General features: G+C 65.2%; 35 protein-coding genes and 2 pseudogenes (1 of these 37 running past the window's edge). 15 read left to right on the forward strand and 22 right to left on the reverse strand.

Annotated elements, in window-relative coordinates:
* A pseudogene (locus DCO48_RS08225) lies at positions 1-385 on the reverse strand (AraC family transcriptional regulator N-terminal domain-containing protein) (it extends 514 nt beyond the left edge of the window).
* A 178-nt stretch (positions 386-563) separates the two neighbouring features.
* Here DCO48_RS08225 and DCO48_RS08230 point away from each other — a divergent pair.
* Positions 564-1,616, forward strand: coding sequence for an NAD(P)-dependent alcohol dehydrogenase (locus tag DCO48_RS08230; protein WP_116550103.1), 1,053 nt, complete (start codon positions 564-566; stop codon positions 1,614-1,616).
* Positions 1,617-1,670: 54 nt separating this feature from the next.
* Here DCO48_RS08230 and yiaY read toward each other — a convergent pair whose 3' ends face one another.
* The 10 genes from yiaY to DCO48_RS08280 all read right to left on the reverse strand — a co-directional run bounded on the left by yiaY (position 1,671) and on the right by DCO48_RS08280 (position 18,429).
* On the reverse strand, positions 1,671-2,819 hold the full coding sequence (gene yiaY / locus DCO48_RS08235; protein ID WP_116550104.1) for an L-threonine dehydrogenase: 1,149 nt from the start codon (positions 2,817-2,819) through the stop codon (positions 1,671-1,673).
* 82 nt (positions 2,820-2,901) lie between these two features.
* Positions 2,902-4,464 (reverse strand): threonine ammonia-lyase, biosynthetic, encoded by a 1,563-nt coding sequence (gene ilvA, locus DCO48_RS08240; RefSeq protein WP_116550105.1) that lies wholly within the window; start codon positions 4,462-4,464, stop codon positions 2,902-2,904.
* Positions 4,465-4,733: 269 nt separating this feature from the next.
* A complete protein-coding gene (locus tag DCO48_RS08245) occupies positions 4,734-6,206 on the reverse strand; it encodes an efflux transporter outer membrane subunit (RefSeq protein ID WP_116550106.1) in 1,473 nt (490 codons plus the stop codon).
* Positions 6,203-9,313, reverse strand: a complete 3,111-nt coding sequence (locus tag DCO48_RS08250) for an efflux RND transporter permease subunit (RefSeq protein ID WP_116550107.1) — start codon at positions 9,311-9,313, stop codon at positions 6,203-6,205. The genes DCO48_RS08245 and DCO48_RS08250 overlap by 4 nt, the downstream gene beginning before the upstream one ends.
* Positions 9,310-12,408 carry an MdtB/MuxB family multidrug efflux RND transporter permease subunit gene (locus DCO48_RS08255; RefSeq protein WP_116550108.1) on the reverse strand — a complete coding sequence of 1,033 codons (3,099 nt, stop codon included), beginning with the start codon at positions 12,406-12,408 and terminating at the stop codon, positions 9,310-9,312. Before DCO48_RS08255 ends, DCO48_RS08250 begins: the two co-directional genes overlap by 4 nt.
* Positions 12,405-13,712, reverse strand: a complete 1,308-nt coding sequence (locus DCO48_RS08260; RefSeq protein WP_116550109.1) for an MdtA/MuxA family multidrug efflux RND transporter periplasmic adaptor subunit — start codon at positions 13,710-13,712, stop codon at positions 12,405-12,407. Before DCO48_RS08260 ends, DCO48_RS08255 begins: the two co-directional genes overlap by 4 nt.
* Positions 13,713-13,918: 206 nt before the next feature.
* Positions 13,919-14,419 carry a thiol peroxidase gene (gene tpx / locus DCO48_RS08265; protein WP_116550110.1) on the reverse strand — a complete coding sequence of 167 codons (501 nt, stop codon included), beginning with the start codon at positions 14,417-14,419 and terminating at the stop codon, positions 13,919-13,921.
* 155 nt (positions 14,420-14,574) lie between these two features.
* Complete coding sequence (locus DCO48_RS08270; protein WP_116550111.1) at positions 14,575-15,855, reverse strand: serine/threonine transporter; 1,281 nt, start codon at positions 15,853-15,855, stop codon at positions 14,575-14,577.
* Between the two features lie 225 nt (positions 15,856-16,080).
* On the reverse strand, positions 16,081-17,280 hold the full coding sequence (locus DCO48_RS08275) for an amino acid aminotransferase (RefSeq protein ID WP_116550112.1): 1,200 nt from the start codon (positions 17,278-17,280) through the stop codon (positions 16,081-16,083).
* Positions 17,281-17,415: 135 nt separating this feature from the next.
* On the reverse strand, positions 17,416-18,429 hold the full coding sequence (locus DCO48_RS08280; RefSeq protein WP_116550113.1) for an Ldh family oxidoreductase: 1,014 nt from the start codon (positions 18,427-18,429) through the stop codon (positions 17,416-17,418).
* A gap of 147 nt (positions 18,430-18,576) precedes the next feature.
* Between DCO48_RS08280 and DCO48_RS08285 the strand changes: the two genes are divergently transcribed.
* The 6 genes from DCO48_RS08285 (at position 18,577) to DCO48_RS08310 (ending at position 23,811) form a co-directional block, all read left to right on the forward strand.
* The gene (locus tag DCO48_RS08285; protein WP_116550114.1) at positions 18,577-19,446 is read left to right on the forward strand and encodes a MurR/RpiR family transcriptional regulator; all 870 of its coding nucleotides are present in this window, start codon (positions 18,577-18,579) and stop codon (positions 19,444-19,446) included.
* Positions 19,447-19,473: 27 nt separating this feature from the next.
* Positions 19,474-20,232: a transporter substrate-binding domain-containing protein gene (locus tag DCO48_RS08290; protein WP_116550115.1), complete on the forward strand. Its 759-nt coding sequence runs from the start codon at positions 19,474-19,476 to the stop codon at positions 20,230-20,232.
* Positions 20,233-20,306: 74 nt separating this feature from the next.
* Positions 20,307-21,026 (forward strand): ABC transporter permease, encoded by a 720-nt coding sequence (locus DCO48_RS08295; protein ID WP_116550116.1) that lies wholly within the window; start codon positions 20,307-20,309, stop codon positions 21,024-21,026.
* The gene (locus DCO48_RS08300; protein WP_116550117.1) at positions 21,023-21,733 is read left to right on the forward strand and encodes an ABC transporter permease; all 711 of its coding nucleotides are present in this window, start codon (positions 21,023-21,025) and stop codon (positions 21,731-21,733) included. The genes DCO48_RS08295 and DCO48_RS08300 overlap by 4 nt, the downstream gene beginning before the upstream one ends.
* Positions 21,734-21,759: 26 nt before the next feature.
* Positions 21,760-23,001 carry an FAD-binding oxidoreductase gene (locus DCO48_RS08305; RefSeq protein WP_116550118.1) on the forward strand — a complete coding sequence of 414 codons (1,242 nt, stop codon included), beginning with the start codon at positions 21,760-21,762 and terminating at the stop codon, positions 22,999-23,001.
* Positions 23,002-23,022: 21 nt separating this feature from the next.
* On the forward strand, positions 23,023-23,811 hold the full coding sequence (locus DCO48_RS08310; protein ID WP_116550119.1) for an amino acid ABC transporter ATP-binding protein: 789 nt from the start codon (positions 23,023-23,025) through the stop codon (positions 23,809-23,811).
* A 50-nt stretch (positions 23,812-23,861) separates the two neighbouring features.
* Here DCO48_RS08310 and DCO48_RS08315 read toward each other — a convergent pair whose 3' ends face one another.
* Positions 23,862-24,152: a hypothetical protein gene (locus tag DCO48_RS08315; protein WP_116550120.1), complete on the reverse strand. Its 291-nt coding sequence runs from the start codon at positions 24,150-24,152 to the stop codon at positions 23,862-23,864.
* Positions 24,153-24,605: 453 nt separating this feature from the next.
* On the opposite strand from DCO48_RS08315, the gene DCO48_RS08320 reads away from it, so the two are divergent.
* Positions 24,606-25,415, forward strand: a complete 810-nt coding sequence (locus tag DCO48_RS08320) for a gamma-glutamyl-gamma-aminobutyrate hydrolase family protein (RefSeq protein ID WP_116550121.1) — start codon at positions 24,606-24,608, stop codon at positions 25,413-25,415.
* A gap of 78 nt (positions 25,416-25,493) precedes the next feature.
* On the opposite strand, the gene DCO48_RS08325 is transcribed toward DCO48_RS08320, so the two are convergent.
* A complete protein-coding gene (locus DCO48_RS08325; protein WP_116550122.1) occupies positions 25,494-26,525 on the reverse strand; it encodes a hypothetical protein in 1,032 nt (343 codons plus the stop codon).
* Between the two features lie 121 nt (positions 26,526-26,646).
* Between DCO48_RS08325 and DCO48_RS08330 the strand changes: the two genes are divergently transcribed.
* From DCO48_RS08330 to DCO48_RS08340, 3 genes are read left to right on the forward strand one after another with little or no spacing between them, the layout of a single operon-like run.
* Complete coding sequence (locus DCO48_RS08330) at positions 26,647-26,901, forward strand: class I SAM-dependent methyltransferase (protein WP_116550123.1); 255 nt, start codon at positions 26,647-26,649, stop codon at positions 26,899-26,901.
* Entirely contained in the window at positions 26,902-28,431 is a 1,530-nt protein-coding gene (locus tag DCO48_RS08335; RefSeq protein ID WP_116550124.1) for a carboxylesterase, read from the forward strand.
* Between the two features lie 47 nt (positions 28,432-28,478).
* Positions 28,479-28,871, forward strand: coding sequence for a hypothetical protein (locus DCO48_RS08340; protein ID WP_116550125.1), 393 nt, complete (start codon positions 28,479-28,481; stop codon positions 28,869-28,871).
* Between the two features lie 136 nt (positions 28,872-29,007).
* Here DCO48_RS08340 and DCO48_RS08345 read toward each other — a convergent pair whose 3' ends face one another.
* From DCO48_RS08345 to DCO48_RS08375, 7 genes are read right to left on the reverse strand one after another with little or no spacing between them, the layout of a single operon-like run.
* On the reverse strand, positions 29,008-30,765 hold the full coding sequence (locus DCO48_RS08345) for an ABC transporter ATP-binding protein (RefSeq protein ID WP_116550126.1): 1,758 nt from the start codon (positions 30,763-30,765) through the stop codon (positions 29,008-29,010).
* The gene (locus DCO48_RS08350) at positions 30,765-31,580 is read right to left on the reverse strand and encodes an ABC transporter permease (protein ID WP_116550127.1); all 816 of its coding nucleotides are present in this window, start codon (positions 31,578-31,580) and stop codon (positions 30,765-30,767) included. The genes DCO48_RS08345 and DCO48_RS08350 overlap by 1 nt, the downstream gene beginning before the upstream one ends.
* 12 nt (positions 31,581-31,592) lie before the next feature.
* Positions 31,593-32,666 carry an ABC transporter permease gene (locus tag DCO48_RS08355; protein WP_116550128.1) on the reverse strand — a complete coding sequence of 358 codons (1,074 nt, stop codon included), beginning with the start codon at positions 32,664-32,666 and terminating at the stop codon, positions 31,593-31,595.
* Positions 32,659-34,227: an ABC transporter substrate-binding protein gene (locus DCO48_RS08360; protein WP_116550129.1), complete on the reverse strand. Its 1,569-nt coding sequence runs from the start codon at positions 34,225-34,227 to the stop codon at positions 32,659-32,661. Before DCO48_RS08360 ends, DCO48_RS08355 begins: the two co-directional genes overlap by 8 nt.
* A 10-nt stretch (positions 34,228-34,237) precedes the next feature.
* A complete protein-coding gene (locus DCO48_RS08365; protein ID WP_116550130.1) occupies positions 34,238-35,413 on the reverse strand; it encodes an LLM class flavin-dependent oxidoreductase in 1,176 nt (391 codons plus the stop codon).
* A gap of 10 nt (positions 35,414-35,423) precedes the next feature.
* The gene (locus DCO48_RS08370; RefSeq protein WP_116550131.1) at positions 35,424-36,158 is read right to left on the reverse strand and encodes a class II aldolase/adducin family protein; all 735 of its coding nucleotides are present in this window, start codon (positions 36,156-36,158) and stop codon (positions 35,424-35,426) included.
* Positions 36,159-36,170: 12 nt separating this feature from the next.
* The gene (locus DCO48_RS08375; protein ID WP_116550132.1) at positions 36,171-37,229 is read right to left on the reverse strand and encodes an ABC transporter substrate-binding protein; all 1,059 of its coding nucleotides are present in this window, start codon (positions 37,227-37,229) and stop codon (positions 36,171-36,173) included.
* Between DCO48_RS08375 and DCO48_RS08380 the strand changes: the two genes are divergently transcribed.
* Genes DCO48_RS08380 through DCO48_RS08395 form a run of 4 tightly spaced genes read left to right on the forward strand, consistent with a single transcriptional unit; the run spans position 37,228 to position 42,408 of the window.
* Complete coding sequence (locus tag DCO48_RS08380; protein WP_116550133.1) at positions 37,228-37,533, forward strand: hypothetical protein; 306 nt, start codon at positions 37,228-37,230, stop codon at positions 37,531-37,533. The two genes, DCO48_RS08375 and DCO48_RS08380, sit on opposite strands and share 2 nt — an antisense overlap.
* Positions 37,530-38,747, forward strand: coding sequence for an acyl-CoA dehydrogenase family protein (locus DCO48_RS08385; RefSeq protein WP_116550134.1), 1,218 nt, complete (start codon positions 37,530-37,532; stop codon positions 38,745-38,747). The genes DCO48_RS08380 and DCO48_RS08385 overlap by 4 nt, the downstream gene beginning before the upstream one ends.
* A 54-nt stretch (positions 38,748-38,801) precedes the next feature.
* A complete protein-coding gene (locus tag DCO48_RS08390) occupies positions 38,802-40,580 on the forward strand; it encodes an ABC transporter ATP-binding protein (protein WP_116550135.1) in 1,779 nt (592 codons plus the stop codon).
* On the forward strand, positions 40,573-42,408 hold the full coding sequence (locus DCO48_RS08395) for an ABC transporter ATP-binding protein (RefSeq protein ID WP_116550136.1): 1,836 nt from the start codon (positions 40,573-40,575) through the stop codon (positions 42,406-42,408). The genes DCO48_RS08390 and DCO48_RS08395 overlap by 8 nt, the downstream gene beginning before the upstream one ends.
* A gap of 16 nt (positions 42,409-42,424) precedes the next feature.
* Here the strand turns inward: DCO48_RS08395 and DCO48_RS08400 are convergent, their stop codons facing one another.
* Entirely contained in the window at positions 42,425-43,324 is a 900-nt protein-coding gene (locus DCO48_RS08400; protein ID WP_116550137.1) for a hypothetical protein, read from the reverse strand.
* Positions 43,321-44,668 (reverse strand): annotated as a pseudogene (locus DCO48_RS22705) (hypothetical protein); the annotation flags it as partial. The gene DCO48_RS08400 and the pseudogene DCO48_RS22705, both read right to left, overlap by 4 nt.

Consider the following 44,668-nt stretch of genomic DNA (forward strand, 5'->3'; position numbering starts at 1 on the left):
TGCAGCTCACTGGCGGCGTGACCGCTCCCCCCATCGCCTGCACCAGTTCGCCCAGCACAATGCGGTCGATGGCCACCGACACGCCAAGCAACGGCGCCTGCTCGGTGGCAAAGGTCTCGCACATGAACGGCACCGATAGCGCCTGCACCAGGTAATGCCCGGCGCCATATTCCAGGGTGCGCGGTCCCAGCCGCGCCAGCTTGCTGCCCTGGGCGAGAATCATCAGGCTCGGCTCGTAGATCTGCGGGCTGCTCGCCACATAGTGGCTCCAGCTCAGTACCTGCACCTGCGGCAGGCGCGTGTCGACGAAACCCGGACGGGTCGCCAGCGGCGCAATCAGCGCACAAAGGCTGGCATTGGCATCGGAATGGGAAGTCAGTTGCATGGCTAACCAGGACGGAGGATCAGACACTTGCATCATCGCAGATCTGCGGCGCATTGCACTCCGGGCGGGCCAAGTCCGGAGGATCAGGCATGACAGCCGGAGAAATGCGGGTGGCCAGTGAAACGTTCCAGCTGGAGAATGTACGCCTTTCATTCTTCAGTGCTTTGCGAGGTTCGCCATGTACACCGCCATCGGTTATGCCGCCCAGTCGGCCACTACTCCCCTCGCCCCCATGCGCTTCGAACGCCGCAGCCCACGGGCCGACGACGTGGCCATCGAGATTCTCTACTGCGGCGTCTGCCACTCCGACATCCACCAGGCGCGCAACGAGTGGGGCATCGCGGTGTACCCACTGATGCCCGGCCATGAAATCGTCGGCAAGGTCACCGCGGTCGGCAGCAAGGTCACCCGCTACAAAGCCGGCGACCTGGTCGGCGTGGGCTGCATGGTCGACTCCTGCCGACACTGCGAAGCCTGCGCTGCGAACCTGGAGCAGTATTGCCTGGAAGGCCCGACCATGACCTACGCCACCCCCGACCGGGTCGACGGCAGCAACACCATGGGCGGTTACTCCAGCAGCATCGTGGTCAGCGAACACTTCGTGGTGCGCATCCCCGTAGGCATGGACCCGGCCAACGCCGCGCCGATCCTCTGCGCCGGCATCACCACCTATTCGCCGCTCAAGCACTATGGGATCAAGCCCGGTGACCGGGTCGGCATCCTCGGCATGGGTGGCCTGGGCCACATGGGGATCAAGTTCGCCAAGGCGCTGGGCGCCGAGGTGACCCTGTTCACCCGCTCGCCGGCCAAGGCCGACGAAGCCCGCCGCCAGGGTGCCGATCACGTCGTGGTGTCGACCGACGCCGCGCAGATGCAGGCTGTCGCCGGGCACTTCGACTTCCTGCTCGACACCATCCCGGTGCAGCACGACCTCAACCCGTACCTGGAAACCCTGACATTTGACGGCGTGCATATCCTGGTCGGCCTGATCGAACCCGTCGACCCGGCGCTGCACGCGGCCAACCTGGTGATGAAGCGCCGGGTGCTGGCCGGCTCGCTGATCGGTGGCATCGCTGAAACCCAGGAGGTGCTGGAGTTCTGCGCCACGCACGGGATTACCTGCGACATCGAAATGCTCGACATCCGCGAGATCAACCAGGCCTATAGCCGGATGATCGCTGGCGACGTGAAGTACCGCTTCGTCATCGACATGGCCACGCTCACGGCGTGACAAACGGCGGCCGACCAATGCCGCGCCGGCAAGGGCGCGGCACCCACGGGGCGATCAGAACGCCGCAATAAAGATCGCTTCAATGTCCGCCTGACTCGCCGTCCGCGGATTGGTCAGGCCGCAGGCGTCCTTCAGCGCATTCACCGCCAGCGTCGGCACATCGTCCTTACGTGCGCCGAGCAGCGCCAACCCGGCCGGAATATCGATGTCCCGGCTCAGTTGCTCGATCGCATAGATCGCTGCTGCACTGCCCGCCTGCGCGCTCAACCCCGCCACTTCGACCCCCAGCGCCTTGGCCACATCGCGCAAGCGCTCGGCACTCACCGCCGCGTTGAAACGCTGTACATGCGGCAGCAACACGGCGTTGCACACCCCGTGCGGCAGGTCGTAGAAACCGCCCAACTGGTGCGCCATCGCATGCACGTAACCCAGCGAGGCGTTGTTGAACGCCATGCCCGCGAGGAACTGCGCATAGGCCATGTTCTCCCGCGCCTGCAAGTCTGCGCCATCGGCCACGGCCTGGCGCAGGTTGGCGCTGATCAACTCGATAGCCTTGATCGCACAGGCGTCGGTAATCGGCGTAGCCGCCGTCGACACATAGGCTTCGATCGCATGGGTCAAGGCGTCCATGCCGGTGGCGGCCGTCAAGGATTTTGGCATACCGACCATCAACGCCGGGTCGTTCACCGACAACAAGGGCGTGACGTTGCGGTCGACGATCGCCATTTTCACGTGCCGCGCTTCGTCGGTGATGATGCAGAAGCGGGTCATTTCGCTGGCCGTACCCGCCGTGGTATTGATCGCAATCAGCGGCAACTGCGGCTTGGCCGAACGGTCGACGCCTTCGTAATCGCGAATATGCCCACCATTGGTCGCGCACAGGGCAATGCCCTTGGCACAGTCGTGCGGCGAACCGCCGCCCAGCGAGATGACACAGTCGCAACCCTCGCGCTGCAACAGCGCCAGGCCCTGCTCGACGTTGGCAATGCTCGGGTTGGGCTTGGCGCCATCGAACACCACGGCATTGATATCGCGTACGGCCAGTTGCTCGGCCAGGCGTTCGGCGATACCGGCCTTGGCCAGCCCGGCGTCGGTGACAATCAGCGCCTTGCGAAAGCCGTAGCCGACTATCGCTTCCAGCGCTTCGTTCAGGCAGTCGATGCCCATGATATTGACGGCAGGAATGAAGAACGTGCTGCTCATGGCGGATCCCTCAGGCAATCATTCAGTGCCTGCAGGATCCGCCTCAACGCCCTGCCGCGTGTTGATCTGGGGCAATGAGCGCTCAGCCGAGGAACAGCCGGTAGGCCGGGTTGTCGGTCTCGTCCCAGTAGCGATAGCCCATGGCAGCCAGTGCCGCCGGCAAGTCGGCCCGCTCAGCCGCCGGCACCTGCAACGCGGCAAACACCCGCGCCTCGGCCGCGCCATGGTTGCGGTAATGGAACAGGCTGATGTTCCAGCGCTGGCCCAGCCGTTCCAGGAAGCCGAGCAACGCCCCCGGCCGCTCGGGGAACTCGAAGCGCATCACCACTTCGTCGGCCGCAGGCCCGGCATGGCCACCCACCGTGTGGCGGACATGCAGCTTGGCCAATTCGTTGTCGGTCAGGTCGAGTACTTCATAGCCCTGCCCGGCCAGGCTTTCCAGTAATTGCGCGCGGGGATCGTTCTGCGGGTGGGTCTGCACACCGACGAACAGCCGAGCCTCCTTGCCTGGGTAATAGCGGTAGTTGAACTCGGTGATCTGCCGCCGCCCCAGTGCCTGGCAAAAGGCGCGGAAACTACCTGGCTGCTCGGGGATGGTCACCGCGACGATGGCTTCGCGCTGCTCGCCCAGCTCGGCGCGCTCGGCGACGTGACGCAGGCGGTCGAAGTTGACGTTGGCCCCCGAGTCGATGGCCACCAGCGTCTGCCCCTGCACGCCGCGGCTGGCCACGTACTTCTTGATCCCGGCCACCGCCAGCGCCCCGGACGGCTCGGTGATTGAGCGGGTATCGTCGTAGATGTCCTTGATCGCCGCGCACAGCTCGTCGCTGCTGACCGTGATCACCTCGTCGACAAAGTGCCGGCACAGCTCGAAGCAATGGGCGCCGATCTGCGCCACCGCCACCCCTTCGGCAAAACTGCCGACCTGCGGCAGGATCACCCGCTCGCCGGCCTGCATGGCTGCCTGCAGGCAATTGGAGTCGTGCGGCTCGACACCGATCACCTTGACCTGCGGGCGCAGGTATTTGACGTAGGCGGCGATCCCGGCGATCAGCCCGCCGCCGCCGACCGGGACGAAGATCGCGTCCAGCGCGCCCGGCTGCTGGCGGAGGATTTCCATGGCCACGGTGCCCTGCCCGGCGATCACGTCCGGGTCGTCGAACGGTGGCACGAAGGTCGCACCGTCGCGCTGCGCCAGGTGCAGGGCGTGGGCCAGCGCGCGGGGGAAGCTGTCGCCATGCAGCACGACATGGCCGCCGCGCGAGCGCACGCCCTCAACTTTCAGCTCCGGGGTGGTGGTAGGCATAACGATGGTCGCCTGCAAACCTAACTCGCGCGCGGCCAGGGCCACACCCTGGGCATGGTTGCCCGCCGATGCGGTGATCACGCCGCGCTCGCGCTGGGCCTGGCTGAGCGCGCTCAGGCGGGTGTAAGCGCCACGGATCTTGAAGGAAAAGGTCGGTTGCAGGTCTTCGCGCTTGAGCAGCACCTGGTTGCCCAGGCTCGTCGACAGGGCACGCGCCGGTTGCAGCGGGGTTTCAATGGCCAGGTCGTATACCGGGGCAGCGAGAATTCGCCGTACATAGTCCGACAGCAGGTTCAGCGGGCTGGTCGCGGTGCCGGGGCAAACGGTAAGGCTGGTCATCGGTGACTCCTGGTTTTTTTGAAGTGCCCAGGAGTCAGAGAGAAAAAACCCGCCTCCAGGGCGGGTTAGGTGCAAGTGCCAGCTAGCCCGCCAATCTGATAATGGCGGTAATAATGCTGTGCTGAGGCAAGTGCTGGAATGTGCTCATGGCAAGGAAACTAGCCCAGGGCTGTAGGCAAAGTCAACCACTCGTGGCCCACAGGGGTTGTGACGGACACCCTCCTGCGGGAGCTGGCATTACCAGCGATCGGGCGCAAAGCGCCCGCGCTTCAAGGCTGCCGTGGTGGTTCGGTGCTGCCATCCCAACCGCCACCCAGCGCCGCAATCAGCTGCACACTGGCCACCAGGCGTCCCTGCAGCAGGGTCAATGCACTGCGTTCGTTGCTCAGCGCGGTTGTCTGCACATTCACCACATCCAGATAACCGATCAAGCCGGCCTTGTACTGGTTCTCGGTCAGTCGCAACGACTCCCGCGCCGCAGCCAGCGCTTCGTCACGCACCTGCGCCTCATCGCCATACACCTTCAACTGCACCAGGTAGTTCTCGACCTCCTTGAAGCCATCGAGCACCGCCTGCCGATACTGCGCCACCGTCTGGTCATACACCGCCACCGTACGGTCAACCTCCGCCGAACGCTTGCCGGCATCGAACAGGGTCATCGCCAACTGCGGCCCTACCGACCAGAAACGGTTGGGCACGCTGATCCAGTCGCCAAAACTACTGCTGCTGTAACCGCCACTCATGCTCAAGGTCAGGTCCGGGAAGTACGCCGCCCGCGCCACACCAATACTGGCGTTGGCCGACATCACCTTACGCTCCGCCGAAGCGATATCCGGACGCCGCTCCAGCAGTTGCGACGGCAACGCCAGCGGCACCTGGGGCAACTGCGGGAGACTGCGGCTCGGGGCCAGGGCAAACTGCGCCGGGGCCTTGCCCATCAGCACGGCAATCGCGTTCTCCAACTGCGCACGCTGCCAGATCAGGTCGATCAGGTCGGCCTCGGTGCTTTTCAGCTGGGTCTGCGCCTGTGCCACCGCATCCTTGCCGGACACCCCGGCGCGGTACTGGTTTTCGGTCATCTTCAGCGACCGCTGATACGCCGCCAGCGTGGCTTCGAGCAAGCGTTGCTGCTCGTCTATCACCCGCAATTGCAGGTAGTTCTGCACCAGCTCCGACTGCAGGCTCAGGCGAATCGCCGCCAGGTCGGCAAAACTTGCCTCGGCACTGTATTCGTTGGCCGCCAGGCCTTCACGCAGCTTACCCCAGAGGTCCGCCTCCCAGCTCACGCCCAACTGCGTGCTGTAGGTGTTGCGGATACCGCTGCTGTTGTTGCTCAGGCTCGAACTGCTGCTGCCGGTGCCCTGGCTGGAGCGGGTTTTGCCAGCGCTCAGGTCGAGGCTGGGAAACAGTGCGCCGCGCGCACTGCGCACCAGCGCCTGGGCCTGTCGATACTGCGCCTCGTACTGCGCGACGGTCTGGTTGCTGGCATTGAGCTGCTCGACCAGGCCGTTGAGCTGGGCATCGCCATACAGCTCCCACCAGGCACCACGGGCCAGCGCATCGGACGGGTTGGCCTGGGTCCAGCCCTCGGCCTGCTTGAACTGCACCGGGGCCGCCAGTTCCGGTCGATGATAATCCGGGCTCAAGCTGCAGGCGCTGAGCATCAGCAGGCACAGGCTGGCACTGAGCAGGCGCGAGCCACGGGCGCCGAGCAGGCGGGCGGGCATCGGAAGTTCGGTCATAGCGGGGTTTCCAGGGCAGCATCGGTCCGCACTCCGCGCCAGCGGTTGAAACGATGGCGCAGACGGTCCAGGTAGAGGTAAACCACAGGCGTGGTGAAAAGCGTAAGAATCTGGCTGAAGACCAGCCCGCCGATAATGGTCAGGCCCAGCGGCTGCCGCATCTCGGCTCCTTCGGCCGTGCCCAGCAGCAGCGGCACGGCGCCAAGGATCGCCGCCAGCGTGGTCATCAGGATCGGCCGCAGACGCAGCAGGCAGGCCCGGCGGATCGACTCTTCCGGGCTCAGGCCCTGATGCCGCTCCAGTTGCAGCGCCAGGTCGATCATCAGGATGGCGTTCTTCTTCACCACCCCGATCAGCAGGAACAGGCCAAGCAACGAGATCAGGCTGAACTCGCTGCCGACCACGTACATCGTGAGCAAGGCGCCAACTCCGGCCGAGGGCAAGGTCGAGAGGATAGTCAGCGGGTGAATGTAGCTCTCGTAGAGGATGCCCAGCACCAGGTACACCGCGAGCAAGGCACCGAGGATCATCCACGGCTGGCCCTCCTGGCTCTTGCTGAAGGCGTCGCCGGTGCCGCCCAGCTTGGCGATCACTTCTTCCGGCAAGCCGACCTTGGCCACCGCCCGCTCGATGGCGGCCATGGCCACGTCCTGGCTGACCCCTTCGGCAATATCGAAGGAAATGTCCTCGGCGGCAAACTGCCCTTCGTGGCTGACGCGGTCCTCGGCCAGGCTGTTTTCATAGCGGGCAAAGGCCGACAGCGGCACCCGTGCGCCCTCGGCGGTGATCACCTGGACCTGCTCCAGGGTGCGTGGATCCTGGGCATATTTCGGGTTGATCTCCATCACCACCTGATACTGGTTCAGGCTGTCGTAGATGGTCGAAATCTGCCGCTGGCTGTAGGCATTGTTCAGCACCGAGGTGACCATGTTCATGTCGATGCCCAGGCGCTTGGCCTGCTCGCGGTCGACCACCAGGGTCACTTGCTGGGTACCGCTGCCCTCGCGGGCGTCGATGGCGGTGATTTCCGGCAGCGTCTTGAATGCCGCCACCACCTTCGGGTACCACGCGCGCAGGGCCGCCAGATCGCCGCTCTGCAGGGTATACATGAACTGCGAGCTGCTCTGGTCGTGACCGCCACCACCGAACTGCAGGTCCTGGTCGGCCATCAGGAACAGCCGGCCACCGGGCACCTTGGGCAGGTTCTTGCGCAGGCGCTCGATGATCTTCTGCGCCGACTCCTTGCGCGCCTTGATCGGTTTCAGGCGCACCAGCACCATGGCGTTGTTGATCCCGCTGTTGCCGCCAATGAAGCCGGCCACGCTCTCCACCGCCGGGTCCTTGAGCAAGGCACGGCGGTAGATTTCCATCTTTGGTTGCATCACCGCAAACGACAGGCCGTCGTCGCCGCGGACAAAGCCCATCAGCTGGCCGGTGTCCTGCTGCGGCATCAGGGTTTTCGGCACCACTACGTACAGTGCGACGTTGAGCACGATGGTCGCCAGCAGGCTGAACAGGGTCAGCCGGCGATGACGCAAGACCCAGCCCAGGCTGCGGTCGTAGCCGGCCATCATCCGTTCGTTGAGGCCTTCGCTCCAGCGTTGCAGGCGGCTTGGCGCACCGCCCTTGTGCGGTTTGAGCCAGCGCGCACAGAGCATCGGCGTGAGGGTCAACGAGACCAGCAGCGAGACGATGATCGCCGCCGCCAGGGTAATCGAGAACTCGCGGAACAGCGATTCGACAATGCCGCCCATGAACAGGATCGAGACGAACACCGCCACCAGCGAGGCGTTCATCGCCAGCAAGGTGAAACCGACTTCCTTGGCACCGAGGAACGCCGCCCGCATCGGCGCGATGCCCTCGTCGATATGCCGGGAAATGTTTTCCAGCACGACAATGGCGTCGTCCACCACCAGCCCGGTGGCCAGAATCAGCGCCATCAGCGACAGGTTGTTCAACGAGAACCCACACAGGTACATCACGGCGAAGGTGCCGACCAGCGACACCGGCACCGCCAGGGTCGGGATCAGCGAAGCACGCAGGTTACCGAGGAACAGGAACACCACCAGAATCACCAGCGCTACCGCGATCAACAGGGTGTGCTCGGCCTCCTTGAGGGTGGCCTTGATCACCGGCGAGCGGTCCATGGCCACGTCGACCTTGACGCTGGCCGGCATCAGCGCCTGCAGCGCCGGCAGTTGCTCGCGGATCTTCGCCACGGTTTCGATGATGTTCGCCCCAGTCTGGCGGTTGATCACCAGCAACACCGCCTGCTGGTCGTTAAAGAAGCCGCTGTTGTAGCGGTTCTCCACGGCGTCGGTAACCTTGGCCACATGGCTCAGGCGCAGCACCGCGCCATCCTGGTAACGGATGACCAACGGTTCGTAGTCCTTGGCCTTCTCCAACTGGTCGTTGGCCTGTACCTGCCAACTGCGCTCGGCGTCTTCGATAAAGCCCTTGGGCCGGCGCACGTTGGCATTGGCGATGGTCTGGCGCACGTCGTCGAGGCTCACCCCGTACTGGTTGAGCAGCTCCGGTTCCAGCTCGATACGCACTGCCGGCAGCGAGCTGCCGCCGATCTGCACCTCGCCCACCCCCGGCACCTGCGACAGGCTCTGCGACAGGATGGTCGAGGCCAGGTCGTACAACTGGCCCTTCTGCAGCACTGTCGAGGTCAGCGACAGGACCATGATCGGTGCCTGCGCCGGGTTGATCTTGTTGTAGGTCGGCATGCTGCGCATGCCGCTGGGCAGCAGGTTGCGGGTGGCGTTGATCGCCGCCTGTACCTCGCGCGCGGCACCGTCGATGTCGCGGCCCAGATCGAAGCCGAGAATCACCCGGGTCGAGCCCTGGCTGGAGCGGCTGGTCAGGGTGTTGACCCCGGCAATACTGCCCAGCGAACGCTCCAGCGGCGTGGCCACGGTCGAAGCCATCACCTCGGGGCTGGCCCCCGGCAGGCTGGCCGAGACCACGATCACCGGGAAGTCCATCTGCGGCAACGGCGCCACCGGCAGCAGGCCGAAACTGACGCCCCCCAGCAGCATGATCGCCAGGCTCAGCAGCATGGTCGCTACCGGGCGACGGATAAACGGGCCAGAGAGGTTCATGCGTCGGCCTGTTGTGCGTCAGGCTGACGGCGCCAGCGCCGCGCCAGGCGATCAAAGTACAAATAGATCACCGGCGTCGTGAACAGCGTCAGCACCTGGCTGAGCAGCAACCCGCCAACCATCACCAGACCCAGCGGCTGGCGCAGCTCGGCGCCGGAACCGGTGGCGAGCATCAGCGGGATGGCGCCGAACAGTGCCGCCAGGGTGGTCATCAGGATCGGTCGGAAGCGCAGCAAGGCGGCGCGGTAGATCGCCGCCTCCGGGGCCATGCCCTGATGCCGTTCGGCTTCCAGGGCGAAGTCGATCATCATGATCGCGTTTTTCTTGACGATACCGATCAGCAGGATGATGCCGATGATCGCGATCATGCCCAGGTCGTTGCCGCTGAGGATCAGCGCGAGCAAGGCACCGACCGCCGCCGACGGCAGCGTCGAGAGGATGGTGACCGGGTGGATGTAGCTCTCGTAGAGCACGCCCAGCACGATGTACATGGTTACCACGGCAGCCAGGATCAGCAGCAAGGTGCTCGACAGCGACGCCTGGAAGGCTTCGGCTGCGCCCTGGAAGCGCGTCTGCACGCCGAGCGGCATGCCGATCTCCCGCTGCACCTGCTCGATCACCTTGACGCCCTCGCCCAGCGACACGCCGTCGGCCAGGTTGAACGACATCATCACCGCCGGGAACTGGCCGATATGGGCAATCGCCAACTGTGCCTGACGCTGTTCGACATGGGCCAGGCTGGACAGCCGTACCTGGGCGCCATCGCTGGTTTTCACATGAATCTGCTCCAGCACCTGCGGGCCGATATTCGCCGCGGCCGCCGCCTGCAACACCACCCGGTATTGGCTGGCCTGGGTGTAGATGGTCGAAATCTGCCGCTGGCCAAAGGCGTCGTAGAGCGCGTTGGTGATGTCGGCGACGTTGACCCCGACGCGGCTGGCGGCGTCGCGGTCGATCGCCAGATACACTTGCAGGCCCTTGTCCTGCAGGTCGCTGGCAACGTCCTTGAGCTCGGCGCGCTGCTGCAAGGCATCGCTGAGCTTGCCGCTCCACAGCGCCAGCAGTTCGGCGTCCGGCGAGGACAGGCTGAACTGGTACTGGGTACGGCTGACCCGGTCCTCGATGCTCAGGTCCTGCACCGGCTGCATGAACAGGCGGATGCCAACCAGCTTGTCGAGCTGCGGTTGCAGGCGGCTGATCACCTGCGCCGCAGTGAGGTCGCGCTCGCCATGCGGCTTGAGGTTGATCAGCACGCGGCCGCTGTTGAGCGTGGCGTTGTCACCATCGACGCCGATGTATGAGGACAGGCTCTGTACTGCCGGGTCCTTGAGGATGATCGCGCTGAGTTCCTGCTGACGCTGGCTCATGGCGGCGAAGGAAATCGACTGCGGCGCCTCGGAAATGCCCTGGATCACCCCGGTATCCTGCACTGGGAAAAAGCCCTTGGGCACCATCAGGTACAGCAGCACGGTCAGGCCCAGGGTGGCCACGGCCACCAGCAGGGTCAGCGGCTGATGCTTGAGCACCCAGGTCAGGGCGCGGGCGTAATGCGCGATCAGCCAGTCGATCCAGGCGCCGCTGGCGCGGTAGAAGCGGCCCTGCTCGTGTGCCTTGGGTTCACGCTTGAGCAGCCGTGCGCACATCATCGGCGTCAGGGTCAGCGACACCACCAGGGAAATCAGGATGGCTACCGCCAGGGTGATGGCGAACTCGCGGAACAGCCGGCCGACCACGTCGGCCATGAACAGCAGCGGGATCAGTACGGCAATCAGCGAGAAGGTCAGCGAGATCAGGGTGAAGCCGATCTGCCGCGCGCCCTTGAGCGCCGCCTGCATCGGCGTTTCGCCCTCCTCGATATGCCGGGAGATGTTTTCCAGCATGACGATGGCATCGTCGACCACGAAGCCGGTGGCGATGGTCAGGGCCATCAACGTCAGGTTGTTGATCGAGAAGCCGGCCAGGTACATCACGCCGAAGGTGCCGATCAGCGACAGCGGCACGGCAATCGAGGGGATGATCGTGGCGCTGACGCGGCGCAGGAACACGAAAGTGACCATCACCACCAGCACGATGGCGATCAGCAGTTCATGCTGGACGTCCTTGACCGAGGCACGAATGGTTTGCGTCCGGTCGGTGAGCACCACCACGTCGAGGCCGGCCGGCAGGTTGTCGGTGATCGACGGCAGCAGGTCCTTGATCCGGTCGACCACCTCGATGACGTTGGCCCCCGGCTGACGCTGGATGTTCAGTAGCACGGCCTGGTTCTGGTTGGCCCAGGCGGCCAGGCGTTCGTTCTCGGCGCCGTCGACGATTTCGGCGACATCCTTCAGGCGCAGTGGCGCGCCGTTCTTGTAGGCGAGAATGAGGTTGGCGTACTCCTCCGGGGAGCGTAACTGATCGTTTGCGTCGAGCATCGACACCCGGGTCGGGCCGTCGAAGTTACCCTTGGGCTGGTTGACGTTGGAGGCGCCGATCAACGTGCGCACGTCGGCCAGGTTCAGCCCGGCGGCGGCCAGGGCGTCCGGGTTGACCTTGATCCGCACCGCCTGGCGCTGGCCACCGGCGATGCTGACCATGCCGACGCCGCTGATCTGGGCGATCTTCTGCGCCACGCGGGTGTCGACCAGGTCGTTGAGCTTGGGCAGCAGCATGGTTTTCGAGGTGATCGCCAGGGTCAGCACCGGGGTGTCGGCCGGGTTGACCTTGTTGTACACCGGCGGTGCCGGCAGGTCGCTGGGCAGCAGGTTGCTGGCGGCGTTGATCGCGGCCTGCACCTGTTGTTCGGCGACGTCCATGTTCATTTCGAGGCTGAAGCGCAGGGTCAGCACCGAGGCGCCACCGGAGCTGGTCGAGGCCATCTGGGTGAGCCCGGGCATCTGCCCGAACTGGCGTTCCAGCGGTGCGGTGACCGCGCTGGTCATGACCTGCGGGCTGGCACCGGGGTACAGGGTCATGACCCGGATGGTCGGGTAGTCGACCTGGGGCAAGGCCGCCACCGGCAGCAGCTTATAGGCGATCAGGCCGGCCAGGACGATGGCCAGCATGCTCAGGGTGGTCGCTACCGGGCGCAGGATGAACAGCCGCGAGAGGTTCATGCGTCAGCCTTGCCCGACTGGCCTTCGGTGGTCGATAGGTCGTTCTTGTCCTGACCCTGCAGGTGCTGGCCGGGGGTGGTCGGTAGTTCGGCGCTGTCGTCGACCACTTCCACATCGCTGCCGTCGCGCAGGCGGTCGGTGCCTTCGAGCACCACCCGGTCGCCCTTGGCCAGGCCTTCCAGCACCACGGTCTGGTCGCCGTCGCTGGCGCCAAGCTTGAGGTTGCGGATGCGCACCTTGGTGTCGCCCTCCATCACGTAGACGAAGGTGCCGTTGGTGCCGAACTGGATGGCGGCCGACGGTGCCAGCACCACGTTCCTCAGGGTATCGGCGAGCAGGTGCACGTTGACGAACTGATTGGGGAACAGCGCTTCGTTGTGGTTCTCGAAGAAGCCCTTGAACTTCAGCGTGCCGGTGGTCACATCGATCTGGTTGTCAAGGCTGCGCAGCACGCCGTCGGCCTGCTTCTGCGTGTCACCCCGGTCCCAGGCTTCGACCGGCAGTTGCGCGCCGCTGCGGAAGCGCGTGAGCACCGGGGTGAGGTTGGTTTCCGGCAAGGTGAAGGCAACGCTGATCGGCTGGGTCTGGGTGATCACCACCAGCGCGGTGGTGTCGTTGGCCGCCACCAGGTTGCCAACGTCGAGCTGGCGCAGGCCCAGGCGGCCGCTGATCGGTGCGCGGATCTTGGTGAATTCGAGGTTCAGCTTGGCGTCGTTGACCGCCGCCTGGTTGGTCTTGATCGTGCCCTGGTACTGGCCGACCAGTGCTTCGGCGGTGTCGAGGGTCTGTTTGGCGATGCTGTCTTCGGCGTACAGGCCTTTATAGCGCTGCAAGTCCAGTTGCGCGTTTTTCAGCTGCGCCTGGTTCTGCGCCAGGGTGCCTTCGGCCTGTTGCAGGGCAATCTGGTAGCTGCGCGGGTCGATCTCGGCCAGCAGGTCGCCGGCTTTCACTCGCTGCCCTTCCTGGAAGTTGATCTTCACCAGCTCGCCGGCGACCCGGCTGCGCACGTTGACCGTGTTGGTCGCGGTGACGGTACCCAGGGCCTTGTAGTACACCGGGAAGTCGCCAAGGGTGGCCGGCGCCACGCGCACTGGCACCGCCCCGGCGAAGGCACCGAAGCCTGGCCGATTGCCGCCGCGGCCGCCAGCTGGCGCGCCTTTGCCGGCCGCCGCGCCGGGCGCATGCGCCGGCGATGCGGGCCACAGCCACCAGGCGAGGCCGGCGCTCAGCAGCAGGATCAGCAGGCCGGAAAGCCAGCGGCGGGTGTGACGGGAACCGGAGGATTGCATGGGTTGGTCGACCATTGTGCGGAAAAAATTCTTTTGAGGAGGCTGAACGATAAGCAGTAGAGCAGGATTAGCAAAGCGCCTTTACCGGCTATTTACCCAGCACTGACGTTGGCAAAGTGCTGAACTATAAATAAAAACGGCCTGGACTAAGGCCAGGCCGTTACAACTTTACGCAATTAATTGCAGTTTTGCGTAAAGGCTATCGCGGGCGAAGCGCTCGCTTACTTCAGCACCGCCAGTGCCGCTTCATAGTTCGGCTCGTCGGCGATTTCCTTGACCAGCTCGACGTGCAGCACCTTGTCGTTGGCATCCAGCACCACCACGGCACGCGCAGCCAGACCGGCCAGCGGGCCGTCAGCGATGGCAACGCCGTAGTTTTCGAGGAACTCGCGACCACGCAGGGTGGACAGGTTCTTGACGTTTTCCAGGCCTTCGGCGCCGCAGAAGCGCGCCTGGGCAAACGGCAGGTCGGCCGAGATGCACAGCACCACGGTGTCGGCCACGTCGTTGGCCTGGGCGTTGAACTTACGCACCGAAGTCGCGCAGGTCGGGGTGTCGACGCTTGGGAAGATGTTCAGCACTTTGCGCTTGCCGGCGAAGTCTTTCAGGCTCTTGTCAGCCAGGCCTTCACCAACCAGGGAGAACGCCGGCGCCGGCGCGCCAACCGCTGGCAGCTGACCATTGACCTGAACCGGGTTGCCTTTGAGAGTCACTTGAGACATGAACGAAGTCCTTATGCGGGGGGTGAGTAAAGGACCCAGAGTTAAGCATGAAAGTTGCCCGCAACCTATGCCTTGCGCATAAATTGTTGAATTGCCAGACAACTTTTGTGGACAAACGCACTGTGCAGCTGTGTGCACAGTGCGCTGTCGGGGGATCAGCTCAGCAGCGAATAGACCAGCGCGGAAATCGCCACCAGGCCCACGGCCACGACGAACACGTTGGACATCGCGCCACTGTATTTGCGCATCGCCGGTACCTTGCGGATGGCGTACATCGGCATCAGGAACAGGATGGCCGCAATCACCGGGCCGCCGAGGGTCTCGATCATGCCGAGGATGCTCGGGTTGAGGGTGGCGACGATCCAGCAGATCACCAGCATGAAGGCCGCCGTCATGCGGTCCAGGGCCTTGGCGCTCGGACGCTTGCCGCTCTTGACGATCAGGCCCTTGAGGCCTTCGCTGGCGCCGATGTAGTGGCCCAGGAACGACTTGGCAATCGCGATGAAGGCGATCAACGGTGCGGCGAAGGCGATGGTCGGGTTGCTGAAGTGGTTGGCCAGGTACGACAGGATCGACAGGTTCTGCGCCTTGGCTTCGGCCAACTGCGCTGGGCTCAGGGTCAGCACGCAGCTGAACACGAAGAACATCACCATCGCCACCATCAGCAGGTGCGCACGGCCGAGGATCTGCCCGCTGCGCTCATCGGCGTTGGCGCCGTAGCGGCGCTTCTGGTCGACGGCGAAGGCCGAGATGATCGGCGAATGGTTGAACGAGAAGACCATCACCGGAATCGCCAGCCACAGGGTATGAAGGAACGCCGAGCCGGACGGTACTTCACTGGCGGTGCTGAGGATGCCGCCGCTCCAGTGCGGAATCAGGAACACCGCGAGGAACGCCAGGGCGACGATGAACGGGTACACCAGCAGGCTCATCACCTTGACGGTGGCCTGCTCGCCGCAGCGCACGATGGCCAGCAGGCCGAGGATCAGCACAAACGACAGCACCGCGCGTGGCGGCGGTTCGATGTGCAGTTGGTGCTGCATGAAGCTGCCGACCGTGTTGGTCAGAGCGACGCTGTAGATCAGCAGGATCGGGAAGATGGCGAAGAAGTACAGCAGGGTGATCAGCGCGCCGGCCTTGAGGCCGAAGTGTTCTTCGACGACGTCGGTGATATCGGCGCCATCGCGCCCGGAGAGGACAAAGCGGGTCAGGCCGCGGTGGGCGTAGAAGGTCATCGGGAAGGCCAGCAAGGCCAGGATCAACAACGGCCAGAAGCCACCGAGCCCAGCGTTGATCGGCAGGAACAAGGTTCCGGCGCCGATGGCTGTGCCAAACAGGCCCAGCATCCAGGTGGTGTCCTGACGGTCCCAGCGGCCAAGGTCGGCTGCGGGGCTCGATTCGAGGCGTTGTTCAACGCTCGGGGCCTGTTCATTCATCCAGGTGCAACTCCACTCGCAAGACTGCAACAGGGCCAGGAGTGGCGAAACAGACGCTTCACCGCAGCCCAGCCATCAAAGAGGGGCGCGATTGTGCGCTGATTGGTTGCACTTGAGAAGCCCTGTCCGAGGAGTGGTTGCACCTAAGCTGCAAGCTGCAAGTAGTGGCCGGCTCCGGACTACGGAGCCCCACCCCTCTTGTAGCTTGCCGCTTGCCGCTGGCGTCTACCGCTTCTGCACCGCCGCAAACGCCTCGGCCACCTGTTGCAGGTTGTCCGGACGCACGCCCGACATGCACACCCGACCGCTATCGATCAGGTACACACCGAACTCGTCACGCAGGCGACGGACCTGCTCGACGCTGAAGCCGGTGTAGCTGAACATTCCGCGCTGGCTCAGGAAGAACTCGAAGTTCTGCCCTGGCAGCAACACTTGCAACGCATCGACCAGACGCTGGCGCATGTCAAGGATACGCAGGCGCATCGTCTCCACTTCCGCCTCCCACTGCGCGTTCAGCTCGGCATCGTTGAGCACTGCCGCCACCAGCTGGGCGCCGAAATTCGGCGGGCTGGAGTAGTTGCGGCGCACGGTGGCCTTCAGCTGGCCCAAGACGCGCTGGGTGGTGGCGCTGTCGTCACAGACCACCGACAGCCCCCCTACCCGCTCGCCGTACAGCGAGAAAATTTTCGAGAACGAGTTGCTCACCAGGCACGGCACGCCGGCACGGGCCGCTTCGCGGATGGCATAGGCGTCTTCGACCAGGCCTTCGCCAAAGCCCTGGTAGGCGATGTCGAGGAACGGGATCAGGCTGCGCGCCTTGACCACTTCGATCACCTGTTGCCACTGCGCCTGGGTCAGGTCGGCGCCCGTCGGGTTGTGGCAGCACGGGTGCAGCAGCACGATGCTGTTGGCCGGCAGGCCTTGCAAGGCGGCGAGCATGCCGTCGAAGTTGACGCCACGGCTGGTCTGGTCGAAGTACGGGTAGCTGTGCACCTTGAACCCGGCGCCTTCGAAGATGGCGCGGTGGTTGTCCCAGGTGGGGTCGCTGACCCAGACCTGCGACTCGGGGAAGTAGCGCTTGAGGAAGTCGGCACCGACCTTCAGCGCGCCGGAGCCGCCGACGGTTTGCACGGTGGCCACGCGAGCGCCGCTCACCGCCGGGTGATCGGCGCCGAACAACAGGTTCTGGATGGCCTTACGGTAGCTGGCCAGACCTTCCATCGGCAGGTACAGCGAAGCTTCGTGAGGCTGCTCGGCCAGGCGCTTCTCGGCGGCGCCAACGGCAGCCAGTTGCGGTACCACGCCGGCTTCGTCGTAATACAGACCGATGCTCAGGTTGACCTTGTTGGCCCGTGGGTCGGCCTTGAAGGTCTCCATCAGGGAGAGAATCGGATCGCCGGCATAGGCATCGACATGTTTGAACACAGCGCGCAACTCCTTGGGTCAGGACTGTTCGGACAAAGATGCCGATGAGGATACCTGTAGCGCGGGCGTTGGAACATGACCTTTGGCGCAACGGGTGTTTGCAAGCCTGCAACCCAACGGGGGTTGCCGTGCTCCCTAGCCCGCCAGCGCCTGCAACCCCGCCCACTCCTCGGCAGTAATCATCACCCCGTCCCGCGCCGACTGCTCGCGCTCACGGAAACGCCGCTCACCCGGCATGCGCTGCAAGCCCACCGCCTGCATCTGCCGCACCAGCTCGCGACTGCGCTCGGCAAAGCGGCTGCCCACCGACTTGGCTGGATCGATGACGATGATCAACTGCCCGGTCCACGGTGTCTTCGCCCCCGGGTGCTGCGACCAGTCGAACTCGAAGGAGAAGTTGCCACCGGTCAACGCCGCCGCCAGCAGCTCGACCATCATCGACAGTGCCGAGCCCTTGTGCCCACCAAACGGCAGCAACGCGCCACCTTCCAGAATCGCCTTGGGATCGCGCGTCGGCTCGCCACGGCTGTCCACGCCCATGCCTTCGGGCAGCAACTCGCCCTTGCGCGCGGCAATCTGCACGTCACCGTGGGCAATCGCGCTGGTGGCCATGTCGAAGACGATCGGCTCGCTGCCAGCACACGGGGCGGCAAAGGCAATCGGGTTGGTGCCGAACAACGGCTGCTGCGCGCCATGCGGCACCACACAGGTCATGCTGTTGACCACACTGAGCGCCACCAGCCCCTCTTCGGCGAACGGCTCGACATCCGGCCATAACGCCGCAAAGTGATGGGAATTGTGGATCGCCAGCACTGCGATGCCGGCGCTGCGCGCCTTCGCCAGCAGCAACCCGCGCGCCGCTTCCAGTGCCGGCTGGGCAAAGCCTCCGGCGGCATCCACTCGCACGTAACCGCTGGCGACATCCTCGACCTGCGGCACCGCCCGCCCATCGACCCAGCCGCTGTTCAGCGTCGACACATAGGCCGGCATGCGAAACACCCCGTGGCTGTGCGCGCCGTCGCGCTGGGCGCTGGCGCAGTTGTAGGCCAGGGTCCGCGCCACCGCAGCCGAGGTGCCATGGCGCTGAAAAATGCGCTGCAACAGTGCTTCAAGATCGGCAAACGCAAGGTGATGTACAGGTGCGGACATCTGAAGCTCCCTTATTAAATTTGGAATGGGCAACAGCGTTGGCAATGGACGAACTTTCACCCCGATGACAGCAAACTGTCAATTGTTGACTTGATGACAGAAAAGATTCATTTTCTCTCACCAGCACCACTAAGAAGAAGTCGACCCATGAGTCAGCCGATCAAACAACGCCTGGAAAGCAGCTTGGCCAACGCCTCGGCGTCGGGGCGCAAGATTGCCACCTGGATGCTCGGCAATCTCACCGAACTGCCGTTCGAAACCTCGGCGAGCCTGGCGGCGAAAGTCGGTGTCAGCGAATCCAGTGTCGGCCGCTTCTGCCGCGCCCTGGGTTACGAACACCTCAAGGCCCTCAAGCACGACCTCAAGGACGACCTCGGTGACGGCCCATGGCTGGTCGGCGATCGCTTGCAAGAATTTCGCCAGCGCCACGGCAAGGATGATGCCGGCCTCGCCCGCAGCCTGGAGCAGGAAGTTGCGGCGCTGGTGCGGGTCTATGAATACAGCCGCACACCGGCCTGGGATACGCTCAGCCAGCGTCTCGCCGAACGGCGCAAGGTGTTCGTCGCCGGCTTTCAGACCGAGCGCGGCATCGCCCTGTGCATGGCCCACCTGCTGCAATACCTGCGCGACGGCGTGCAGGTGGTGGATGGCAGCGCCGGGCACTTCGGCGAGGTACTGCTCAGCGAGCCGGCCGACTGCGCGCTGGTGGTCTTCGAAGCCCGGCGTTACTCGCGTCACGCCCTGAACCTGTGTCGTAAGGCACACGCTGCCGGCATCCCGGTAACACTGGTTACCGACACCTTCTGTGACTGGGCCGATGCCAACGCCAGCGAAGTGTTCCGCATCCCCACCGAATTCAATCTGTTCTGGGAGTCCACCGCGACCATGGCGTCGTGGGTTCACCTGATGGTCAACGAGGTCTGCAAGAAGCTCGGCCCGGATGTTGAAAAACGCTTGGAAGCAACTGCCGCTCTACACAACGAGTTCGTCGGCTACACGTCGTCGAACAAACAATAGCAAGAGTGCAAACAACAGAGGTGACCCATGAAACCCGTCCTCCGCTTTGCTGGCGCGTGCGCGCTGCTGTTTGGGGCTATCGCCGGCGCCCAGGCCGAAACCCTGAAGATCGCCACTGAAGGCGCCTACCCGCCGTTCAACTACGTTGACTCGGACAACACGTTGCATGGTTTCGACGTCGACATCGCCAACGCCCTGTGCGAGCAGATGAAGGTTCAGTGCACCCTGGTAGCGCAAGACTGGGAAGGGATCATTCCGGCACTGATGGCGAAGAAGTACGACGCCATCGTCGCCTCGATGATCAACACCGAAGAACGGCGCAAGAAGATCGCCTTCACCAACCACTACTACAAGACGCCGTTGTCCGTGGCCGTGGCCAAGGACAGCGAGATCACCGACGCGCAGACCACCTTCAAGGGCTACACCGTCGGCGCGCAGGCGTCCTCGACCCAGGCGATCTATGCCGAAGACGTGTACGGCAAGGCCGGCGCCGATGTGAAGCTGTACCCGACCCTGGACGAAGCCAACGCCGACCTCGCCGCCGGACGGCTGGACGGGGTGGTGGCCGACAAGTTCCCGCTGCTGGAGTGGCTGGGCAAGGCCGGCAAGGACTGCTGCAAGATCCTTGGCGATATCGACGGCACCCGCGCCGACGCTTCGATTGCCGTGCGCAAGGAAGACCAAGCCCTGCGCGAGCGGCTGAACAAGGCGCTGGACGAGATCGTGGCGAACGGCACCTACCAGAAGATCGCCAGTCGTTACTTCGACTTCGATATCTACCAGTAGGAGCATCGCCGAACGAGGCCGCTTGCGTAGGAGCGGGCTCGTCCCGCGATCAGGGTCCCCGGAGATTCCGAATCATGCTCGATCAACTGTCCCTGCTTTCTTTCGCCAGCGGTGGCTGGGGCCAGGCCTTGCTGGCCGGCGCCCTGGTGACCCTGTCGCTGGCCCTGGCCTGCCTGCCCATCGGCCTGCCGCTGGGCCTGGGCGTGGCCCTCGCCGCACGTTCGCCCAAGCGCCTGCCGCGCGCCGCCGCCACGGTGTTCTCCACCGTGTTCCGCGGCCTGCCGGAGCTGCTCACGCTGCTGATCATCTACTATGGCTGCCAGATCGCCGCGCAGAAACTCCTCGCTGCCATGGGCTACGAAGGCGAAGTGATCTTCAACACCTTCCTCGCCGCCATGATGGCCTTCAGCCTGGTGTTCGCCGCGTTCTCCAGTGAGATCTGGCTGGCCGCGTTCAAGACCGTGCCCAAAGGCCAGTACGAAGCATCGGCTGCCCTCGGCCTGAGCAAGGCCACCACCTTCCGCAAGGTGGTCTTCCCGCAACTGCTGCGCATCGCCCTGCCCGGCCTGTCGAACAACTGGCTGTCGCTGCTCAAGGACACCTCGCTGGTGTCGACCATCTCGCTGGTCGACCTGATGCGCCAGACCAACCTCGCGGTCAGCGTGACCAAGGAGCCGATGTTCTTCTACGGCGTGGCCTGCCTCGGCTACCTGCTGTTCTCGGCGCTGTCCGGGCGGGTATTCGCCTTTATCGAGCAGTATTACAGCCGTCACCTGCGGAGTGCCCGCCCATGAGTTTCGACGAACTGCTGGCCCTGATCGTCAACCCCGACCTGCTCGAACGCTACGGCCCACGCTTTATCGACGGCCTGCTGGTGACCGGCAAGCTGGTGGCGATCTCCTTCACCCTCGGTGCTCTGCTCGGCCTGCTGCTGGCCCTGGCGCGGATGTCGAAAAGCCTGCTGGTGCAGCGCCTGGCCGCCGGCTACATCTACTTCTTCCGCGGCTCGCCACTGCTCGCGCAGTTGTTCCTGCTGTACTACGGGCTCGGCTCGTTCAAGAGCCTGTGGCAGGACATCGGCCTGTGGTGGTTCTTCCGCGATGCGTGGTTCTGCACCCTGGCCGCGTTCACCCTGAACACTGCCGCCTACCAGGCGGAAATCTTCCGCGGCAGCCTGCTGGCCGTGGCGCCGGGGCAATACGAAGCGGCCAAGGCGCTGAGCCTGAAACGCTCGACCACCTTCTTCAAGGTGATCCTGCCGCAGTCGCTGATCGTCGCCATCGGCCCGCTGGGCAACGAACTGATCCTGATGATCAAGGCCAGCGCGATTGCCTCGCTGGTGACCATCTACGACCTGATGGGCGTGACCAAGTTGGCCTTCTCGCGCAGCTTCGATTTCCAGATCTACCTCTGGGCCGCCGTGCTCTACCTGCTGATCGTCGAGATTGTCCGGCGCAGCCTGAAACACATCGAAGCCCGACTGGGCCGCCACCTGCGCTAAGCCGTCATCGCCGAGGACTGTTTTCCATGCATTGCCAAACCATCGTTCTGGGCGCCGGTATCGTCGGCGTCAGCACCGCACTTCACCTGCAAGCGCGCGGGCGCAAGGTGATCCTGATCGACCGCGACGAACCGGGCAGCGGCACCAGCCATGGCAACGCCGGGCTGATCGAGCGTTCCAGCGTGATCCCCTATGCCTTCCCACGCGCGCTGGGCAAGCTCATGCGCTACGGCCTGAACCGCCGCTCCGACGTGCGCTACAGCTGGCGCTACCTGCCCAAGTGCGGCCCGTGGCTCTTCAAGTACTGGCAGAACTCCGCGCCAGCACCGCTGGCCGAAGCCACCCGCGCCATGCTGCCGCTGGTGGAGCGCTGCGTTGAAGAGCACGACGCGCTGATCGAAGCCGGCGAACTCGGCGGCCTGATCAGGGCCAACGGCTGGATCGAGGTATACCGCGATGCTGCGGCCCTGGCCCAGGCCAGCGCCGATGCGCATGCACTGCAACCCTATGGCCTGAAGTACGAGGTGCTCGATGCGCAACAGTTGCACGCGCGCGAACCGGGCCTGGGCGGCACGGCAGTCGGTGGTATCCACTGGCTCGACCCGAAAACCGTAACCAACCCCGGCGGCCTTACCCGTGGCTACGCGGCGCTGTTCGTCAAACGCGGCGGGCAGTTCATCCATGGCGATGCGCGGACCCTGCGCCAGGTGGCCGGCGACTGGCAGGTCGACAGCCGCCAGGGCCCGATCACCGCGCCCGAGGTGGTGGTTGCCCTCGGCCCGCAGGCCGGCGAGATTTTCCGCCCGCTGGGCTACACCCTCCCGCTGGAGGTCAAGCGCGGCTATCACATGCACTACCAGGCCCAGCCTGGGCATGAGCTCAAGCACTCGATCTGCGATGTCGATGGCGGCTTTGTCCTGGCGCCGATGGCCCAGGGTATCCGCCTGACCACCGGCATCGAGTTCGCGGCGGCCGACGCAGCGGCCAACGAGATCCAGCTCAAGCGCTGCGAAGCCGTGGCGCGCACGCTGTTCCCGCTGGGCCCGCGACTCGACCCGGCGCCCTGGCTCGGGCGTCGCCCGTGCCTGCCGGACATGCGCCCGGTGATCGGCCCGGCCGGCAAGCACAAGGGCCTGTGGTTCAACTTCGGTCACGCCCACCATGGCCTGACCCTGGGCCCGGTCAGCGGCCGCTTGCTGGCGGAAATGATGACCGGCGAAACGCCTTTCACCGACCCGGCGCCCTATCGCGCGGATCGCTTCAACTGATACCTGCGGGAGAACAACAATATGACCGCTTCACTCAGCCTTGCAGCCGTGCGCCCGAACGACACCCCCGACCCGCGTCGGGTGGCGGTGAGCATCGAGGGTTTGAACAAGTTCTATGGCACGTTCCAGGTGTTGCACGACATCAACCTGACGGTGCGTGAGGGCGAGCGCATCGTCCTCTGCGGGCCGTCCGGCTCGGGCAAATCGACGCTGATCCGCTGCATCAATCAACTGGAGGTTGCCGAAAAAGGCCGCATCCGCGTCAACGACACCGACCTTGCCGCCAACCACCGCGCGGCAGCCCAGGTGCGCAGCGAGATCGGCATGGTGTTCCAGCATTTCAACCTGTTCCCGCACATGAGCGTGCTGGACAACTGCACCCTGGCGCCGATGAGCGTGCGCGGCCTGTCGCGCTCGGAGGCCGAAGAGCGAGCGCGGTTCTATCTGAACAAGGTCGGCATCGAGAGCCAGGCTGGCAAGTACCCGAGCCAGCTGTCCGGCGGTCAGCAGCAGCGCGTGGCGATTGCCCGGGCGCTGTGCATGAAGCCGAAGATCATGCTGTTCGACGAACCGACCTCGGCGCTGGACCCGGAAATGGTCGCCGAGGTGCTGGACGTGCTGGTGAAGCTGGCGGACACCGGGATGACCATGCTCTGCGTTACCCATGAGATGGGCTTTGCCCGGCAGGTGGCGCAGCGGGTGTTGTTCCTTGAGGGTGGCCAGGTGATCGAAGACAGCCCGCCGGAGCGCTTCTTCAACGACCCGCAGAGTGCCCGGGCCAAGGCGTTTCTGGCGCAGATTCTGCACTAACGTCGAGATCGCTATCGCGGGACGACCCGACTCGTCCCGCGACAGGGCCCTCACTGCGACTGCATTTTCGACTTGATGAACCCGGCAACAAAGGTCAACAGCGCACCGCCTACCCCGCCGCCGGCGACGCTGCTGATCAGCGCCGGCAGGTCCAGCCCGCCACCGGCGGCCACCGCCCCCGGCTCGCCGGTCAGCGCCGCCAGCACCTGACCGAGGATCACCCCGCCCACCCCGCCGAAGATAGAATTGAGTAACGGGCCCATGCCCTGCTTGCTCAGCCCGGCCGCATTGCCGCCGACCACACCGCTGATGATCTGAACGATCAGAGTGACGATATCCATCTTGTGCATCCTCTATAGCGCTAGTTGAGTGACGACACGCTTGCGGCTACTTCGGAGACGGCACGACCACAGGCACAACGACGTCTTTGATCCGGTCAACGACGGCAACCTGCTGCGGATGCGCACAAGTATAGGTGGCGCCTTTTGTTTGCGCCAAAAGCAGCCGGCGCGGCTCGTCAACAATATTGAACTGCCTGTCGCGGCAACCCGCGACGTAGAGCCCTGTTTGCGGGGTTTTCCTGCACTCATTGCGCCGCTGCAATGTCACTATGCCAAGGCACCCGGCTGGCCTCGCTTGATATATTTAACGGCTCTGGCAAGCTATATGGCAGGTTTCGACCGGGAATTGGCGCCCGCGCGCGCTCTCGGCAGTGCTCGAAACCTCAGGTAGCGTCAGGCTGGTTCGATGCGCCTGCACAACAATGACAGGCCGAGCCTGTCCCAAGGTGACATATGCCCAACAGCAACATTGGCAATAAGAAACAAACCCTTCGCAAGCCTGTGGTCCTGATGACCATGGGTACCCAGGAACGCAAGGGCCATGCCTATCAGGTCATGACCCACAAGTACATTACCCCGCTGGTCGAACACGCCGGTTGTGTACCGCTCCTCATCCCTACCTGCTGCGGCGTCGAAGACCTCGATCAGTACCTGGACATGGCCGATGGCGTGTACCTCACCGGTGCTGGCAGCAATATCGATCCGGCCCTGTATGGCCAGGAAAACCAAACCCCGGGCAAAGCCCAGGACCGTGACCGCGACCTGTTCGACCTGCCGCTGGTGAAAGCCGCGCTGGCCCGTGGCCTGCCGATTTTCGGCATCTGCCGCGGCATGCAGGAAATCAACGTGGCGCTGGGTGGCGACATCTACCAGAAGGTCTACGCCGAAGCCGGTTTCAACGATCACCGGGAAAACCCGGACGATCCGGTCGACGTGCAGTACAGCGCCGTCCATGGCGTGCGCCTGGCTGATGGCAGCTGGCTGAAGACACTGCTCGGCAGCGACGAAATCCGCGTCAACTCGCTGCATGGCCAGGGCCTGAAAAACCTCGGCAAGGGCATCGAGCCGCTGGCCTTCGCCGAAGACGGCCTGGTGGAAGCGATTCATGCACCGAGCCTGTCGCCATTCCTCTTCGCCGTGCAATGGCACCCAGAGTGGCAAGCGGCGCAGAACCCGGATTCGGTGAAAATGTTCGAAGCGTTCGGCGATGCCTGCCGCAAGCAGGTTCGCGGCGAACTGCAGCAGCGCTCGAACGCGGCCTAAGCAGTACCTGTGGGAGCCGGCGATGCGGCCAGTGCGCTCGCTATCGCCGGCTAGGCCTGCACACAGTGAGCCCTAGCGCTAGGGTGCCGGCTCGCTGCGGGCCGGCGGCAACAGCCCACTGATCAAACTCTCCTGCACCTGGCTATCCAGGTAATACGCCCCGGCCATCACGCCGGTCAGCGGGTTCTCCATCAGGTTCTGCCATTCCTCGCTCAGCGCCACATTGAGGATCACCCGCAACTGCTCGACCCTCTCCGGCCGCTCGCTCTCGTGCATCATCGCGCCGATCCCGGCCGACGCCAGCGAGATGAACAGCCCCGCCGCCTTGCCCACCGCCGCCGCCACCGCACTGGCCGCACCGCGCGGCGCCAGCGTGCTTTCGAGCTTGGCGCTGGCTTTTTGCGCCACCGACGACAGGCCCTTGGCCGACGGCGCGTTGGCCGTGACCGCAGCCGCCTTGCGGATGTTGTCGTTGAGCGCCAGGTAGGCCTGCAACTGGATCAGCGGCTTGGCGTTGAGCAGTTGATACAGCGTGGCGTTGCGCGACGCCGGCGGCCCGAGGTGGATCGCCGGGATGCGGTTCAAGTGCAGGGCAAATTGCTCGGGCACCGCCCGGTGGCGCTGGGCAATGGCCTGCAACTGCTGGCCCATGAGCTGGACATACAGCTCGCTGGAGCGCTCGCGGATCAGTTCCGGGTTGATCTCCTCGGCCACCTTGTCCAGCACCCGCTCGTGGTACTGCTCCTGCACGTACACTGCCAGGCGGTTACCGGGTGTATCGCTGCCCTGCTGGGTGGCGTTCATCTTGTACCAGGCCACCTTGAGGGTGAGCCATTGCTGGGTCCAGTAGCCGGTGAACCAGGGGATGAAATACGCTTCGGTACGTTGCTGCACGCGCTCGCGCCAGACCCTCATCGAGCGGCGCGCATAACCCTCTACCGAGCCGACCACACCCTGGGAGGCGTCGACAATTTCCCGGTCGATCTGTTGCCAGGTAGCCGGCGACAACGCCACCGGCGGCGGCTCGGCCATACGGCGCTGGCCGGCGCAGGCGCACAGCGCCAGGCACAGGGCGATCAGCAGGGGCAGCAGCACGGCGGGCCGGTTCATGGCGTTGAGTATAGGTCGGCGTTGCCTCAATCGCGGGACAAGTCGGGTCGCGATGAGGCCCTGAAGCAAAAACCAAAACCAGCCTCTAGACTGGCTACGACCCCCGCCACCGGAGCCACCGATGCCCGACGCTCACAGCTCAGCCAGCACCGGCAAGTTCACCCACCTGCTGCAGCGTCTTCAACCCGGCGCACTTAGCGCCGTCGAACCGGTCGCCGCCATGCGTGCACAGTTCGCCAGCCAGTTGCCCGAGGTCGCCGCTCTCGCCGGCACCGCCCAGCACCTGCCGCTGGCCGCCGCCTCGGTCGACGCTGTGCTCTGCGCCCAGGCCTTCCCCTACCAGACGCAGGCCTATGCCTGCGACCGTCTGGCCTGAATGCGCGCCGGTCTCGCCCGCCTGCTGTGGCGCAGCCTGCTGGTAGCCGGCGCCTGCGCGCTGACCCTGCTCGCCTGGCGGATCTACGACACCGAGCGTGGTCCGGCGCTGCAACCCTGGCACCTGCACGTGCCACACGAACTCAGCGAGGCAGAACTCGACGGCAGCGACTGGACGGCCTGGCTGCGCGCCGAGGATGCGGTGTTCGCCGAAGTGCGCAAGGCGGTCAGCGAGCGCCTGCCGGCGCTGGCGGGCGTGTCGATCAACCGTTACCAGCCGGGCAGCCCGGTGTACCCGGCACGCTTCGCCCAAGACTGGAACCGCTCCTACCTGCTGGAGCCGCAGGGCACGCCGCGTGGCGTGGTGGTGCTGCTGCACGGACTGACCGATTCGCCCTACAGCCTGCGGCACATCGCCCAGCGCTACCGCGAGCTGGGCTTTCTCGCCATCGGCCTGCGTCTGCCCGGCCATGGCAGCGTGCCAGCGGCACTCACCGACGCGCGCTGGCAGGACTGGCTGGCCGCCACCCGCCTGGCCGTGCGCACCGCCCGCCAGCAGGTACCGACACCGGCGCCGTTGCACCTGGTGGGGTTTTCCAATGGCGGTGCGCTGGCGGTCAAATATGCGCTGGATGCGCTCGGCGACCGTCAGTTGCCGACCGCCGACCGCCTGGTGTTGATCTCGCCCATGATCGGCGTCACCCGCTACGCACGCTTTGCCGGGCTGGCCGGCTTGCCAGCGCTGCTGCCGGCGTTCAGCAAGGCGGCCTGGCTGAGCCGACTGCCGGAGTTCAACCCGTTCAAGTACAACTCGTTCCCGGTGAATGCCGCACGCCAGTCATGGCTGCTCACCGATGCCCTGCAAACCCAGCTGGCGCGGCTGGCCAGCCAGCACAACCTGAACGCGCTGCCGCCGATCCTGAGCTTTCAGTCGCTGGTCGACTACACCGTGAGCACCCCGGCGCTGGTCAGTGGCCTGTATCGCTTCCTGCCGGCCAACGGCAGCGAACTGGTGATTTTCGACCTGAACCGCGCCAGCGATTTCGGTGGTCTGCTCAACCCTGGCCTGGACAACGCGTTGGAGCGCCTGTTGCCGGCGCCACCGCGCAACTACAAGACCAGCGTGGTCACCAACGCATCGGCCAGCAGCACTGCGATGGTCGAGGTCAGCACCCTGGCCCTGAACCGGACCAGCAGCGAAACGCCGTTGACCCTGACGTACCCACGCGAGCTGTTTTCACTGTCGCACGTGGCCTTGCCGTTCCCCAGCAGCGATGCGCTGTATGGCCGCGAGCCGGACAGCCGCGAGGACTTCGGTATTCATTTGGGCAGCCTGGCCGCCCGTGGCGAACGCGGTGTGCTGATGGTGCATCTGGATGCGCTGATGCGGGTAGCGTCGAATCCGTTCTTCCCGTATCTGTTGCGCCGGATCGAAACCGATATCCCCGGCAGCCCGCCGGCGGCGCCGCCGAAAAAGCGCTCCGGGCGCGGGGCGATTGCCATCGTCTCGCCGCCAACTGACGGAACGTAGCGCCGGCCCATGGGCAAACGCCGACACCTGTCGCTATGCTTGGGCGCATGACCACGCCGAGCTTTCCCAGCCGTTCCCCCTGCCCACCCGGCGCCTGCGATTGTGGGCGTGAGGCGCTGGCCGAGGATCTGCGCATCCTGCGCCTGACCCGCCAGGAAGAGCGGATCCTGCTGGAGCGCCTGGAAAACCTCGCTAGCCTGGCCGAGCTTGAGCACATGCAGCGGCGGTTGTACGAGAACCTGGGGATCCGCCTGAGCATCCTGCCCAGTTTCAACGAGGTGCGCTCGTCGCGCGGGATCCAGATCCTGATCGAGGACCTGCCCGGCCTGTGCCGCAAGACGCGCAAGGCGATCCCGGCGGCGATCCGCCGGAGCCTCGACCGGCAGCCGGAGATCGCCTGGCGACTGCTCGATGCCCATGACCTGTTGCGCGATACCTGACGCTCAGTGCCTGAGGGCCCGCTGGGCCAAGGGCAGGATGGCTGCAACGGTCATTGGCCCGTCGGCGAACTGCTCAAGCAGCTCTCTCGGGATTTGGCGTCGCTCCCGTGACGGTCGGCGAGCAGGTTCCGCCACCTCACGCTATGCTCGGCGAATACTCGACCAAGCCCCGCGTGTAAGCCACTTGCGGCCGATCCAACACCTCGGCCACCGCGCCCTGCTCCACCACCCGCCCATCCTTGACCACCATCACCCGATCGGCAATCGCCCGCACCACCCCCAGGTCGTGCGTCACAAACAGCAGGGTCAGCCCCTCCCCCTGCAAGCGCTTGAGCAAGGCCAGAATCGCCGCCTGCACCGACACGTCCAGCGCCGAGGTCACCTCATCGCAAATCAGCACCGACGGTTCGCACACCAGCGCACGCGCGATCGCCACCCGCTGGCGCTCGCCACCCGACAATTGATGCGGCAACTTGTCCACCGTCGACACCGGCAACGCCACCCGCTGCAGCGCCGCCTCGATCCGCGCCCGGCACGCCGCCGCCGTGAGCCCGAAGAAATGCGCCAGTGGCGCCTGCAGGCATTGCCCAACCGTCTGCCGCGGGTTCAACGCCCGGTACGGGTTCTGGAAGATGTACTGAATCCGCTGCCGCGACGCCGCCGGCCGCTGCCGCGCCAACAGGCTCAATGGCGCACAGTCGAACACCAGCTCGCCACTGGCGTTGTCGCCCAGCCCGGCCAGGGTCCGCGCCAGGCTGGTCTTGCCCGAGCCCGACTCGCCCACCACCGCCAGGCACTCCCCCGCCTGCAACTGCAACGACACATCGAACAACACCTGCCGGTCATACGTCAGGTTCAACCGACGAATCGCCAGCAACGGCGCCGCCGCGGCCAGCACCTCACGCGGCGGCGCCAACGGCTCGGCCGGCAACGCCGTCAGTTGCGGATGCAGGCACGCCACCTGATGCGCCGCCTCCAGCGCCAACAAACCCGGCTCGGCCTGTTCGCAGGCGGCACTGCGCCGGGCACAACGTGCCGCGAACGCACAGCCCTGCGGCCGCTGCCCCGGCGCCGGCGCATGCCCGGCAATCGCCCGTAACGGGCGCTGCCGCGCCACATCCGGGATCGCTGCCAGCAGGCCGAGGGTGTACGGATGGCTCGGCCGGGCAAACAAGCGCTCGCGCGCGGCCACCTCGACGATCCGCCCGGCATACATCACCATCACCCGATCGACCAGGTCCTTGATCACCGCCAGGTCGTGCGACACATACACCGCCGCCACGCCCTGCTCCTTGCACAGCCGCCGCAGGGTTTGCAGGATGTGCGCCTGGGTGCGCACGTCGAGCGCGGTGGTCGGCTCGTCGAGGACGATCAGCTTGGGCCGCAGGATGAACGCCAGGGCCAGCATCACCCGCTGCTGTTGACCACCGGACAATTGATGGGCAAAGCGCCGGAGGAACTCGCGGTCGCCTGGCAGGCCGACATCGTCGAGGGTCTGTAGCAGGCGCTCGTCGCGAGCGGCGCGGCCGAGCGCCGGTTCGTGCGCCTGCAAGGTTTCCAACAGCAGATGGCCAATGCGCAACGCTGGGTTCAGGGCCATGGCCGGGTCCTGGGCGACGTAGCCGATCAGCCCGCCACGGGCCTTGCGCAAGGCCTCGCCGTGCACGCTGAGCAACGGCGTGCCGGCGATGTCGATCTGCCCGCCGGCCAGCCGCGCACCACGCCGGGCATGGGCGAGCAAAGCAGTGGCCAGGGTCGTCTTGCCGGAACCGGATTCGCCGACCAGGCCGAGGATTTCACCGGCGGACAGGCTGAAGCTGATGTGGTCGATGATGTCCGGGCCGCTGGACAGTTCGACCCGCAAATTGGAGACCTCAAGGGCCTGACTGACCATCACCGCTCCCCCGCACTGTGCCGCGCCACACCCTCGGCAAATATATTCGTCCCGTAGGCAAACACGCCGATCAGCAGCGCCGGCGCCAGCACCGCCCACGGCTGTACCAGCAAGCCGGCCTGGTTCTCGTTGATCATCAAGCCCCAGTCCGCCGCGGGTGGCGCCACGCCGTAACCGAGGAAACTCAGCCCTGACAACATGCCCACGCCCCAGGTCAGCATGTTGCCGAAATGCACCAGCAACGGCGTCAGCACGTTCGGCAGAATTTCCCGCAGCAGAATCCGCGTGCGCGAAAAGCCCATCATCTGCGCCGCCTCGACAAACTCCTGGCTGGCCACTGCCACCGCGCTGCCCCGGGCCAGACGAATCACCCCGGGGGTAAAGGCAATCGCCACCGTCAGCACGATCAGCCACGGCGCCCGCCCCAGCATCGACACGATCAGCAACACCAGGATCAGATCCGGGAACGCCAGCCAGACATCCGCCAACCAGGTAATCGCCTGGTCCAGACGCTGGCGCGACAACCCCGCCAGCATTCCCAGCAAGGTGCCGAGCAGCAGCGCTATCGCCGCCGCTGCCAGCGACATCCAGAGGATCGACAGGCCACCGCTGAGCAACCGCGAGAGCACGTCATGCCCGAGGAAATCGTTGCCCAGCGGCGCCTGCGCGCTCGGTGCGCCGTACACCCCGCCGACCATGTCGGTGGGCGCATGCGGCGCCAGCCAGGGGCCGAACAGCGCCAGCAGGACGATGAACAGGGTCACCAGGCCACCGCGGCGAATGTGCGGCTCACGCCAGAATCGTGCATCGAACATGCTTCACTCCTTTCAAGGTGCTTTCGCCGCCGGCCGCCGCCACCAGCTCTGGATGCCACGGCGGCTGCGGCCAATCAGTGTGGCGCGACGCGCCGTACGCAATTTCGGGGTCAGCAGCACCGTCAGCAGGTCGGCCAACAGGTTGATCGCCACCACCCCCAGGGTCATCACCAGCACCACGCCCTGGATCAGCGGCAGGTCGCGCGTCTGGATCGCGCTGTTGAGCTGGGTGCCGATGCCCGGATAGCTGAAGATCACTTCCGCCAGCAGCGCGCCGCCGATCAGCGTGCGCAAGGTCAGCGCCACCCCCTGGATCGCCGGCACCAGCGCATTGGGCAAGGTGTGCCGCCAGACGATGCGCCACTCGGCCACCCCGCGCAGCCGCGCCGCACTGACGTAGTCGGCGTCCAGCGCCTCGATCATCGACGCACGCACCAGTCGCGCCAGGTACGGCAACGACGACAGGCTCAGGGCGAAGATCGGCAGCAGAAGAAATTCCAGTTGCTGCCACAGGCGCTTGTCCGGGTCGAGAATCGACACCGCCGGCAGCAGGTTGACCTGCGGCATGGAGAACAGCAGCACCAGGCCGATGGCCAGCAGGAACCCCGGCGTCGCCTTGAGGAAGATCAGCGTCGACAGGCCCCAGCGGTCCAGCCGGCTGTCGCGGCGCAGTGCCAGGCTCACGCCGAGCCCCAGGGCCAGCGGCACCACCAGCAGCAGCACCCCGGCCAGCAGCGCCAGGGTATTGCCGAAACGACCGAGGATGATCGCCGCCACCGGCTGGTTGGAGTCCAGCGAGGTACCCAGGTCGCCGTGCAGCACCTGGCCGAGCCACCCCAGGTATTGCAGCAGGATCGGCCGGTTCAGGCCGAGTTGCTCGCGCAGGGTTTCGATGCTTTGCAGCGGCGCGTCGGGGCCGAGAATGACCCGTGCCGGGTCCGACGGCAGCGCCTGGGTGGCCACGAACACCACCAGGCTGATCACCCAGGCGGTGAGCAGGCCGTAGCCCAGGCGGCCGACAAACCATGGCAGCCAGGCCGGCAAGCGGGGAGCAGCAGAACGAGTCGTCGCGCACGGTTCAGGCATGGTTCAACCACACGCTGTCAAAGCGCCAGGAGGCGAAGGTGGTCTGTTCGCCGTGCAGGCCGCCGACCTTCTGCGAGGCCGCGTCGAGCACGTCGGTGAAGCCCCAGATCAGCAAGCCACCGCGTTCATGCTGGATGCGCTGAGCCTCGTGCACCAATTGCTTGCGGCGCTCCAGGTCGGGCTGGCCGAGGGCCTGGGTAAACAGTTCGGCGAAGCGCTGGTCGCGGAAGTTGCTGCGGTTGTAGATCGCCAGCGGCGCATCGTTGTGCAGGCCGGTGGCGAGAAAGCCACGCGCCGGCGTCGAGCCCGGCGACATCAGCCACTGTTCCTTCTGTGGGCCGTTGAACACCGAACCGTCGACCGGGGTCACCTTGACCTCGACGCCGACCTTTTTCGCCTGCTGGGCGAACACCAGGGCGGCATTCACTTCGTTGGCGGTGGTGGTCAGCTCGATGCGCAGGTCGCTCTGCCCGGCCTGACGCAGCAACGAACGCGCCTGGTCGAGGTCGCAGGAACGCTGGGCGATGGTGTGATTGTAGGTCGGGTCCTGCGGCGAATACAGGTCGTTGGCAATGCGCCCGAAACCGTTCAGGCCACGGCCGACCAGTTCCTGGCGGTCGGCCAGCAAACGGAACGCCTGGCGCACCCGCTCATCCTGGAACGGCGCCTTCGCCGTGTTGAGATTGAAGCCGCTGAACGAGGTGGTCGGCGACACCACCAATTGCAGGCGTGGGTCGGCCTTGAGCAGGGCACTGTGTTCGGCCTGCACACCGCTGGCGACGTCGATCTGCCCGGCACGCAAGGCGGCGACCCGCGAGACCTGGTCCTTGAATTCGATGATTTCCAGCTCGTCGGCATACGGCTGGTTCGGCTTGAAGTAGTTCTCAAAACGGCTGAACAGCGCTCGCTGGCCCGGCACGAAGCTTTTCAGCCGGTACGGGCCGGCACCCACCGGGTTGCTGACCGGGTCGTAGTCGGTGGGCACGATGCCACCGAAGGCGATCAGCGTTTCGTCCAGCGGGAAGAAGCTGCGGCCCTGCTTGAAACGGATCTCGATGGTCCGCTCGTCGAGCTTGCGCAGCGCCTGGCGGTCGATGGCCCCGACCAGCCCGGCGAACGGCGAGGCCAGTTTCGGATCGGTCAGGCGCAGGATCGAAAACAGCATATCGTCGCTGGTAATGCTTTTGCCGTGGTGGAACTCCAGCCCCGGCTTGATGCGGATGGTCCAGGCACTGGCGTCGGCGTTCGGCTCGGCGAACTCGGCCAGGCCCAGACGCGTGCTGACGTCGTCGTTCCACTCCCAGAACTTGCTGTACAGTGCCCAGCCGCGAATGATCCCGCCGCCGGACGGCTTGTGCGCATCGAGGTTGCCGGCCTGATCGCCGTCGATGATGCCGACGCGCAGGCGCCCACCGCGCACCGGCTGGGTCGAGCGCTGCGGGGCAGCCACGGAACCGGCGCCACCGTCGCAACCGCTGAGCAGGCTCGAACCGAGCAGCAGGCCGCCACCGACGGCCAGGCTGTTGCCGAGAAACACCCGGCGGGAAAATGCGTTTGCCATGGGCAGCTCCTTAAGCCGGTTGCGCGGCCGTGCGTGCGCCGAGGCGCGGGATCTCGAAGCCGTGGTCCAGGTCCAACAGCGGGAACAGCAGGTCGGCGACCCGCTGCGCTTCATCGATCAGCGGGAAGCCGGAGAGGATGAACGCCGAGGTGCCTTGCGCTTCGTACTCGCGGATCCGCGCGGCGACCTGTTCGGCACTGCCGACCAGGTAGGTGCCGGCCGCCGGGCCGAGGATGTTGAAGCCGAACAGGCTCGGCCCGGTCCAGACGTTGGGGTAGATCTCCAGCTCGCGCGCGCGCGGCAGGCGGCCGTCGCGGATACTCTGCAGGTTGCGCTGGATCTGCGGATCGTCGCTGTGGAAGCTTTCCAGGGTCTGGCCTGGCGGCAACTGCCGTTCAATGGCGGCGCGGGCGGTGGCCAGCGAGGTCTGTTGCAGCAGTTTCTCGGCGTGGGCCCAGGCTTCTTCCTCGGTCTCGCGGACGATGATCTGCAAGCGTGTGCCGTAGGTCAGCTCGCGGCCGACCTTGGCCGCCTCGGCGGCCACCCGGCGGAACTTGTCGCCCAGTTTCGGCGGGGTGTCGGCGAAGCTCAGGTAGACGTCGAGCAACTGCACCGAATGCGCCACACCCGGCGCCGACGTGCCGGCACCCCAGAGTGGCACCGCCAGGCGCTTGGGCGCATGCCAGCCACCCAGCGGATGCCGGGCCGCAGCCGCCGGACGCGGCGCGAGCTTGACGTACTGGCCGTCGAAGCCCAGCGTTTCGCCGGCATAGATGCTCTGGAACGCCCGCCAGTATTCCAGGCTGAACTGGTAGCGCTCGTCGTGCGGGTAATGAATGCCAAGGGTCGCCAGCCCGGCATCGCTGCCGTTGACCACGTTGAACAGCAGACGGCCACCGGAGAACTCGTCGAAGGTCAGCGCCCACTTGGCCAGCACCGCCGGCGACAGTTCGCCCGGGTGCTGCGCCACCAGAAAACGCAGGTGCTCGGTGGCATCGATCAGCGCCGCCGCAACCGCCAGGCTCTCGTTGGGGCTGGAGCCGAGCAGCGCACCGTAATAGCCAAGCCGGTCGCTGGCCACCGCCAGTTGCTTGAGGTGGGCGAAATCGGTTTTCCAGCGGCCGTGGGCTTCCCATGGATAAGGGCCATCGGGGCTGGTGAGGTACCAGAGAATCTTGACTGCCATGGTGGTGTCCTTATCCGCGCGAGCGGTCGGTGGCCGGGATCAGGCCGAGTTCGTTGGCACGTTCGATCAGCTGGCTCATCTTCCATTGCTGGGTCAGCACACCCGGCCCGTAAGGCCGCGAGCCGCCGATGGCTTCGGCGAGCAGTTGCAGTTGCGCGCCCTCCTCCAGCAACAGGATGAACTCGGCCGTGGCGCGCAGGCCCTGGCTGCCCCACACGGTCGAACCGCCGTTGGCTTCGAGGATCGCCGGGGTGAACGGGTTATCGGCCAGGCTGTCGAGGATGAAGTCGACTTCGTCCTGGCGGCGGTCGATATACACTGGCAACTCGCGGGCCAGCTGGAAGCGCTGCACCGGCACGTAGTGGAACGGGAAGCTGCGGTGGGTCTGCGCCCAGGCACCGAGGTACGGCGAGTGCACGTGGGACACGGTGGTGATCTGCGGCTGCTGCTGGAACAGCCGGGTGTAACGGCTCAAACCGCCCTTGCCCTTGCCGTGGATCAGGTTGCCGTGGAAGTCGCTGACGGTGGCTTGCAGCGGTTTGCGGTAGTCCCACGGGCCCGGGTAGTTCACCGACACCAGCAGGTCGCGGCCCGGTACCCGCTCGATGAAACCGACGGTACCGTTGGCCGTGATGGTGTGGGTTTCGCGGAACACCGTGAACGCCTGCTGGGCCTCTTCGGTGACGTTTTCGACAAAGGCCTTGAGCTCGGCATCGATCAGCTGTTCGGTGGTCAGTACGGTCATGGCAATGCTCCTTCAGGCGCGTTCGCGGCGTTCGGCCAGCAGTTGCTGGGCAGCGTCCAGGGGCCGTGGATCGACCCAGTCGGCCAGGGCAAAATCGGCTTCGAGGAAGCCATGCAGGTTGAGAAAGGTTTTCTGCACATCGAGGAAATTCAGCCGCTGCTGCGACAGGTCCGGGGCCAGCCTGGTGTGGAAGTCGTCGCGGTAGGCTTGAGCGACGCCCTCGGCGCCGGCGCGGGTTTCCTCCTGAAGGATGCGCAGCAGCGCTTCGCGGTTATGCTTGGCCCACTCGGCGGCGCGCAGGGTTTGCGCGAGGAAGCGCACCACCAGGTCGAAATGCTCGTCGAGCAGGCTCTGGTGTACGGTGATCGGCCGTGGCGTGCCGTTGTTGATGCGGTAGCGCGGGTCTTCGCTCAGGTCCAGGTCAACGCCGACCACCAGCCCCAACCGCCGCGCGGCATCGGCTGCGGCGGCCCCCTTGACGTAGACGGCATCGACCTCGCCGCGCACCAGGTAATCCAGGCCCGACCATAGCCGTTGCAGGCCCTGCTGCGGCGTTGGCGCTGCGTCCTGGGCTTGCAGCGCCACTTCCACCAGCTCGACGTCGTCGAAGCTCAGCCCGGCCAGGCTCAGCGCGCCCTTGTAGCCGTGCAGGCTCATGGCCCGGGCGATGCTGCCAGGGCGGTTCTCGCCCCAGGCCGGCAGGGCCAGGCGCTTGCCCTCAAGGTCGGCAGCGCTGCGGATGCCCGAGTCGGGGCGAACCAGAATGGTTTGCCACTCCTCGATCCAGGTCAGGCCGATCAGCCGACTCGGCGCACCGGCGGCGCGGGCCGCCAGGGCCGGCACGTTGCCGCCTTCGCGAAACAGCCCCGGCAACTGGTGATCGTAGTGGTGATGGCCAAGTTGCCGGGCCTCTTGCAGGGTGTTCACTGGCAGGCCATCGGCGGCGAATTCCTCGCCGAGCCAGCCGAGGGTGTAGGCGATACCGGAGGCGGTCGGCACTGGGCAGCGGGTGAACCAGATCTGTTCCAGGGCCACTGCGGCAGGCAGTGGCAAGGTAGCAGCAATCGACATGGGCAAGCTCCAACAAGCGGGTTTGCCAGCGCTGTTGCAGCGCCCGTGCCAACTCGGCAAGCCCTTGTTTTGGCTAGCTTTTATCCACCACGCCGACCACGACTGCTGCTCTACCAGCAGCCCGCCAGCTGCCCTGCTGCTGCCAGAGCAACAACCGCCCGCCGACTGCTGCCCCAGCAACACCCTGGGCCCTGCGATCCGGCGCCAAGCCTTGCCGATCAAGGCCTTGCCGGCACTGGCACAGAACCTGCTCCAGCCCGGCAACGCCCTGCAACCGGTTCATTCAAGGAAGCCCCTATCGTGAGTACCCTGCCCCGTCGTCTGCACAGCCCGGCCGAGGCGATTGCCGCCGCCCATGAGATCGCCGAAACAATCGCCGCCCTCGCCGCCGATCCCCAGCACAACCGCAGCCTGCCCCGGCGTCAGGCCCAGTTGCTATCCGACAGTGGCCTGAGCGCCATCGGCGTGCCGCAGGCCTTCGGTGGCTTGGGCGCCTCGGTGGAAACCATTGTCGAGACAGTGCGCATTGTCTCGCGTGCCGACGGAGGCGTCGGCCAATTGCTGCAGATCCACAACGTGATGCTGCGCGGCGTGCTCAGCGGCTACCCGGACGAAGTCCGCGACCGCGTGCTGAGCGATGTGCTGGCCGGCAAACGCCTGGGCAATGCCCTGGCCGAGGTCGGCGGCAAGAACAAGTTCGCCCTCAAGACCCGCATCGAGCGACGGGACGACGGCCGCCTGGTGCTCAATGGCAGCAAGTTCTACTCCACCGGTTCGTACCTGGCCGAGTGGATATCGCTGACCGCCGCCAGCGACGACGGCGGCGCCGGGGTGCTGCTGCACCGCGACAGCCCCGGCCTGAGCCTGGTCGACGACTGGGATGCGTTCGGCCAGCACAACTCGGTGAGCGGCACGGTGATCTTCGACAACGTCGTCCTCGACGAGCGCTACGTGCTGCGTCGTCAAGGGCCGATGAAGCGCACCGGGCTAACCTTCCCGCAGATCCTCCACGCCGCCATCGACACCGGCATCGCCGCCGGCGCCCTGCAGGCCGGTATCGACTACCTCAACCAGCACGCCCGGCCGTGGGTCGAGAGCGAGGTGGAGCGGGCCAGCGAGGAGCCGCACATCATCCGCCAGATCGGCGAATACGCGGTGGCCCTGCGCGCCGCCGAATCGCTGCTGCGCGATGCCGCGCGGACCTTCGACGCCCACGAACAGGCCCCGGATAACAAAGCGCTGCAAGACGAGCTGATCCTCTCGGTGGCCAGTGCCCGGGCGCATTCCGACGGCGCCGCGCTGAAGATCGCCAGCGACATCTTCTCGCTGCTCGGTGCCAGCGCGTCGCTGAGCAAGTGGAACCTCGACCGTTTCTGGCGCAACGCCCGCGTGCACACCACCCACGACCCGATCCGCTGGCGCCTGCACCACGTCGGCAACTACTACCTCAACGGTATCGACCCCGGCGAGTACACGGCAATCCTCGCGGCCAAGCAAAAGGCCGGTGCCAGCCACTGATACCACCGCGCGGGGCGACTCGCGCGTTCTTCATTCTCTGTCTTCGAGCCGTTCATGAGCCCTCGACACCAGCTACTGCGCAGCCTGGCGATCTACCGCGAAATGCCCTGGCGCTTTGCCCTGGTCGCCGGGCTATTTGTGCTTATCAACCTCGGTCTGGTCTGGCAGCAATGGCTGATCGGCCAGGCCCTCAACGATGTCAGCGCCGGCCTGGCGGTGGTTCGTCACGCCGACGGCAGCCTCGACGGCCAGGTGGCCTGGCGCTGGTTCTGGCTGATTGCCGCAGTGGCCCTGGGCCGCGCCGTTCTGCAGTACGCGGCGGCGGTCGGCTCGCTGCTGCTCGGCCAGGCCCTGCTGACCCGGCTGCGCGAGCGCATCCTCGAACAGGTGCTGCGCCTGCACCTGGGCTATCACTGGCAGCATGGCATGGGCGAGATGATCACCCGCACCACCCGCGATGCCGACAAGGTCCGCGACGCGCTGATCAGCTTCTGGCGGCAGGTGGTGGAAACCCCGCTGTCGGTACTCGCCACGGTCGGTCTGCTGGCCTGGTACGACCCGATGCTGGCGCTGGGACCGTTGCTGCTGACGGTACTCGGCCTGGCCATCTTCGTCATGCAGACCGAGCGCCTGGTAACGCTCGACCGCGCCGTCGGCGCGGCCTACGACCGGGTCAACCAGGACCTCGCCGAAGGCATCGGCGCCGTGCGGGTGATCAAGTCGTTCGGCTTGCAGGCGCAGCGCATCGACGGCTTCGCTGCCCAGGTGCAGGTGTTCAGCGGGCATGCCCGGCAGGCCCTGGCCTATGCAAGCTCGCGGATTCCGCTGCCGCAGGCGGTGGTTGCGCTCGGCCACGTCTGGGTACTGGTGTACGGCGCGCAGTTGGTGGCGCAGGGGCGGATCGGCGTCGGTGAACTGGTGGCCGCGCTGCTGATCGTCACCACCCTGGTGTTTCGCATCGAAGGCATCGGCCGGGTGATGCAGACCTTCGCCGATGCCCGCGCGTCTGCCGGGCGCATCTGGCAACTGCTCGATGCCCCGCCTCAGATTGTCGGTGGGCCATTGTCAACACCGGCCGGCCCCTTGGGCCTGCGCCTGGAGCGGGTCAGCGTAGCGGCGCCGGGCGGCGGCCAGGCGATCCTGCGCGACTGCTCGCTGGCCATCGAGCCCGGCGAAGTGGTGGCCCTGGTCGGCGCCACCGGCACCGGCAAGAGCCTGCTGGCCAGCCTGCTGCCGCGGCTGACCGATGCCGACAGCGGCCGCGTGTTGCTGGGTAACGACCAGGACGGCTGGCGCGAGGTGCGCACGCTCGACCTCGGCGACCTGCGCCGGCGCGTGCATGTGCTGGCGCAGGAGACCTTCCTGTTTGCCGACAGCCTGGCGGCCAACCTGCGCCTGAGTGCGCCACAGGCCAGCGACGAAGAGTTGCTGAACGCCCTGCAACGGGCCGCTGCCGAGGATATTCTGGAACGCCTGCCGCAGGGGCTGAACAGCCCGCTCGGCGACCGTGGGGTGACCCTCTCCGGTGGCCAGCGCCAACGCCTGTGCCTGGCCCGCGCGTTACTCGCCGCCCCCGACCTGCTGTGCCTGGACGACGCCACCAGCGCGCTCGACACCCTCAGCGAACGGCGTGTGCTCGACAACCTGCGCAAGCGCCGGCGCGAAGGTCAGGCGCCGACCCTGTTGCTGATTTCAAGCCGCCTGAGCACCCTGCAATTGGCCGACCGCGTGCTGCTGCTGGACAACGGCCGTATCGTCGACAGCGGTAGCCACGCGCAACTGCTGCAACGCAACCCGACTTACCGTGACCTGCTGGGGATCGAGCATGGCTAATGCATTGCCGGGCACTGCCCTGAGCGATATCGAAATCGAAGAACTGCTGGCGAAGAAAGCGCTGGACCGCAGCATGTTCCAGCGCCTGTTGCCGCTGCTCGCGCCGGTACGCCGGCAGATCGCCTGGGTCATCGCCCTGGAGCTGGTGCTGGTGTTCACGGTGTTTCTGCGCCCATGGTTCGTGCGCGAACTGCTCGACCGCGGGCTGATCCACGACGGCAACACCTGGCTGCTCGACCCACCACTGGTGCTGTGGCTCGGCCTGGGCCTGGCGGCGAGCTGGCTGGGGCGCTTCGTGCTGGCCGGGGTCTCGCAGTACATCGCCGGCAGTGCGGCGATTGCCGTGCTCAACCAACTGCGCGTGCGGGTGTTCGCCCATGTGCAGGCGCTGAGCGTCGGCTACTTCGACCGCACCCGTGCCGGGCGCATCATTTCCCGCGCCGACCGCGACGTCGATGCCCTCGAACCGCTGCTGATCCAGGGCCCGCCGGAGCTGCTCGGCGCCCTGCTGCGCTGCACGCTGGCAGCAGTCATGCTGTGGCTGATCGAGCCGCTGTTCTTCTTCAGCCTGATCGGCAGCGTACCGTTGCTGCTGCTGGCGACCTGGGCGTTCAAGCGGGTTGCCCAGCGCAACTGGGCCAAGGTGGCCGAGCAACGTAGCCGGTTTACCTCACACCTGGTCGAAAGCGTCAGCGGCGTGCGCCTGTTGCAGCAGACCGGGCAGCAAGCGCCGAACCTGCGCCGCTACCGGCACCTGCTCGACGAATTCAACCGCGCGCTGATCGGCGGCAGCCTGCGCTCGGGCTGGTTTGCCCCATTCACTGCGGTGCTGGCAGCCAGCGGCATGGCAGTGCTGGTGCTGGTCGGCGGCTACAGCCTGGCCGAGGGCCAGGTAACAGTCGGGCAGATCGGCGAAAGCCTGTTCTACGTGATGCTGTTCCTCGGCCCGTTGCAGGAATTGACCGACCTGTTCGAACGCTATGCAACCGGCTCGGCCTCGGCGCAGCGGATCTTCCTGCTGCTCGACACGGCGCCGCAGGTGCTTGACCCGGCGCAGCCGCTGGCACTTCCAACGGCACGTGGCGAGGTGCGTTTCGAGCAGGTGCGTTTTGCCTATGAGCGGCAGGCCCGCGCGCCAGTGATCGACGGGCTGGACCTGCACATTCGGGCCGGCGAGGTACTGGCCATCGTTGGCCCGTCGGGACATGGCAAAAGCACCCTGGTGCAATTGCTGACGCGCTTCTACGAGGTCGATGGCGGTGCCGTGACCCTGGATGGCGTGGACATACGCGCGCTGAGCCAGCAGCAGTTGCGCCGGCATGTGGGGGTGGTGCTACAGGACAACGTGCTGTTCAACGGCAGCATCCTCGACAACCTGCGCCTGGCGGCGCCCGAGGCGGATGATCAAGCACTGATTGCCGCGGCGCGCGCGCTGGGTGCCGACGAAGTGCTGGAACGCTTGCCGCACCGCTACGCCACGCAAGTCGGTAACCTCGGCAGTCACCTCAGCCATGGCCAGCGCCAACTGGTGTGCCTGGTACGCGCCTACCTGGCCGACCCGGCTGTGCTGGTGCTCGACGAAGCGACCTCGGCGGTCGACGTGCAGACCGAGCAACGTATCCAACGCGCCTTGCGCCGGCTGTGCGAGGGGCGCACGGCGATCATCATCGCCCACCGCCTGGCCACGGTACGCGACGCCGACCGGATTGTGCTGATCCGCCAGGGACGCATTGTCGAACAAGGGCCGCATGCGGCCTTGCTGGCGCAAGGTGGCGCGTATGCGGCGCTGTATGCGCGGGCGGCGGATCAGGTGCTGGAGGTGGGTTGAGGTTGACGGGGCCGGCTCAGCCCTTTGCCGCGAGTTCAGCTTCGCGCTTGCGGATGGCCGCGTCGAGTTCGGCGGAGCGCTTTGCCCATTGTTCCGGCGGCAGGGGCTTGGACCATTCAATAATGTCGGGATGGTCGAGCTCGGGAGGCGGCGAGAGTTTCAGGTCCTGGGCTTTCTCGGCGAAGTAGCTGCCGAGTATCGTCAGGAAGAACAGCCCCTTCAGCACTTCGACCACGTCATCGTTACGCCAGGCGGTCACGAACGCGCCGACCTGGGTTTCTTCATAGGGAGAAGCGCCGACCTGGCATTCAGGGACAGCCTCCGGGCCTATTTCCATGTAGCTGCGGATACATTCCCAGAGTGCCATGGCCGTTTCACCACCGCCACAGCCGAAGCCCATGACGTAATGACGCTTTTCTTCAGGGAGTGTTTGGTCGGGGTTTTCGAAACCGATAAACAGCATGCCCATCGAGGCCGAACCGCCTCGGCCGACGCTGGTTTTCTGGGTGGCGGCGGCGGTGACGGTTTCCCAGGGGACCCGCCAGTAGCTGCCGTCTGCCTGGGGGACACAGACTTCGCGGCGTTGGCGGTTGAAGCGGGTCGGAGGGTGGACTTTGGCGGTGAGTCTAACAACCAGATAGATCAGTTGAGGCCCCAAAAGTGCTATGCCAAACAAAATGTCAGCGATTCCCTGAAAGTAACAAGCCAGCGAAAAAACAAGGACAAACTGAAGCCAAAAGAGGCAGACGGCGGCGCCGATAGCATAGTTTCCTACGTCCAGAAACTCGTTGTTCTTACGCCACATGATATTCAACGAATCTGCCGGCTTCTGACCAGTGGGCAACGGCAATGGCGCTAAATATTCGTCCCGACCAAACATTCGACGCTTGACAAAACCCGCTTCACAGCCACTCATATTTTTACCCCCGGCTGCAAGTACCCTGAACACTCAGTATCGCGGGCCAACACGTAGTTGGTTTTATAGCCAGGCCCTTCAGGCGCTTCATTGCGAATACTCAGAACACCATTTTTGTTACTCAAGGCAAATGTCATCCCTGATTTACCCCCGACAAAAACGGTTTCTCCCAGCAAGGCCATAAAAGGCGTTCTAAATCTAATTCGCAGGTTCACCTCGGTTGGATTCGACAAATTCCGTGAACCCGTAAAACTCCCACTTAATCGCAACCCTTGTCCCTCTTCTGCGGGGGTCCATTTACACTTGCTCTTGGCCAACCAGGTTGGCACAAGGTCTATCCACTCTCTCGGAGGTTTCTGGGTTTTTGGCAACACCCCGGCAGCCTGACCATCCAATTGCTCCTGATCGACTGCGTAGCCAATCATGGCCAATTCGAGGTTCATGTAGTTCGGGTCAGCACCAGGCAGATCAATGGTCAAGGCGTCGATCACACTGACAGCCTCGATACTTCTGGGTGAGCGAGGAGATGAGATCACGTGGTTGCTGCTCGAAAAGCTGACACGTGGGGTATGCAAAATCCCGATCAGCCGTTCCAGTTCATCACGTTGAGCCTCTATAACAATTGGCTCTAAATTTCTGGCTTTGTTTTTTGACCAACAACAGTCGTCGAGAAACCGTTGCAACGGTGTTTGCTGGAATAACCAAGTTATGAAATACAAAACGCCCAAGCCTGCAACTGCGATAAGAACGGGGGCTACCCACAAGGAATATCCCACGATGGCCGCACCCACCGTGGACAACCCGAGAAGCACCCTTGCTGTCCAATAGAACCCTGCAAGTGCCTGTAATCCATAGCTAGCTGCAAGCCCACCCGCTACATTTCGGCGCATCTGCAACCATGGATCTACCGACGAACTGCTTTCGAGTTGAGCTTCGAGGGACTGCAATTCCTTCACTGCTGCACCCGCTGACAGGACTCCAATCAATGCCCCAAAAGCGGTCATGTAAGGGACAGCGGTTTTACCTAAGGCAAATGCATCTAGCCTAAATGACTTCCTGATTTGATTGTCTATAACAGCGGTTAAAGCAGCCCCGGCATACAAAACGGAAGAGGCCGTATCATGTACCCTCTGCTCATCCGGCCGAGCCACCGCCTGCAACTCAAACAGATACTTCCGGGCATTCAACACATTCAACACCATCACCACCAACGGCAACACCCCACCGCTGTTCTGCACGATCGGTGCATTGGTGATATTCGCCACCTTGCCCAACTTGATCCCCATCGCCGTGCGCTGCGTCCATTCCCCCAGCGCCTGCCCTGCCCCTCCGACAAACCGCAAC

This window comes from Pseudomonas sp. SDI (assembly GCF_003105155.1).
GTDB lineage: Bacteria > Pseudomonadota > Gammaproteobacteria > Pseudomonadales > Pseudomonadaceae > Aquipseudomonas.

Coding starts and splice junctions, on each gene's coding strand:
- DCO48_RS08230 (WP_116550103.1), top strand. CDS start 564: ATGTACACCGCCATCGGTTATGCCGCCCAGTCGGCCACTACTCCCCTC.
- yiaY (WP_116550104.1), bottom strand. CDS start 2,819: ATGAGCAGCACGTTCTTCATTCCTGCCGTCAATATCATGGGCATCGAC.
- ilvA (WP_116550105.1), bottom strand. CDS start 4,464: ATGACCAGCCTTACCGTTTGCCCCGGCACCGCGACCAGCCCGCTGAAC.
- DCO48_RS08245 (WP_116550106.1), bottom strand. CDS start 6,206: ATGACCGAACTTCCGATGCCCGCCCGCCTGCTCGGCGCCCGTGGCTCG.
- DCO48_RS08250 (WP_116550107.1), bottom strand. CDS start 9,313: ATGAACCTCTCTGGCCCGTTTATCCGTCGCCCGGTAGCGACCATGCTG.
- DCO48_RS08255 (WP_116550108.1), bottom strand. CDS start 12,408: ATGAACCTCTCGCGGCTGTTCATCCTGCGCCCGGTAGCGACCACCCTG.
- DCO48_RS08260 (WP_116550109.1), bottom strand. CDS start 13,712: ATGGTCGACCAACCCATGCAATCCTCCGGTTCCCGTCACACCCGCCGC.
- tpx (WP_116550110.1), bottom strand. CDS start 14,419: ATGTCTCAAGTGACTCTCAAAGGCAACCCGGTTCAGGTCAATGGTCAG.
- DCO48_RS08270 (WP_116550111.1), bottom strand. CDS start 15,855: ATGAATGAACAGGCCCCGAGCGTTGAACAACGCCTCGAATCGAGCCCC.
- DCO48_RS08280 (WP_116550113.1), bottom strand. CDS start 18,429: ATGTCCGCACCTGTACATCACCTTGCGTTTGCCGATCTTGAAGCACTG.
- DCO48_RS08285 (WP_116550114.1), top strand. CDS start 18,577: ATGAGTCAGCCGATCAAACAACGCCTGGAAAGCAGCTTGGCCAACGCC.
- DCO48_RS08290 (WP_116550115.1), top strand. CDS start 19,474: ATGAAACCCGTCCTCCGCTTTGCTGGCGCGTGCGCGCTGCTGTTTGGG.
- DCO48_RS08295 (WP_116550116.1), top strand. CDS start 20,307: ATGCTCGATCAACTGTCCCTGCTTTCTTTCGCCAGCGGTGGCTGGGGC.
- DCO48_RS08300 (WP_116550117.1), top strand. CDS start 21,023: ATGAGTTTCGACGAACTGCTGGCCCTGATCGTCAACCCCGACCTGCTC.
- DCO48_RS08305 (WP_116550118.1), top strand. CDS start 21,760: ATGCATTGCCAAACCATCGTTCTGGGCGCCGGTATCGTCGGCGTCAGC.
- DCO48_RS08310 (WP_116550119.1), top strand. CDS start 23,023: ATGACCGCTTCACTCAGCCTTGCAGCCGTGCGCCCGAACGACACCCCC.
- DCO48_RS08315 (WP_116550120.1), bottom strand. CDS start 24,152: ATGGATATCGTCACTCTGATCGTTCAGATCATCAGCGGTGTGGTCGGC.
- DCO48_RS08320 (WP_116550121.1), top strand. CDS start 24,606: ATGCCCAACAGCAACATTGGCAATAAGAAACAAACCCTTCGCAAGCCT.
- DCO48_RS08325 (WP_116550122.1), bottom strand. CDS start 26,525: ATGAACCGGCCCGCCGTGCTGCTGCCCCTGCTGATCGCCCTGTGCCTG.
- DCO48_RS08330 (WP_116550123.1), top strand. CDS start 26,647: ATGCCCGACGCTCACAGCTCAGCCAGCACCGGCAAGTTCACCCACCTG.
- DCO48_RS08335 (WP_116550124.1), top strand. CDS start 26,902: ATGCGCGCCGGTCTCGCCCGCCTGCTGTGGCGCAGCCTGCTGGTAGCC.
- DCO48_RS08340 (WP_116550125.1), top strand. CDS start 28,479: ATGACCACGCCGAGCTTTCCCAGCCGTTCCCCCTGCCCACCCGGCGCC.
- DCO48_RS08345 (WP_116550126.1), bottom strand. CDS start 30,765: ATGGTCAGTCAGGCCCTTGAGGTCTCCAATTTGCGGGTCGAACTGTCC.
- DCO48_RS08350 (WP_116550127.1), bottom strand. CDS start 31,580: ATGTTCGATGCACGATTCTGGCGTGAGCCGCACATTCGCCGCGGTGGC.
- DCO48_RS08355 (WP_116550128.1), bottom strand. CDS start 32,666: ATGCCTGAACCGTGCGCGACGACTCGTTCTGCTGCTCCCCGCTTGCCG.
- DCO48_RS08360 (WP_116550129.1), bottom strand. CDS start 34,227: ATGGCAAACGCATTTTCCCGCCGGGTGTTTCTCGGCAACAGCCTGGCC.
- DCO48_RS08365 (WP_116550130.1), bottom strand. CDS start 35,413: ATGGCAGTCAAGATTCTCTGGTACCTCACCAGCCCCGATGGCCCTTAT.
- DCO48_RS08370 (WP_116550131.1), bottom strand. CDS start 36,158: ATGACCGTACTGACCACCGAACAGCTGATCGATGCCGAGCTCAAGGCC.
- DCO48_RS08380 (WP_116550133.1), top strand. CDS start 37,228: ATGGGCAAGCTCCAACAAGCGGGTTTGCCAGCGCTGTTGCAGCGCCCG.
- DCO48_RS08375 (WP_116550132.1), bottom strand. CDS start 37,229: ATGTCGATTGCTGCTACCTTGCCACTGCCTGCCGCAGTGGCCCTGGAA.
- DCO48_RS08390 (WP_116550135.1), top strand. CDS start 38,802: ATGAGCCCTCGACACCAGCTACTGCGCAGCCTGGCGATCTACCGCGAA.
- DCO48_RS08395 (WP_116550136.1), top strand. CDS start 40,573: ATGGCTAATGCATTGCCGGGCACTGCCCTGAGCGATATCGAAATCGAA.
- DCO48_RS08400 (WP_116550137.1), bottom strand. CDS start 43,324: ATGAGTGGCTGTGAAGCGGGTTTTGTCAAGCGTCGAATGTTTGGTCGG.